This window comes from Bacillus sp. FSL R9-9410 (assembly GCF_038050385.1).
GTDB classification, from domain to species: domain Bacteria; phylum Bacillota; class Bacilli; order Bacillales; family Bacillaceae_G; genus Bacillus_A; species Bacillus_A cereus_U.
Map to the genome: position 1 here is coordinate 4352501 of NZ_JBBOTV010000001.1, position 45000 is coordinate 4397500.

Consider the following 45000-nt stretch of genomic DNA (forward strand, 5'->3'; position numbering starts at 1 on the left):
CAATAAACGAATTAATAGCTGCATTAGAAAAGGGTCAGATCGAAGCAAAGAAATCCCAAGAAGCTAGAAAACAACTTTTATCTAATATCTCACATGATATCCGGACACCACTCACTTCTATTATTGGATATATTGATGCTTTAAAAGATGATGTCGCTACTTCTGAAGTAGAAAAGCAAGAATATCTTGAAATACTTTATAAGAAATCGAATGACTTAAAACATCTGGTCGATGAAATCTTTAATATGGCCAAGCTAGATGCTGATGAATTTCCATTAAAAGAAGAAGAACTCGATTTTTCTGAAGTTACTAGAGAAGTATTAATCGAATTTTCACCCGAGCTATCAAAACATAAAATTGAACTACAAGTTCTCATACCAGAATCTACTTCTCCTATTATTGCAGATCACCTTAGCCTTATACGAATTATAGGTAATCTAATAAAAAACGCTATCCATCACGGAAAAGCTGGGAAAATAGTAGGAGTCGAACTACTAGAAACCAATACAGAATATGAGCTTCTTATTTGGGACAAGGGACCCGGTATTCCAAAACATGATTTACAAAACGTATTTAAGCGGATGTACCGCAGCGAACAATCAAGAAATCCTTCTTACGGTGGTAGTGGCCTCGGACTTTCTATTTCTAAAGCCCTCGTTGAAAAAAATGGTGGGCGTATATGGGTTGACAGTATTCCCCAGGAACGAACTACTTTTGGTTTTTCCGTCCCAAAACACACTACTTTTAAGAAATAGTTAAGAAATGATTAATATGCAGTTAAACCTTCCTTTTTATTATGTAATTAAGAACTTATAGAAAGTAGGTGCCCCCTATAAATACAATTATAAAAACGACAAACCTTACTAAAGTTTATGGGACCCAAAAGTCAGTAGATAATCTAAATATGAATGTACGACAAGGTGAGATTTATGGATTCATAGGGCGTAACGGTGCTGGTAAAACAACTACAATCCGTATGCTGCTTAGTCTTATAAAACCTACAAGTGGAAATATAGAAATATTCGGTGAGGATTTACTTCGGAATCCAAAAGACATTTTAAGAAGAATTGGTTCTATCGTTGAAGTCCCAGGATTTTATGAAAACTTAACTGCAAGAGAGAACTTATTAATTAATGCAAAGATAATTGGAGTTCACAAAAGGAATGCAGTTGAAGAAGCATTAGAAATTGTAGGCTTGCAGCACGAAACAAAAAAACTAGTAGGAAAATACTCTTTAGGAATGAAGCAACGCTTAGGAATTGCACGTGCTCTTCTCCATTATCCTGAACTACTCATACTAGATGAACCAACTAACGGACTAGATCCAATCGGTATTAAAGAAATGCGAAAACTCATTAAATCTTTAGCTCAAGACAGAAATATAACGATACTCATTTCTAGTCATATATTAGCTGAGGTGGAACAACTAGTCGATCGTATGGGAATTATTCATGAAGGACGGTTATTAGAAGAAGTTTCTCTTGATACACTGCGTAAGGCCAATCGTAAGTACATAGAATTCCAGGTAAATAATGATAATAAAGCTGCGATGCTATTAGAAAATCATTTTCAAATTTTTGATTATGAGGTACATGATGAAGGAAATATTCGCGTTTATTCTCACTTTGGACAGCAAGGACACATCAATAGAACGTTAGTTCGTAATGATGTTGAAGTATTAAAAATTATGATGAGCGAAGATAGACTAGAAGATTATTTCACCAAACTAGTTGGAGGTGGCACAATTGGTTAATCTACTCTATACAGAACTATTAAAATTAAAACGCTCTAATATGTTTTTGATTAGTATTATCGGGGCAGGTGTCGCACCTTTTCTAGTAGTTGTAGCATCTTATATACATATAAAAACAAAACAGCCTACCCCCACTATTTTGTTTCATCAATTATTCACTGAAGTTAACTTGTATACTACTTTAGTTATAGGATTCTCCTTATATGGAGTTGTAATCGCTTATCTATTTACCCGCGAATACACGGAAGATACATTAAAAAATTTGCTAACTATCCCAGTATCACGTATTAGCTTTATTATAAGTAAATTTATCCTTCTATTTCTTTGGATTATGATGCTAACTTTAGTCGCTTGGGCGCTAACTTTATTATTAGGGCTAATAGGTAGCTTCCCTGGATTTAGTATCACCTTACTTTTAGGCTCTCTCGTAAAATTTTTAATATGTGGTGGACTTCTCTTTCTTTTGTCTTCACCTATTGTACTACTAACTCTTGTAACGAAAACCTATGTACCGCCTATTATATTAACAATCATTATTACAATGACTAACCTTATGATCGTAAATTCAAAACATAAAGACCTATTCCCATGGACCGCTACTCTAGATATAGCAAATAACGAATTACAAACGACTTATCCACCAGAGTATTCTTATATCATCATTGCAGTAACAGCTATTTTCGGATTTATTACAACACTATTCTATTTTAAAAGAGTAGATATTCATTAATTTATAGGAGTAAAATTATGAGCGATCTTATCATTGCCTTCATACTTGGCATTGTAGAAGGCTTGGCTGAATTTTTACCCATCTCTTCTACTGGCCATCTTATATTAGTCGGACATTTATTAGGTTTTGAAGGAGAAAGAGCGAAAACGTTTGAAATTGTCATACAGTTAGGAGCGATTTTAGCTATTGCTATTTTATATCATAAACGCCTTGTTTCTTTATGTAATATTAAACCTCTTCTACGGAAAGAGAAAAAATTCAACGCATTCCATGTATTTCTTGGCGTATTTCCAGCAGTAGTTGCTGGTTTAATACTACATGATGTTATTAAAACATACTTATTTCAGCCGTATACTGTCGTAATTGGACTTGTAGCAGGAGCAATTCTTATGATTTTTGCAGAAGTAAAAAAGGCAGAGGCAACCTCTTTTTCACTAGATGATTTAACATACCGTCAAGCATTAACAATTGGATTATTTCAATGCTTAGCAGTATATCCTGGCTTCTCTAGAGCGGGCTCTACTATTTCTGGAGGGCTATTAGCAAAAGTAAATTATAAGGCTGCATCTGAGTTCTCTTTTCTCATTGCCATTCCTGTAATGGTCGGAGCTACAGGGTTAGACTTATTAAAAAGTTGGAAGTATTTAAGTGTAGATGATATTCCTATGTTTGCGATAGGATTCATTACCTCTTTTCTTGTAGCAATGCTAGCGGTAGTAACTTTCCTAAAGCTTTTAGAAAAGATAGGTTTAAAACCTTTTGCATATTATCGTATTTTGTTAGCCATTGTATTTACACTTTTCGTATTGCTATAGCTTCATATAAGTCACATATTATTAAACCGATATTCAAGGAATATCGGTTTTTATCTATTTCACCTCTAGTATTACTCACTTCAATATGGCATAGTGGGTAATAGATCACTATTAATAATCTGAATATTCTTTACTACCAATCAACACTTCATTAAAATATGTAAAGTTAAAAGCTATACTTGAAATCCGAACCTAATAATAGCATTTCCTCTTTAAACACATATACTGAATTAAAAATAAACACCTCAATTGATTGAATATGCCCATTACACCACTACAGAACGAACGTTCTGTGCCGCTACTTCCTTGTATTTAAGTAATCGTACTATAGTTTTTTCACTTGCACTTATCTTCTCTACGAAAGACTCCCAATTATAAGATTTAAGTAGGTTTCATCCTATGTCTATATACAAACAACTGTACGCTTTACAATTAGAAAATCAAATCGAATTGTTGACGAAGCATTTAGTTTCATTTAATAGTATTAACGGTACCGATGGCCCGGTCAGTATTATAGATGAACTATATAGTATTTTCAAAAGCAACCCTGAACACGTATGGATTCAACATGTACCTCATAATCCAATAGGTAGAAAAAATGTATTTGCATTTGTAAAAGAAAAAAACGCTTCCCTCTCTACTATTATTTATCATTCACACCTAGATATAGTCGGCATTGAAGACCTTGGATCGTTAAAAGAACATGCTTTCTCTCCTGAAACACTCGAACAATATTTTCAAACCAATCCAAAACCTGGAGAGTGGCTGTTCGGCCGTGGTTCTCTTGATATGAAAGGTGGTGCTGCCATTCATCTAGCCAATATACTATACTTCTCAGAACATGTGCATTTACTCGAAGGAAATCTACTACTCTTATTCAATGGAGATGAAGAAGGAGAACATCGTGAGATTATCTCTGCCTTAACCGAATTCGAAAGACTGAAGCAAGAAAAACAATTACAGTATCGTTTGGCTATTAAGAATGACTTTATAACACCTTTATATGATGGAGATACTCAGCGCTACATTTATACAGGAACTTCAGGTAAACTTCTTCCTTGTTTCTATATTTATGGAAGAGAAGTACATGTAGGTGATACATTGTCTTGCATTGATTCTAATTTTATTGCAGTCCAAATCACAAATAGACTACATAACAACTATATCCATTACCATACAAAACAATCCGGAAATTAAACATCCCATCTATTAATATGGGCGTCTACGGGAAAGATGGTCATAAATGGACAGAACATGTTTACAAACTCTATCCAGTCAGCGTATTACCTTTATTAATCCGTAATACAACAATACAAATTTCAAATGACTACAAGGCTATTACAAATAAGCAAATTGCCCAGGGTTTATAAAGAAAATCAACTTAGCTAAAGCGAGGTAAAAATACAAATGAATCCATTAGCACGAACATATTGGGATACTTATTGGGGGAACAATGAAAAACCGAAATCCGTTATGGCTTGGCAATTTGGTGATTCTCCTGATTATCTCGCTCAATTAGTCATTGATGGTGTAAAAACAGCAACATGCTCCGGCCATATTTTTTATGAATTAGAAAACGAACCGCTACCAACAACCAATGATTATAGTATTGTACTCAATAGTCAAGATGAACCTGTAGCTATCATTAAAACAATAGAAGTAACTGTAACACCAATGAATGAAGTAACTGAAGAATTCGCTATCGCTGAAGGTGAAGGCGATCGTACCTATAGTTACTGGAGAGACACCCATATTCAGTTCTTTACAGGGGAACTAAACGAGCTTGGGCTTAGTTTTTCTGAAGATATGCTGCTCGTTTGCGAACGTTTTGAGCTGATTGATGTAAAAAAATAAATATAGCTTGTCATCTATCACTCCAGAAATACGTAGATGACAAGCTATATTTTATTAAACACAAAAAACACAAGTCAAAAGACTTGTGTTTTTATCTTGCTTGGCGACGTCCTACTCTCACAGGGACAAGGTCCCAACTACAATCGGCGCTAGAGAGCTTAACTTCCGTGTTCGGTATGGGAACGGGTGTGACCTCTCTGCCATCATCACCAAACTATTGAAGGTATATTCCTTCAAAACTAGATAACATTAGCTTCATATTATATGGTTAAGTCCTCGATCTATTAGTATTCGTCAGCTCCACATGTCACCATGCTTCCACCTCGAACCTATCAACCTGATCATCTTTCAGGGATCTTACTAGCTTACGCTATGGGAAATCTCATCTTGAGGGGGGCTTCATGCTTAGATGCTTTCAGCACTTATCCCTTCCGCACATAGCTACCCAGCTATGCCCTTGGCAGAACAACTGGTACACCAGCGGTGCGTCCATCCCGGTCCTCTCGTACTAAGGACAGCTCCTCTCAAATTTCCTGCGCCCACGACGGATAGGGACCGAACTGTCTCACGACGTTCTGAACCCAGCTCGCGTACCGCTTTAATGGGCGAACAGCCCAACCCTTGGGACCGACTACAGCCCCAGGATGCGATGAGCCGACATCGAGGTGCCAAACCTCCCCGTCGATGTGGACTCTTGGGGGAGATAAGCCTGTTATCCCCGGGGTAGCTTTTATCCGTTGAGCGATGGCCCTTCCATGCGGAACCACCGGATCACTAAGCCCGACTTTCGTCCCTGCTCGACTTGTAGGTCTCGCAGTCAAGCTCCCTTATGCCTTTGCACTCTACGAATGATTTCCAACCATTCTGAGGGAACCTTTGGGCGCCTCCGTTACACTTTAGGAGGCGACCGCCCCAGTCAAACTGCCCACCTGACACTGTCTCCCGGGTCGATAAGACCCGTAGGTTAGAATTTCAATACAGTCAGGGCGGTATCCCACCAGCGCCTCCACCGAAGCTAGCGCTCCGGTTTCAATGGCTCCCGCCTATCCTGTACAAACTGTACCAAAATTCAATATCAGGCTACAGTAAAGCTCCACGGGGTCTTTCCGTCCTGTCGCGGGTAACCTGCATCTTCACAGGTACTATAATTTCACCGAGTCTCTGGTTGAGACAGTGCCCAAATCGTTACACCTTTCGTGCGGGTCGGAACTTACCCGACAAGGAATTTCGCTACCTTAGGACCGTTATAGTTACGGCCGCCGTTTACTGGGGCTTCAGTTCAGAGCTTCGCTTACGCTAACCCCTCTCCTTAACCTTCCAGCACCGGGCAGGTGTCAGCCCCTATACTTCGCCTTACGGCTTCGCAGAGACCTGTGTTTTTGCTAAACAGTCGCTTGGGCCTATTCACTGCGGCTTTCCGTTAAGAAAGCACCCCTTCTCCCGAAGTTACGGGGTCATTTTGCCGAGTTCCTTAACCAGAGTTCTCTCGCACACCTTAGGATTCTCTCCTCGCCTACCTGTGTCGGTTTGCGGTACAGGCACCTTTTATCTCGCTAGAAGCTTTTCTTGGCAGCGGGGAATCAAAGACTTCGCTCCATAAGGAGCTTCCCCATCACAGCTCAGCCTTCACGATAAGCGGATTTGCCTACTTATCAGCCTAACTGCTTGGACGTGCACAACCAATCGCACGCTTCTTCTATCCTTCTGCGTCCCTCCATTGCTCAAACGATAAAGAGGTGGTACAGGAATATCAACCTGTTGTCCATCGCCTACGCCTGTCGGCCTCGGCTTAGGTCCTGACTAACCCTGAGCGGACGAGCCTTCCTCAGGAAACCTTAGGCATTCGGTGGACGGGATTCTCACCCGTCTTTCGCTACTCATACCGGCATTCTCACTTCTAAGCGCTCCACCAGTCCTTCCGGTCTGACTTCACTGCACTTAGAACGCTCCCCTACCACTGATACCATTGGTATCAATTCGCAGCTTCGGTGGTGTATTTAGCCCCGGTACATTTTCGGCGCAGAGTCACTCGACTAGTGAGCTATTACGCACTCTTTAAATGGTGGCTGCTTCTGAGCCAACATCCTAGTTGTCTAAGCAACTCCACATCCTTTTCCACTTAATACACACTTTGGGACCTTAGCTGGCGATCTGGGCTGTTTCCCTCTTGACTACGGATCTTATCACTCGCAGTCTGACTCCTAAGGATAAGTCATTGGCATTCGGAGTTTGACTGAATTCGGTAATCCGATGAGGACCCCTAGTTCAATCAGTGCTCTACCTCCAAGACTCTTACACTTAAGGCTAGCCCTAAAGCTATTTCGGGGAGAACCAGCTATCTCCAGGTTCGATTGGAATTTCTCCGCTACCCACACCTCATCCCCGCACTTTTCAACGTGCGTGGGTTCGGGCCTCCATTCAGTGTTACCTGAACTTCACCCTGGACATGGGTAGATCACCTGGTTTCGGGTCTACGACCACGTACTAAACGCCCTATTCAGACTCGCTTTCGCTGCGGCTCCGCCTCTTCAGCTTAACCTCGCACGGGATCGTAACTCGCCGGTTCATTCTACAAAAGGCACGCCATCACCCATTAACGGGCTCTGACTATTTGTAGGCACACGGTTTCAGGATCTCTTTCACTCCCCTTCCGGGGTGCTTTTCACCTTTCCCTCACGGTACTGGTTCACTATCGATCACTAGGGAGTATTTAGCCTTGGGAGATGGTCCTCCCAGATTCCGACGGAATTTCACGTGTTCCGCCGTACTCAGGATACATTCAAGAGAGAACGAAGTTTCGACTACGGGGTTGTTACCCTCTGTGACGGACCTTTCCAGGTCGCTTCGTCTACCTCGTTCCTTTGTAACTCCGTATAGAATGTCCTACAACCCCAAGAGGCAAGCCTCTTGGTTTGGGCTAGATTCCGTTTCGCTCGCCGCTACTCAGGAAATCGCATTTGCTTTCTCTTCCTCCAGGTACTTAGATGTTTCAGTTCCCTGGGTCTGTCTTCCATACCCTATGTATTCAGGTAAGGATACCATACCATTACGTATAGTGGGTTTCCCCATTCGGAAATCTTCGGATCAAAGCTTACTTACAGCTCCCCGAAGCATATCGGCGTTAGTCCCGTCCTTCATCGACTCCTAGTGTCAAGGCATCCACCGTGCGCCCTTTCTAACTTAACCAAACTAAAATTAAAAAAATATGAGCTACACTGTTATCTAGTTTTCAAAGAACATACATTTAAACTTGAGAGATAGTTCTCTCAAAACTGAACGAAACAAAACAAGTCAACGTTTATTGATGAACTGCGTTCATCAATTCTCCATAGAAAGGAGGTGATCCAGCCGCACCTTCCGATACGGCTACCTTGTTACGACTTCACCCCAATCATCTGTCCCACCTTAGGCGGCTGGCTCCATAAAGGTTACCCCACCGACTTCGGGTGTTACAAACTCTCGTGGTGTGACGGGCGGTGTGTACAAGGCCCGGGAACGTATTCACCGCGGCATGCTGATCCGCGATTACTAGCGATTCCAGCTTCATGTAGGCGAGTTGCAGCCTACAATCCGAACTGAGAACGGTTTTATGAGATTAGCTCCACCTCGCGGTCTTGCAGCTCTTTGTACCGTCCATTGTAGCACGTGTGTAGCCCAGGTCATAAGGGGCATGATGATTTGACGTCATCCCCACCTTCCTCCGGTTTGTCACCGGCAGTCACCTTAGAGTGCCCAACTTAATGATGGCAACTAAGATCAAGGGTTGCGCTCGTTGCGGGACTTAACCCAACATCTCACGACACGAGCTGACGACAACCATGCACCACCTGTCACTCTGCTCCCGAAGGAGAAGCTCTATCTCTAGAGTTTTCAGAGGATGTCAAGACCTGGTAAGGTTCTTCGCGTTGCTTCGAATTAAACCACATGCTCCACCGCTTGTGCGGGCCCCCGTCAATTCCTTTGAGTTTCAGCCTTGCGGCCGTACTCCCCAGGCGGAGTGCTTAATGCGTTAACTTCAGCACTAAAGGGCGGAAACCCTCTAACACTTAGCACTCATCGTTTACGGCGTGGACTACCAGGGTATCTAATCCTGTTTGCTCCCCACGCTTTCGCGCCTCAGTGTCAGTTACAGACCAGAAAGTCGCCTTCGCCACTGGTGTTCCTCCATATCTCTACGCATTTCACCGCTACACATGGAATTCCACTTTCCTCTTCTGCACTCAAGTCTCCCAGTTTCCAATGACCCTCCACGGTTGAGCCGTGGGCTTTCACATCAGACTTAAGAAACCACCTGCGCGCGCTTTACGCCCAATAATTCCGGATAACGCTTGCCACCTACGTATTACCGCGGCTGCTGGCACGTAGTTAGCCGTGGCTTTCTGGTTAGGTACCGTCAAGGTGCCAGCTTATTCAACTAGCACTTGTTCTTCCCTAACAACAGAGTTTTACGACCCGAAAGCCTTCATCACTCACGCGGCGTTGCTCCGTCAGACTTTCGTCCATTGCGGAAGATTCCCTACTGCTGCCTCCCGTAGGAGTCTGGGCCGTGTCTCAGTCCCAGTGTGGCCGATCACCCTCTCAGGTCGGCTACGCATCGTTGCCTTGGTGAGCCGTTACCTCACCAACTAGCTAATGCGACGCGGGTCCATCCATAAGTGACAGCCGAAGCCGCCTTTCAATTTCGAACTATGCAGTTCAAAATATTATCCGGTATTAGCCCCGGTTTCCCGGAGTTATCCCAGTCTTATGGGTAGGTTACCCACGTGTTACTCACCCGTCCGCCGCTAACTTCATAAGAGCAAGCTCTTAATCCATTCGCTCGACTTGCATGTATTAGGCACGCCGCCAGCGTTCATCCTGAGCCAGGATCAAACTCTCCAATAAAGTTAGTTTGTCTAGCATCTAAAAATAAAAATTGACGTTTACGTTGTTTGTTTCGTTCAGTTTTCAAAGAACTTGTTTGTCGCTCATTTGCGACTCCCTTATGTTAACATTTTCATATTTCAATGTCAACCAAGTTTTTTTATTTCTTTTGTCGCTTTCTGCGTTGTTGCTATCGGCGACTTGTTCTATATTACACCTCTATAGGATAATCGTCAACACCTTTTTATAAAGATATTTAATTTAATATGTTCACACCATTTTATCCCGCTATTTGCGGACAGTAAGACTCCCACCTCAAAGTTCGGCTGAAGCAAAGAAGTTAGTAGTAAGCCTGACGATCTATAAATTCCCGATTAGTAAAGGTTACATAAGAATCCACAAAGATTTTACTAAATAGCAATCATAGTCTACCTCTATCTACTAATCTCCTCTAACAAGCCTCTCTATTTCAAGAGGATTATCCCCCGTACATTACTGGGTTCCACAAGAAATTCTTTTCTAGCAACTTCATTTACTCTCCTTATCTTAATTACAATATCTCTTTCTAACAATACACACACTCTTATTCACTCTCCTGAACCATTCATAATAGAATGAACCAACTAATAGACTAGATTCAATCAATATTAAAAATTATGATGAGTAAAGGACTATCAGTAGATTATTTCATAAAACCAGTTGAAAATAGAATAATTGGTTCGTTTACAGATTTCACGATACTTTCATAGAAAAACGCTTATTGTTTTGATACACGTCAACTATAGACAAGAACAAGACACTAAAACATATGAACATGCAGCTGTCATAGCACCGTAGCTCACGAACCTATACGGTCTATCGTGAGAGTGGTGATGGCACACTACAATCTTGCACATCAGCGATACCAAAAATGGACTTCGCCTTTGGTAGCAAGAATCACACTGATGTTAATCAGGTTGCCCCTTTAGCAGTGGGAGTGTCAATAAATCCAATATTAATAATTGAAACATACTTTACTGAAGAACCACTTCACTAAAGTATGTAAAGTTACAAGCTATACTGGAAATCCGAGCCTAGTATGGCAGCTCTTCTTTAAACACATATGTCCAATAGAAAATAAGCGCCTCAATTGATTGAGTATGCCCATTACACCATTCGAGAACAAATGTTCTAACCTCTTGTTATACACCACTACTTCCTTGCATTTAAGTAATCACACTATAATTTTCCACTTACACTTATCTTCTATATAAAAGCTCCAAAATTATAAAATTTAAAGAGTTGTATCCTATATCTCTATACAGAAAACAGTAAGCTTTTCCGTTAGAAGAGCAAATAGCATTGCTAACAAAGCATATAGTTTCATTATTTCCAACCAAATTACAAATAGAGTATATAACTACCTGCATTTATTCCCGATGAACCCATTCTTCCTTCAACTTATTTATATCAACGTGATAATAAAGATAAAGTGAAACTTTAATCAGTGGGGGTTTTATCCATCCCCCACTGATTATTAGTTGAACCAATCGGGCTTTTACGGGCAGTTGATCTCCCACCTAACTCCCTCGCATTCGCCGAATTTTGAGGTGGGAGTCTTACTGCCCGTTAATGCGGGATAAATATGCTGTTCAAATAGCAGCCAGTGGCCAACTATACTTTAGTTATCTTATTTATAAGGCTACACAAAAAAAGATTCTTATCCAACTACTAGAGGAAACAAGTAGAACTTATAAAGAAGCTGAACACTATGTACAAGAGCAGTTCAAATATTACTACTCATAACTGATCTTCCCGTCCCAGAGATTCCCTTGGGAATTTCGTGTAACAAACTATCCAAACTATAAAAAAGATTATAGAGTCTAAACATTAATCCACACATCTTTATCCAAAATGTTATATGCGAAAGTAATACATAAGACTTTCAAGAACTATATTTTGAAATTATCGCCGCTCTTCAAAAGCCAGATTCAGAAAAAAGAGCAGGCGCTATTATCTTTTTAACGCCACCACTTTCACCATACAACTACTTAAAACAAATAAAGTGAAACTTTAATCAGTGGGGTTTTGTTGATCCCCCACTGATTATTAGCCTTCACCAATCGGGCGTTTACGGGCAGCAGGGCTCCCACCTAACTTCTTTGCCCCAGCTGAATTTTGAGGTGGGAGTTTTACTGCCCACAAATAGCGGGATAAATGAAACAAATATTCTGTTACAATGAACTTTTTTCTTCAAACTTTTTTCATGTACCACTATTCGGGTTCACTTCAATTTAACATGTGGTAGCTTCTTTGCTATTCACGAATTAAAGCCATTATCATCTCATTTCTATAATTATTCAGTTAATTAGTTCAATTATTATATCAATAGAGTTTAGGAAACTGATAAAATCATAGTTAAGAGCGTCTCATAAGACTTGTATCAAAAATGAGGTGATATTTTGCGAAAAATCGGTTATATACGCGTCAGTTCAACTAGCCAGAATCCTTCAAGGCAATTTCAGCAACTGAACGAAATCGGAATGGATATTATTTTTGAAGAAAAAGTTTCCGGAGCAACAAAAGATCGTGAGCAACTTCAAAAAATGTTAGAGGATATACAAGAAGGTGACATCATTTATATTACGGACTTAACTCGGATTACTCGTAGTACACAAGATTTATTTGAATTAATCGATAACATACGGAGTAAAAAGGCAAATTTAAAATCCTTAAAAGATACATGGCTAGATTTATCAGAAGATAATCCCTACAGCCAATTCTTAATTACGGTTATGGCGGGTGTAAACCAATTAGAACGTGATCTTATCCGTATGCGGCAGCGTGAAGGAATTGAACTGGCTAAGAAAGAAGGAAAGTTTAAAGGTCGGTTAAAGAAGTACCATAAAAATCATGCAGGAATGAATTATGCAGTAAAGCTTTATAAAGAGGGAGATATGACTGTAAATCAAATTTGTGAAATTACAAATGTGTCTAGGGCCTCATTATATAGAAAGCTATCGGAAAGGAACAGTTGATGAGTTATATCAAAAATCGGAAATATATAATAGAAAATAAATTTCATATAGAGGTGGAATTATATGCCTAAAATTGACAATATGTTAGCAATTCTATGGATGCTTCGTTCAGGTGAAAAAATTACTGCAAAACAAATTTCAGAAAAGTTAGAGATGAATATAAGGACTGTGTATCGTTATATTGATACAATTTCAACAAGTGGCGTACCTATAATTTCAGAACCAGGACATAACGGTGGATACACTTTATTGAACAATTTTATTGAGGCTCCTCTTTTTTTTGATTTTGAGGAGCAAACTTCACTATTTCACGCTGCTGTTTTTGCAGAAGAAGCCGGATATTATGGAGGTGAAGCACTAAATAGGGCCATTTCAAAACTAAGTAAATACTCAAATCAAGAGCAGGAAACAAAGATAAACCAACATTTAACTAGTCTTGAAGTAATAAGTCGATTAAGTTCACTCTCTATAGAACCTTTTTTGAAGGAGTTGGAACAGGCCGTAGCTGACGGGTACTCAGTAAAAATTCTTTACCATAAAAGTGGCGAAAAGCAATTAAATTATAGATTGGTCGATCCGTACAGAATTATCTATTGGAATAATAAGTGGTATGTGATTGGATTTTGTCATCTTAGGAATGATATCCGTAGTTTTAGAGTAGATCGAATTGAAAGTCTAATGCTAACCGAAAATAAGTTTAACCGGCCAGAAAATTTTTCAGCACGTGACTTTTTTATAAAAAGTCTTCTTCCAACTATAGAAGATAAGGAAGGGATTATTTCTTTGGTTATTAATGGGGATAAAAGTGTATTGGCTGATATTTGCCAACATTGGTTTTTAGGACATTATTTACAAGAACGGACTTCAAATCAAGCAGTTTTTCTTCTTGAAAAAGATATGATACATACATATGTACCTTATTTACTTTTACCGTACAATAAATCTATTAAAGTTATTGAGCCAATAAGTCTTAAGAAAAGACTTATTGAAGTTCTGTCGGAATTAATAAAATTTCATCAAGTATGATAACTTCCCTGACGTTAACTGTCAGGGAAGTTATATTATAATAGCTATATCAATTGTGATTGGAGTGTTATTGGATGCAAACAAAAAAAGCTTTTCTATATGTATTTAATACAATGTCGGACTGGGAATATGGATATTTAATTGCTGAACTAAACTCAGGAAGATATTTCAAAAAAGATTTAGCACCTTTAAAAGTAATTACAGTAGGAGCTAATAAAGAAATGATTACTACTATGGGAGGACTGAGCATAAAACCAGATATTTCCCTTGATGAATGTACTCTTGAGAGTAAAGATCTTTTAATTTTACCAGGAGGGACTACTTGGAGTGAAGAAATTCATCAACCTATCTTGGAAAGAATTGGCCAAGCTTTAAAGCTTGGCACTATTGTTGCTGCAATTTGTGGTGCAACTGAGGGCCTCGCGAATATGGGATACTTAGATACTAGAACGCATACAAGTAATAACTTAGAATATACTAAAATGGTATGTCCTAACTATAAAGGAGAAAAGTTCTATGAGTTGGGATCTGCGGTATCTGATGCGAATTTAGTTACTGCATCAGGAATAGCTCCTCTGGAATTTGCAATGGAGGTACTGAAAAAAATAGATGTATTTACACCAGATGCATTACATTCATGGTATAACCTAAATAAGACTCATAAACCTGAATACTTCTTCCAGTTAATGAATTCAATAAATAAATGAAGTAACTGAAAAGCTCAATTTCTCTATTTTGATTTGTGGAGAAGTTGGGCTTTTTAATTTGGAATTTCCTTATCGTTGTAAATCCGCATTTTCCTAACGCTACCCCTATTACAAATAAACAATATGCTACTTGCTTATGAACGTTTTGAGCTTATCGATGTAAGAAACAAAGTAAAGCCTATAATGAATAACAATTTTATATAAATACACTTACCTTTAAACAAATAAGCTTGTTATCAATAGGTTTCTTGAACCATAGATAACAAGCTTATTTCATTAAACACAAAAAAGACGAGTCATTCTGACTCATCTTAAAGTTGCTTGGCGACGTCCTACTCTCACAGGGACAAGGTCCCAACTACCATCGGCGCTAGAGAGCTTAACTTCCGTGTTCGGTATGGGAACGGGTGTGACCTCTCTGCCATCATCACCAAACTATTGAAGGTATATTCCTTCAAAACTAGATAACATTTGCTTCATATTATATGGTTAAGTCCTCGATCTATTAGTATTCGTCAGCTCCACATGTCACCATGCTTCCACCTCGAACCTATCAACCTGATCATCTTTCAGGGATCTTACTAGCTTACGCTATGGGAAATCTCATCTTGAGGGGGGCTTCATGCTTAGATGCTTTCAGCACTTATCCCTTCCGCACATAGCTACCCAGCTATGCCCTTGGCAGAACAACTGGTACACCAGCGGTGCGTCCATCCCGGTCCTCTCGTACTAAGGACAGCTCCTCTCAAATTTCCTGCGCCCACGACGGATAGGGACCGAACTGTCTCACGACGTTCTGAACCCAGCTCGCGTACCGCTTTAATGGGCGAACAGCCCAACCCTTGGGACCGACTACAGCCCCAGGATGCGATGAGCCGACATCGAGGTGCCAAACCTCCCCGTCGATGTGGACTCTTGGGGGAGATAAGCCTGTTATCCCCGGGGTAGCTTTTATCCGTTGAGCGATGGCCCTTCCATGCGGAACCACCGGATCACTAAGCCCGACTTTCGTCCCTGCTCGACTTGTAGGTCTCGCAGTCAAGCTCCCTTATGCCTTTGCACTCTACGAATGATTTCCAACCATTCTGAGGGAACCTTTGGGCGCCTCCGTTACACTTTAGGAGGCGACCGCCCCAGTCAAACTGCCCACCTGACACTGTCTCCCGGGTCGATAAGACCCGTAGGTTAGAATTTCAATACAGTCAGGGCGGTATCCCACCAGCGCCTCCACCGAAGCTAGCGCTCCGGTTTCAATGGCTCCCGCCTATCCTGTACAAACTGTACCAAAATTCAATATCAGGCTACAGTAAAGCTCCACGGGGTCTTTCCGTCCTGTCGCGGGTAACCTGCATCTTCACAGGTACTATAATTTCACCGAGTCTCTGGTTGAGACAGTGCCCAAATCGTTACACCTTTCGTGCGGGTCGGAACTTACCCGACAAGGAATTTCGCTACCTTAGGACCGTTATAGTTACGGCCGCCGTTTACTGGGGCTTCAGTTCAGAGCTTCGCTTACGCTAACCCCTCTCCTTAACCTTCCAGCACCGGGCAGGTGTCAGCCCCTATACTTCGCCTTACGGCTTCGCAGAGACCTGTGTTTTTGCTAAACAGTCGCTTGGGCCTATTCACTGCGGCTTTCCGTTAAGAAAGCACCCCTTCTCCCGAAGTTACGGGGTCATTTTGCCGAGTTCCTTAACCAGAGTTCTCTCGCACACCTTAGGATTCTCTCCTCGCCTACCTGTGTCGGTTTGCGGTACAGGCACCTTTTATCTCGCTAGAAGCTTTTCTTGGCAGCGGGGAATCAAAGACTTCGCTCCATAAGGAGCTTCCCCATCACAGCTCAGCCTTCACGATAAGCGGATTTGCCTACTTATCAGCCTAACTGCTTGGACGTGCACAACCAATCGCACGCTTCTTCTATCCTTCTGCGTCCCTCCATTGCTCAAACGATAAAGAGGTGGTACAGGAATATCAACCTGTTGTCCATCGCCTACGCCTGTCGGCCTCGGCTTAGGTCCTGACTAACCCTGAGCGGACGAGCCTTCCTCAGGAAACCTTAGGCATTCGGTGGACGGGATTCTCACCCGTCTTTCGCTACTCATACCGGCATTCTCACTTCTAAGCGCTCCACCAGTCCTTCCGGTCTGACTTCACTGCACTTAGAACGCTCCCCTACCACTGATACCATTGGTATCAATTCGCAGCTTCGGTGGTGTATTTAGCCCCGGTACATTTTCGGCGCAGAGTCACTCGACTAGTGAGCTATTACGCACTCTTTAAATGGTGGCTGCTTCTGAGCCAACATCCTAGTTGTCTAAGCAACTCCACATCCTTTTCCACTTAATACACACTTTGGGACCTTAGCTGGCGATCTGGGCTGTTTCCCTCTTGACTACGGATCTTATCACTCGCAGTCTGACTCCTAAGGATAAGTCATTGGCATTCGGAGTTTGACTGAATTCGGTAATCCGATGAGGACCCCTAGTTCAATCAGTGCTCTACCTCCAAGACTCTTACACTTAAGGCTAGCCCTAAAGCTATTTCGGGGAGAACCAGCTATCTCCAGGTTCGATTGGAATTTCTCCGCTACCCACACCTCATCCCCGCACTTTTCAACGTGCGTGGGTTCGGGCCTCCATTCAGTGTTACCTGAACTTCACCCTGGACATGGGTAGATCACCTGGTTTCGGGTCTACGACCACGTACTAAACGCCCTATTCAGACTCGCTTTCGCTGCGGCTCCGCCTCTTCAGCTTAACCTTGCACGGGATCGTAACTCGCCGGTTCATTCTACAAAAGGCACGCCATCACCCATTAACGGGCTCTGACTATTTGTAGGCACACGGTTTCAGGATCTCTTTCACTCCCCTTCCGGGGTGCTTTTCACCTTTCCCTCACGGTACTGGTTCACTATCGATCACTAGGGAGTATTTAGCCTTGGGAGATGGTCCTCCCAGATTCCGACGGAATTTCACGTGTTCCGCCGTACTCAGGATACATTCAAGAGAGAACGAAGTTTCGACTACGGGGTTGTTACCCTCTGTGACGGACCTTTCCAGGTCGCTTCGTCTACCTCGTTCCTTTGTAACTCCGTATAGAATGTCCTACAACCCCAAGAGGCAAGCCTCTTGGTTTGGGCTAGATTCCGTTTCGCTCGCCGCTACTCAGGAAATCGCATTTGCTTTCTCTTCCTCCAGGTACTTAGATGTTTCAGTTCCCTGGGTCTGTCTTCCATACCCTATGTATTCAGGTAAGGATACCATACCATTACGTATAGTGGGTTTCCCCATTCGGAAATCTTCGGATCAAAGCTTACTTACAGCTCCCCGAAGCATATCGGCGTTAGTCCCGTCCTTCATCGACTCCTAGTGTCAAGGCATCCACCGTGCGCCCTTTCTAACTTAACCAAACTAAAATTAAAAAAATATGAGCTACACTGTTATCTAGTTTTCAAAGAACATACATTTAAACTTGAGAGATAGTTCTCTCAAAACTGAACGAAACAAAACAAGTCAACGTTTATTGATGAACTGCGTTCATCAATTCTCCATAGAAAGGAGGTGATCCAGCCGCACCTTCCGATACGGCTACCTTGTTACGACTTCACCCCAATCATCTGTCCCACCTTAGGCGGCTGGCTCCATAAAGGTTACCCCACCGACTTCGGGTGTTACAAACTCTCGTGGTGTGACGGGCGGTGTGTACAAGGCCCGGGAACGTATTCACCGCGGCATGCTGATCCGCGATTACTAGCGATTCCAGCTTCATGTAGGCGAGTTGCAGCCTACAATCCGAACTGAGAACGGTTTTATGAGATTAGCTCCACCTCGCGGTCTTGCAGCTCTTTGTACCGTCCATTGTAGCACGTGTGTAGCCCAGGTCATAAGGGGCATGATGATTTGACGTCATCCCCACCTTCCTCCGGTTTGTCACCGGCAGTCACCTTAGAGTGCCCAACTTAATGATGGCAACTAAGATCAAGGGTTGCGCTCGTTGCGGGACTTAACCCAACATCTCACGACACGAGCTGACGACAACCATGCACCACCTGTCACTCTGCTCCCGAAGGAGAAGCTCTATCTCTAGAGTTTTCAGAGGATGTCAAGACCTGGTAAGGTTCTTCGCGTTGCTTCGAATTAAACCACATGCTCCACCGCTTGTGCGGGCCCCCGTCAATTCCTTTGAGTTTCAGCCTTGCGGCCGTACTCCCCAGGCGGAGTGCTTAATGCGTTAACTTCAGCACTAAAGGGCGGAAACCCTCTAACACTTAGCACTCATCGTTTACGGCGTGGACTACCAGGGTATCTAATCCTGTTTGCTCCCCACGCTTTCGCGCCTCAGTGTCAGTTACAGACCAGAAAGTCGCCTTCGCCACTGGTGTTCCTCCATATCTCTACGCATTTCACCGCTACACATGGAATTCCACTTTCCTCTTCTGCACTCAAGTCTCCCAGTTTCCAATGACCCTCCACGGTTGAGCCGTGGGCTTTCACATCAGACTTAAGAAACCACCTGCGCGCGCTTTACGCCCAATAATTCCGGATAACGCTTGCCACCTACGTATTACCGCGGCTGCTGGCACGTAGTTAGCCGTGGCTTTCTGGTTAGGTACCGTCAAGGTGCCAGCTTATTCAACTAGCACTTGTTCTTCCCTAACAACAGAGTTTTACGACCCGAAAGCCTTCATCACTCACGCGGCGTTGCTCCGTCAGACTTTCGTCCATTGCGGAAGATTCCCTACTGCTGCCTCCCGTAGGAGTCTGGGCCGTGTCTCAGTCCCAGTGTGGCCGATCACCCTCTCAGGTCGGCTACGCATCGTTGCCTTGGTGAGCCGTTACCTCACCAACTAGCTAATGCGACGCGGGTCCATCCATAAGTGACAGCCGAAGCCGCCTTTCAATTTCGAACTATGCAGTTCAAAATATTATCCGGTATTAGCCCCGGTTTCCCGGAGTTATCCCAGTCTTATGGGTAGGTTACCCACGTGTTACTCACCCGTCCGCCGCTAACTTCATAAGAGCAAGCTCTTAATCCATTCGCTCGACTTGCATGTATTAGGCACGCCGCCAGCGTTCATCCTGAGCCAGGATCAAACTCTCCAATAAAGTTAGTTTGTCTAGCATCTAAAAATAAAAATTGACGTTTACGTTGTTTGTTTCGTTCAGTTTTCAAAGAACTTGTCTGCCGCTCATTTGCGACTCCCTTATGTTAACATTTTCATATTTCAATGTCAACTAAGTTTTTTTATTTCTTTTGTCGCTTTCTGCGTTGTTACTATCAGCGACTTGTTCTATATTACACCTATGTATGTTAATCGTCAATAGTTTTAAATAAGTTTTTTATAAAAATATGAATTACCTATACCAACAAGCCGTTAGCACAATAATAATACACTTGAATGTAACTCCCCAAAAATAAACTAACTACGAATAACCTATAAAAGTCACTGTAGGTTATCCGTAGTTAGAGGTCATTAATAATTTATTCCCTCATTACATTATGTACACCATAATAGAAAGAAAGAAAGAATTAAATATTATTCCTTTGAAGGTATCGAGCAGCTACCATCTGCACAATAATCATCTGTTGTACTATTTATTGAAAGATCTTGAAGTTCAGACTTAGGATTCTCTTCTTCCCACACCTGCTGAAGTGCACCAACAAAGGTTTCAAGTGGTTGTGCACCTGAAATAGCATACTTTTGATTGACAATAAAATAAGGTACCCCTGTAATTTTATATTGTTGGGCAATTGATTCATCAATCCTAACCTCATTGGCATAAGCATTTTTATTATGAATAATATTTAAAGCCTCTTCCCTATCTAGACCGGAAGCTTCAGCAATATTAGCTAGTGTTTCCACATCACTTAAGTTTTTCGATTCAGTGAAATATGCAAAAAGTAGATTTTCTGTAATCTCCTTTTCCTTCCCCTGATCCTTTGCGAATTTCGCCAAACGATGTGCATCAAAAGTATTTGTTGGCTTCATCTCTTCAAAATTGAAACTTAAACCCATACTAGCTGCATGATTGCCTAGTTGTATATTATTACGATCAGCTTCTTCAACACTAATTCCATACTTCGATGCAAGTACTTCATTAATACTCGTTCCAGAGTAGATCGGAGCATTTTGATCTAATTCAAAACTTTTAAACTCAACTTCAACATCTTTCTTATGTGGAAATTGCTCTAAGGCCATTTCTAATCTACGCTTCCCAATATAGCAAAACGGGCATACAAAATCAGACCAAACTTCAATTTTCATATGAACACCTCATTAACATTTATTTTTCAATCATTGTAGCACTGACGTTACGGAATTCAAAAATTTATGCCTCAAGAAGTTACGACTACTAATCAAAGAAGATTTCATACCCATATATACACTTCAATTGTAAATGAGCCCCTTGTTCAACATTCCTATATCTCACTACATATTTAGCCATAATATAGCTGTTCTCATAATAATTGAAAAGCACCTGTATCATTTCCATAGATTATGTACTACTTCCCTATACTTAATAACAAAAAACATTCCTCAAAACGCTACTATTATAAGAATAAAAAATTAAACAAGCCCGTCTATATAAAATACAATTATATAGACGGGCTTGTTTAATAGATTTAGCAAACTGCAAACTCAAAGGAAGCAATTATACAAATCTATATTATTGAAATTATGAACGGAGTTATTTTCAAAAGTATATTAGTGAAGAAGAAGTATTTACCGGCAAAAATACCTCTAATATTTATTAGTTAAGGGCTACTGTATACAGGATTTTAAGGAAAAATAGCTATACAATTCATAAACCATTAAATCATTTAGAGTATAGAAGCTTCAATTATGCGCCAAGTTTTTTAGAAATTAATTATAAAAGAAGAGAGATTTCCTCTTATATTGAAGATATGACCAACAATGGTCCTATGACGAAATACATATAGTTTAATGAATGCTTAATAAAAATAGCGAAAATACTTCGCCTTTATCATGATTCTGCAAATGATTTTCCGTTTGGTATGATTGAGTAACTAATATTTCCGCTCTTGTTTCTAACGAAACAAATATACAAAAAAAACACAAGTCAAAAGACTTGTGTTTTATCTTGCTTGGCGACGTCCTACTCTCACAGGGACAAGGTCCCAACTACCATCGGCGCTAGAGAGCTTAACTTCCGTGTTCGGTATGGGAACGGGTGTGACCTCTCTGCCATCATCACCAAACTATTGAAGGTATATTCCTTCAAAACTAGATAACATTTGCTTCATATTATATGGTTAAGTCCTCGATCTATTAGTATTCGTCAGCTCCACATGTCACCATGCTTCCACCTCGAACCTATCAACCTGATCATCTTTCAGGGATCTTACTAGCTTACGCTATGGGAAATCTCATCTTGAGGGGGGCTTCATGCTTAGATGCTTTCAGCACTTATCCCTTCCGCACATAGCTACCCAGCTATGCCCTTGGCAGAACAACTGGTACACCAGCGGTGCGTCCATCCCGGTCCTCTCGTACTAAGGACAGCTCCTCTCAAATTTCCTGCGCCCACGACGGATAGGGACCGAACTGTCTCACGACGTTCTGAACCCAGCTCGCGTACCGCTTTAATGGGCGAACAGCCCAACCCTTGGGACCGACTACAGCCCCAGGATGCGATGAGCCGACATCGAGGTGCCAAACCTCCCCGTCGATGTGGACTCTTGGGGGAGATAAGCCTGTTATCCCCGGGGTAGCTTTTATCCGTTGAGCGATGGCCCTTCCATGCGGAACCACCGGATCACTAAGCCCGACTTTCGTCCCTGCTCGACTTGTAGGTCTCGCAGTCAAGCTCCCTTATGCCTTTGCACTCTACGAATGATTTCCAACCATTCTGAGGGAACCTTTGGGCGCCTCCGTTACACTTTAGGAGGCGACCGCCCCAGTCAAACTGCCCACCTGACACTGTCTCCCGGGTCGATAAGACCCGTAGGTTAGAATTTCAATACAGTCAGGGCGGTATCCCACCAGCGCCTCCACCGAAGCTAGCGCTCCGGTTTCAATGGCTCCCGCCTATCCTGTACAAACTGTACCAAAATTCAATATCAGGCTACAGTAAAGCTCCACGGGGTCTTTCCGTCCTGTCGCGGGTAACCTGCATCTTCACAGGTACTATAATTTCACCGAGTCTCTGGTTGAGACAGTGCCCAAATCGTTACACCTTTCGTGCGGGTCGGAACTTACCCGACAAGGAATTTCGCTACCTTAGGACCGTTATAGTTACGGCCGCCGTTTACTGGGGCTTCAGTTCAGAGCTTCGCTTACGCTAACCCCTCTCCTTAACCTTCCAGCACCGGGCAGGTGTCAGCCCCTATACTTCGCCTTACGGCTTCGCAGAGACCTGTGTTTTTGCTAAACAGTCGCTTGGGCCTATTCACTGCGGCTTTCCGTTAAGAAAGCACCCCTTCTCCCGAAGTTACGGGGTCATTTTGCCGAGTTCCTTAACCAGAGTTCTCTCGCACACCTTAGGATTCTCTCCTCGCCTACCTGTGTCGGTTTGCGGTACAGGCACCTTTTATCTCGCTAGAAGCTTTTCTTGGCAGCGGGGAATCAAAGACTTCGCTCCATAAGGAGCTTCCCCATCACAGCTCAGCCTTCACGATAAGCGGATTTGCCTACTTATCAGCCTAACTGCTTGGACGTGCACAACCAATCGCACGCTTCTTCTATCCTTCTGCGTCCCTCCATTGCTCAAACGATAAAGAGGTGGTACAGGAATATCAACCTGTTGTCCATCGCCTACGCCTGTCGGCCTCGGCTTAGGTCCTGACTAACCCTGAGCGGACGAGCCTTCCTCAGGAAACCTTAGGCATTCGGTGGACGGGATTCTCACCCGTCTTTCGCTACTCATACCGGCATTCTCACTTCTAAGCGCTCCACCAGTCCTTCCGGTCTGACTTCACTGCACTTAGAACGCTCCCCTACCACTGATACCATTGGTATCAATTCGCAGCTTCGGTGGTGTATTTAGCCCCGGTACATTTTCGGCGCAGAGTCACTCGACTAGTGAGCTATTACGCACTCTTTAAATGGTGGCTGCTTCTGAGCCAACATCCTAGTTGTCTAAGCAACTCCACATCCTTTTCCACTTAATACACACTTTGGGACCTTAGCTGGCGATCTGGGCTGTTTCCCTCTTGACTACGGATCTTATCACTCGCAGTCTGACTCCTAAGGATAAGTCATTGGCATTCGGAGTTTGACTGAATTCGGTAATCCGATGAGGACCCCTAGTTCAATCAGTGCTCTACCTCCAAGACTCTTACACTTAAGGCTAGCCCTAAAGCTATTTCGGGGAGAACCAGCTATCTCCAGGTTCGATTGGAATTTCTCCGCTACCCACACCTCATCCCCGCACTTTTCAACGTGCGTGGGTTCGGGCCTCCATTCAGTGTTACCTGAACTTCACCCTGGACATGGGTAGATCACCTGGTTTCGGGTCTACGACCACGTACTAAACGCCCTATTCAGACTCGCTTTCGCTGCGGCTCCGCCTCTTCAGCTTAACCTTGCACGGGATCGTAACTCGCCGGTTCATTCTACAAAAGGCACGCCATCACCCATTAACGGGCTCTGACTATTTGTAGGCACACGGTTTCAGGATCTCTTTCACTCCCCTTCCGGGGTGCTTTTCACCTTTCCCTCACGGTACTGGTTCACTATCGATCACTAGGGAGTATTTAGCCTTGGGAGATGGTCCTCCCAGATTCCGACGGAATTTCACGTGTTCCGCCGTACTCAGGATACATTCAAGAGAGAACGAAGTTTCGACTACGGGGTTGTTACCCTCTGTGACGGACCTTTCCAGGTCGCTTCGTCTACCTCGTTCCTTTGTAACTCCGTATAGAATGTCCTACAACCCCAAGAGGCAAGCCTCTTGGTTTGGGCTAGATTCCGTTTCGCTCGCCGCTACTCAGGAAATCGCATTTGCTTTCTCTTCCTCCAGGTACTTAGATGTTTCAGTTCCCTGGGTCTGTCTTCCATACCCTATGTATTCAGGTAAGGATACCATACCATTACGTATAGTGGGTTTCCCCATTCGGAAATCTTCGGATCAAAGCTTACTTACAGCTCCCCGAAGCATATCGGCGTTAGTCCCGTCCTTCATCGACTCCTAGTGTCAAGGCATCCACCGTGCGCCCTTTCTAACTTAACCAAACTAAAATTAAAAAAATATGAGCTACACTGTTATCTAGTTTTCAAAGAACATACATTTAAACTTGAGAGATAGTTCTCTCAAAACTGAACGAAACAAAACAAGTCAACGTTTATTGATGAACTGCGTTCATCAATTCTCCATAGAAAGGAGGTGATCCAGCCGCACCTTCCGATACGGCTACCTTGTTACGACTTCACCCCAATCATCTGTCCCACCTTAGGCGGCTGGCTCCATAAAGGTTACCCCACCGACTTCGGGTGTTACAAACTCTCGTGGTGTGACGGGCGGTGTGTACAAGGCCCGGGAACGTATTCACCGCGGCATGCTGATCCGCGATTACTAGCGATTCCAGCTTCATGTAGGCGAGTTGCAGCCTACAATCCGAACTGAGAACGGTTTTATGAGATTAGCTCCACCTCGCGGTCTTGCAGCTCTTTGTACCGTCCATTGTAGCACGTGTGTAGCCCAGGTCATAAGGGGCATGATGATTTGACGTCATCCCCACCTTCCTCCGGTTTGTCACCGGCAGTCACCTTAGAGTGCCCAACTTAATGATGGCAACTAAGATCAAGGGTTGCGCTCGTTGCGGGACTTAACCCAACATCTCACGACACGAGCTGACGACAACCATGCACCACCTGTCACTCTGCTCCCGAAGGAGAAGCTCTATCTCTAGAGTTTTCAGAGGATGTCAAGACCTGGTAAGGTTCTTCGCGTTGCTTCGAATTAAACCACATGCTCCACCGCTTGTGCGGGCCCCCGTCAATTCCTTTGAGTTTCAGCCTTGCGGCCGTACTCCCCAGGCGGAGTGCTTAATGCGTTAACTTCAGCACTAAAGGGCGGAAACCCTCTAACACTTAGCACTCATCGTTTACGGCGTGGACTACCAGGGTATCTAATCCTGTTTGCTCCCCACGCTTTCGCGCCTCAGTGTCAGTTACAGACCAGAAAGTCGCCTTCGCCACTGGTGTTCCTCCATATCTCTACGCATTTCACCGCTACACATGGAATTCCACTTTCCTCTTCTGCACTCAAGTCTCCCAGTTTCCAATGACCCTCCACGGTTGAGCCGTGGGCTTTCACATCAGACTTAAGAAACCACCTGCGCGCGCTTTACGCCCAATAATTCCGGATAACGCTTGCCACCTACGTATTACCGCGGCTGCTGGCACGTAGTTAGCCGTGGCTTTCTGGTTAGGTACCGTCAAGGTGCCAGCTTATTCAACTAGCACTTGTTCTTCCCTAACAACAGAGTTTTACGACCCGAAAGCCTTCATCACTCACGCGGCGTTGCTCCGTCAGACTTTCGTCCATTGCGGAAGATTCCCTACTGCTGCCTCCCGTAGGAGTCTGGGCCGTGTCTCAGTCCCAGTGTGGCCGATCACCCTCTCAGGTCGGCTACGCATCGTTGCCTTGGTGAGCCGTTACCTCACCAACTAGCTAATGCGACGCGGGTCCATCCATAAGTGACAGCCGAAGCCGCCTTTCAATTTCGAACTATGCAGTTCAAAATATTATCCGGTATTAGCCCCGGTTTCCCGGAGTTATCCCAGTCTTATGGGTAGGTTACCCACGTGTTACTCACCCGTCCGCCGCTAACTTCATAAGAGCAAGCTCTTAATCCATTCGCTCGACTTGCATGTATTAGGCACGCCGCCAGCGTTCATCCTGAGCCAGGATCAAACTCTCCAATAAAGTTAGTTTGTCTAGCATCTAAAAATAAAAATTGACGTTTACGTTGTTTGTTTCGTTCAGTTTTCAAAGAACTTGTTTGTCGCTCATTTGCGACTCCCTTATGTTAACATTTTCATATTTCAATGTCAACCAAGTTTTTTTATTTCTTTTGTCGCTTTCTGCGTTGTTGCTATCGGCGACTTGTTTTATATTACACCTCTAAACTCTAATCGTCAATATGTTTTTCTAAAAAAATATAAAAAGACTTATTCCTTTTAAAATAAGCCTTTTTATCCCATAAAATCCTATTCATTTATTATTTTTCTATAATTGGCAATGAAACGATGAACTGAACGATCCCGTCCTCATACTCAGCTCGAATACTACCACCTTGCAACTCAACAATACTTTTCGCAATAGCTAATCCGAGCCCCGAACCTTCTGTTACTCTACTTCTAGATTGATCTTTCTTATAAAACCGTTCAAACAAGTTCCCTAACTCTTCTCTCGTAAACTCTTCACTATGATTTGCAATAACAATTTGTATATCCCTGCGCTGTCTTTGCAGAGAAACTTTTATCTCTCCATCATCTTTACTATACTTAATCGCATTCATTAGCAAGTTGTCGAATACACGGACCATCTTTTCCGAGTCAATCATTGCATGCGCACGTTCTTCAGGAAATTTTTTAACAAATGAAAGCCCGTGCTCTTCTGCCTGCGGTACTAACTCTTCTATTAATTGATCAAGCAACTCATTTACACATACTTCTTGTTTTTCTAATACAACTTGTTCATTCGTTAACTTCGTATACTCAAATAAATCTTCTATTAAATTCCTTAACTGCTCCGATTTTGCAAAAGCAATTCTCGTATACTCATCATATTGTTCTTTGTTTTCATATTTAGAATCTCTAAGTAATCGTAAGTACCCCATAATAGAAGTAAGTGGTGTACGCAAATCATGAGATACATTTGTAATAAGTTCATTTTTTTGTTTCTCGAGTTTACGCTCCTTCTCAATGTTATACATGAGCTCTTCTGCCATATTGTTAATATTCTCAGTTAAAGCAGCGATCTCATCCTCACCTTTTTTCTCAATACGATAAGCTAAGTTTCCTTTTTCTATTTCTTTTACACCTTCTGCCATCGCCTCAATTTGTTTCATCTTTCTCTTTGTTATATAGAAGAAAGAGAAAATAAATACAAGGACACCTATTAAAAATGGAAACGGTCCTTCTTGCGTAGCATACATTACTTCACCTTCCGGAATCCCACTAACAAACATGTACAAATTCTTTCCTTCAATTGTAATAGGGGCAAAAGCTATAAATTCTTTTCTCGTACTTTCAAATTCATTTCTACCATTTACATAATTAATCGCAAAGGATGCTGCATTACGAATCGTATTGTGTAAATCTATTTGCTCCTCTTGTGCTTGCTTCGTTTTATATAAAACTTTACCACTTTCGTCAGTAACCAATATTTTTAAAGCTCTAGATCCTTGTTCTAAACTTTGGTTCTCCATTTCGATCATATTTGATATAACTTCTAATTTATTTTCATGAACCGAGCTATTCGCAGCACTTTGAGCTTGTTGATTAATTTGCTCCATACCTGCCCGATAATCGATAGTCGCTTCACGATTCGCATTCTCAAAAAATGGCGCTGCTACTTTCGATGATAAAACTCCTAATAACGCACAAGCTGCAAAAGTAGTAATCAGTTGAATTCTTATACTCCGCTTAACACTCTTCACTAGTTTCCCAACTAACCTTCTAGCTTCCCTAATATAAGTAAATGGATTAAATATCTTTTTCAATCTTATACCCCACTCCCCATACTGTTTTTATATATCTCGGCTTCCTTGGATTCTCCTCAATCTTTTCTCGTACTTTTCGAATATGTACCATTACAGTATTATCAGACTGGAAAGATCTTTCGTTCCAAACTTTTTCATAAATTTGCTCAGCGCTAAAGACCATACCTGGATTACGAGCTAGCAATTCTAAAATTGAAAATTCCCTTGGAGTTAACTTCACTTCTTCTCCCTCTACAATGACTTTATGAGTTGAAATGTTTATTGCCATATCTCCTATTTCTAACTCGTCCTCATTTTGAATAGCGAAGCCATTCATTTTCATATAACGACGTAGCTGCGATTTAATTCTTGCGATTAACTCTAACGGATTAAACGGTTTCGTTACGTAATCATCTGCACCTGTTGTTAATCCTAAAATTTTATCCATATCTTGCGTTTTTGCCGATAGCATAATAATCGGCATTTCCTTCGCTTCCCTTACTTTCATACACATATGAATACCATCTACTTTCGGCATCATAATATCTAATACAACTAAGTGCACTTCATTTTCTTCTAATATACGTAACCCTTCTTCTCCGTCCCCTGCTTGCAGTACTTTATATCCTTCATTCTTTAAATAAATTGTAATAAGGTTCCTAATTTCTTTTTCATCATCTACGACAAGTATTGTTTCCCCGGCCATACTATCTCCCCCATCACTTTTTTAATCCCTAACTTCTATTATAAGAAAACTTCTGAAGAAAAACGCTCGGAAATCCTTAAGATTTTCTGAAGACGCAAAAAAGGTCTAGACTCCCCTTAAGTCTAGACCTTTCAAAAAACCCCTTTTATTTACGAACGTAGATGAAATATAGTACGAATAAAACTCCCATAACATACATAATTGGATGAATCTCTTTACGACGGCCGCTCACAACCATTGTAATTGGATAGAAGATAAATCCGATTGCAATTCCTGTTGCGATACTATACGTAAGTGGCATTGAAATGATAGTAAAGAATGCTGGTACTGCAATCTCGAATTTCTTCCAATCAATTTCTCCTAAAGATGAAACCATCAAGATTCCTACAATAATTAGAGCTGGTGCCGTTACAGCTGGTGTCACAACACTTAATAGTGGCGAGAAGAAAAGTGCCAGTAAGAAGAATCCTGCTGTTACAACTGCTGTAAATCCAGAACGTCCTCCTGCTGCTACCCCTGCAGACGATTCAATGTAAGACGTTGTAGTAGATGTACCTAGAATTGCACCAATTACAGTTGCAATCGCATCTGCAAATAATGCTTTTCCTGCACGTGGTAATTTATTGTTCTTCATTAATCCCGCTTGATTCGCAACCGCTACAAGCGTACCCGCTGTATCAAAGAAATCAATAAAGAAGAACGTTATAATAACAATCGCCATTTCAACAGTGAAAATATCTCCAAAGTGAGTTAACGCCACACCGAACGTTGGTTCTAGACTCGGTATTGCTCCCACTACAGCTTTCGGAGTATCAATTAATCCTGTTGCTACTCCTAAGATTGCCGTAAGAATCATGCCGTAGAAAACAGCACCATTTATTTTCTTAATCATGAAGATGATTGTAGTAACAACTCCGAAAATCGCCAACAACGTTGTGCCCTTCGTTAAATCCCCCAATCCAACAAGGACAGCATCATTTTTTACGATAATTCCGGCATTTTGGAATCCAAGGAAGGCAATGAATAATCCGATACCCGCCGCTACTGCAAACTTTAACTCTACTGGAATTGCATTAATGATTTTTTCACGAATACCTGAAGCAGTAAGAATAATAAAGATAATACCTGACATTAATGTTCCAGCAATTGCCGTTTGCCACGGAATTCCCATCGTTAACACCGCTGTATAAGCAAAGAACGCGTTTATTCCCATACCTGGCGCTAAAGCAATCGGATACTTCGCAAATATCCCCATAATTAACGAACCAATCGCCGCTGCTAATGCTGTAGCAACAAATACTGCACCTGGATCCATTCCTGTACCAGCTGGTAACCCTTTAACATTTCCAAGTGATAGCGTAGCAGGATTGACAAATAATACGTAAGCCATAGATAGAAATGTCGTTAAACCTGCTATGAACTCTGTTTTATAATTTGTGCCGAGTTCATCAAACTGAAAATAGCGTTTCATCTTACGTTTCCCCCGTTATATGATTACTCGCCGTAATTCTCCCTAGCCCTCTTTTATCTATAAAAATAAAAAAGGCTCCCATTGCATATACATGGAAGCGTTCTATAAACAAAGACAAGTTTCCCCTCATCTTTATACAAACGCCTCGTAGTCAAGCCATTTACGGTAGCTAGGTAGAAACTTTCGGGCCATATCCCCGATATTATACGACGGCATAATATTCACTTTTCGTATCAATTACATACTCATATTAACCCACAATAGGGTATGTGTCAATTTAAAAACGAACGTTTTTAAAAACTTTTGTATTTTCGTTCGTGTAATCACTTAAAAATAAAACAAAAAGATCCATCTATACATAAAATGATAGATGGATCTTTCATTATAATACTATTCCCACTCAATAGTTGCTGGTGGCTTGCTCGTTATATCATACACGATACGGTTAACGTGTTTTACTTCGTTTACGATACGTACAGAGATTTTCTCTAATACGTCCCAAGGGATACGTGCCCAATCAGCTGTCATACCATCGATAGATGTTACTGCACGAATACCTACTGTGTAATCGTAAGTACGCTCGTCACCCATAACACCTACACTACGCATACCAGGAAGCGCAGTGAAGTATTGCCAAACTTCACGTTCTAATCCTGCTTTTATAATTTCTTCACGTAAAATCGCATCAGATTCACGAACGATTTCTAATTTCTCTTCTGTAATTTCACCTAATACACGAATACCAAGTCCTGGACCTGGGAACGGTTGACGCCATACGATTTCATCAGGAATTCCTAGTTCTGATCCTAATACACGTACTTCATCTTTAAATAAAGTGTTTAAAGGCTCAATTAATTTGAACTGCATGTCTTCTGGAAGTCCACCAACGTTATGGTGAGATTTAATTGTTTGTGCCGTTGCTGTACCACTTTCAACGATGTCCGTGTAAAGTGTACCTTGCGCTAAGAAGTCCATTCCTTTTAATCTAGAAGCTTCATCATCAAATACGTAAATGAATTCATTACCGATGATTTTACGTTTTTGCTCTGGATCTTCTACACCTTTTAACTTGTTCATGAAGCGCTCTTGTGCATCCACTTTAATAACGTTCATATGGAAGCCTTCGCTAAATGTTTTCATAACACCTTCTGCTTCATCTTTACGAAGTAAACCGTGGTCCACAAAAATACATGTTAATTGGTCACCAATCGCTTTATGAATTAATACCGCTACAACAGAAGAGTCTACACCGCCACTAAGTGCGCATAGTACTTTTTTGTCTCCAACAGTTTCACGGATCTTCTCTAATTCTACTTCGATAAAGTTCTCCATGTTCCATCCTTCAGAACAACCACATACGCCGAATACGAAGTTTTTAATTAAATCGTTACCGTGCTCAGAGTGACGTACTTCTGGGTGGAATTGTACACCATATAAGTTTTCCGCTTCATTGCTCATACCAGCAATTGGACAAGACTCACTTGTTGCATCTACTACGAATCCTTCAGGTAAACCAGTTACTAAGTCACCATGGCTCATCCATACAACTTGCTCTTCTGGAAGGTTCGCATATAATTTTGATTCGTTCTCTACTTTAAGAACAGCTTTTCCGTACTCACGGTGATTGGCACGTTCTACTTTACCACCGAAGTGTTGCGTCATAAGCTGCATACCGTAACAGATACCGAAAATCGGTAATCCTAGCTCAAAGATTTTTTCATCACAATGTAATGCACCTTCACCGTATACACTATTTGGTCCACCAGAGAAAATAATCCCTTTTGGATTCATTGCTTTAATTTCTTCTGCAGTAATTGTATGCGGATGAAGTTCACTGTATACACCGAACTCACGAATTCGACGTGCTATTAACTGATTGTACTGACTCCCAAAATCTAAAACGATAATTGTATCATGCTGCTTCTTCAAAATAATCACCCCAACGTTAGTTCTCGTATATAAATATTTTCACCAATTTAGCAAAAAGCATTACCAATATAATAAAAAAAGCCAGTCCTCCGCCTCTAGTCTCATGACAAAGAAAAGGCAGGGGTCTGGCTTTATAAAGAAAGATAGTCTTCCGCTCTTTATAAATATAAGACACACTGCCTTCATAGTCAGGTTGTTTACGGTAACCCGGTAGAGACTCTCAAACCATATCATTGAGGATATATGAAGGATCGTTTTATATTATCTCCCTAGATTCTAACAATGAAGTATCAGTATGGTCAAGAGAGAAAGCGACAAAATTCTACAGAAATTAATTTCCTGCGCTCAAAAACACAAAAAAACATCCACTTCTATATAGAAGTGGATGTTTTTCGGGAGAACGGAATTACATCATTCCGCCCATACCACCCATGCCCATGCCGCCCATGTCAGGCATTGCAGGACCATTAGGTTCTGGCTTGTCAGCAACTACAGCTTCAGTCGTTAAGAACATAGCTGCAACAGATGCTGCGTTTTGAAGTGCAGAACGAGTTACTTTAGCTGGATCTACGATACCAGACTCAAGCATGTTAACCCATTCGCCAGTAGCTGCGTTGAAACCAACGCCTACTTTTTCGCCTTTTAGACGCTCTACAACTACAGATCCTTCTAGACCAGCGTTGATTGCGATTTGACGAACTGGCTCTTCTAATGCACGAAGTACGATGTTGATACCTGTTGCTTCGTCGCCTTCAGCTACGATAGAAGCTACTTTCGTGTATACGTTCATAAGTGAAGTACCGCCACCTGCAACGATACCTTCTTCTACTGCTGCACGAGTTGAGTTAAGTGCATCTTCAATGCGAAGTTTGCGCTCTTTTAACTCAGTTTCAGTTGCTGCACCTACTTTAATTACCGCTACGCCGCCCGCAAGTTTCGCAAGACGCTCTTGTAATTTTTCACGATCGAATTCAGAAGTTGTTTCTTCTAATTGCGCACGGATTTGACCGATGCGAGCTTCGATTTGTTGTGAATTTCCAATACCTTCAACTACAGTTGTGTTTTCTTTCGTTACAACAATTTTACCAGCGCGTCCTAAAGATGCAACTGTAGCAGATTTTAAGTCACGTCCTAATTCTTCAGTGATTACTTCGCCACCAGTTAAGATTGCGATATCTTCTAGCATTGCTTTACGACGGTCACCAAATCCAGGAGCTTTAACAGCTACTACATTGAATGTACCACGAAGTTTGTTCACTACTAATGTAGCTAACGCTTCGCCTTCTACATCTTCAGCAATGATAAGAAGTGGTTTACCTTGTTGTACCACTTGCTCTAATACTGGTAAGATTTCTTGGATGTTAGAAATCTTTTTGTCAGTAATTAAAATGTATGGGTTATCAAGAACTGCTTCCATTTTATCAGAATCAGTAATCATGTAAGGAGATGCATATCCACGATCAAATTGCATACCTTCTACTACGTCTAATTCTGTTGTAAATCCTTTAGATTCTTCTAAAGTAATAACGCCGTCGTTACCAACGCGCTCCATTGCTTCAGCAATTAATTGACCTACTTCTTCGTCAGCCGAAGAAATAGCAGCTACTTGTGCGATAGAAGATTTACCTTCGATTGGTTTAGAAATCGCTTTTAATTCTTCAATTGCAGCAGTAACAGCTTTTTCGATACCTTTACGAAGACCCATTGGGTTTGCGCCAGCTGTTACGTTTTTAAGACCTTCACGAATCATAGCTTGCGCTAATACAGTTGCAGTTGTCGTTCCGTCACCAGCTACATCGTTTGTTTTGCTAGCAACTTCTGCCACTAATTTCGCACCCATGTTTTCGAATGCATCTTCTAATTCGATTTCTTTTGCGATTGTTACACCGTCATTTGTAATAAGTGGTGAACCGAATTTTTTCTCAAGTACAACGTTACGACCTTTTGGTCCAAGCGTTACTTTTACTGCGTTTGCAAGAGTGTCGACACCGCGAAGCATCGAACGACGTGCTTCTTCACTAAATTTAATATCTTTTGCCATAATAATTGACCCCCTTGGATTTTTAAAATGTATATAATTAACCGATAATTGCTAAAATGTCACTTTCACGTAAAATCAAGTAGTCTGTACCTTCGTATTTCACTTCAGTACCTGCATATTTTGAGAAGATGATAAGATCACCTGCTGCTACCTCTAAAGCAACACGCTCACCATTTTCAAGCACTCGGCCTGTACCTACTGCAATAACTTTACCCTCTTGTGGTTTTTCTTTTGCAGTTTCTGGTAATACAATACCACTTGCTGTTTTTTCTTCTGCTTGAACAAGTTCAATTACAACGCGATCACCTAATGGCTTTAGCATGAACAATAACCTCCTCATTTTGTTATGTAAATTTTATTTATTAGCACTCAAGTCACACGAGTGCTAACACACTTCTAATAATAAATAATCTCAATTTCTTTTGCAAGTAAAAAAATCATAATTTTTTCGCAAATTACTTTATGCACTTTCCTACATATCATTACTTCTTCTACCGCCTTTACTATATGAATCGTTGTTCCCACTTCTTGTATGTTACAATGTGAAAGACACCCTAAGTTGTTTTCGCTAAACGTACAACTTTTTCCTGTCTCCTATTTTATTTTCAAATGCTAATTTACAAAAAAAACATAATTCAAATGAAAGTTTATATCGTAGGTAGCATATTTACATGTTATCCTACCTTATCTCATACACTAGCGTTAGAAAGGATGGTTAAACCATTTGAAAAAACAATATTGGTGGATTATCGTTACATACATTTTAATGCAGTTATCAGGCATTGCCGGGTTACCGCTTCTCCTGAAAACTGGACTATACGATAATAGGGGATTTACTAGAGAGGAAAAAATTCAGCTCATAACTGGTCATTGGGCTATCATTAGCTTTTTCATTGCATTATGCGTTGTACTTTGGTTACTCAGAACAGACATTCGTGACAGGCATTTAGATAAAATGCGCTCTACTGTTCCAGCTACAATTGGGTGGATTTTTATTGGTTTCTTCTTAGCGCTGTTCTCACAAAGCATTGCCGGTATGATCGAAATGCGTTTATTAGGGATTACACCGGGATCTGAAAATACAGCAAGACTTATGGACATCGCAAGAACGACACCTTGGTTCCTGATTGTCATATCTATAATAGGACCTATTTTGGAAGAAATCGTATTTAGAAAAATTTTATTCGGTACACTTTATAAGAAGTTTAACTTCTTTATTGCCGCTATCATTAGTTCACTTGTATTCGCGGCGATTCATTTTGATTTTACTCACTTATTGGTATACACTTCTATGGGGCTCGTATTCGCCTTTTTATACGTAAAAACGAAACGAATTATAGTTCCTATTGCAGCTCATGTTGCAATGAATACATTAGTTGCAGTTGCTCAAGTTGTAGTAAGTAATGAGCAAATTCAAGAAATGATTAAAGAAGCTGAAAAAATGCAAGGCTTTATCGGAGGATTTTTAGTATGAGAAACTCACCATTGTTCATGGCTGCATTGTACTTTCTTCTTGGATGTATCTTTACACGCTTCGCCATTACGAACGTAACAGATACAATCTGGAATATGTGGACAATACTATTTGCAGTTATGGCAACAATTGATTTTAATTTGGCACTTCGCCTTATCTTAGTTAAATTCACAAAGAAAAAACAATAATAAAACGCAGAGGTCATCCCCTCTGCGTTTTATTGTGGATAATTCTTCAAAAAGTAAACAAGCGTTTGTAACTCTACAGCTAAATCAATGTGATGAATTCTTATATTCTCTGACACATTTAAGCGTGCTGGTGTGAAATTTAAAATACCATGCACGTTCGTTTCTGCCAATCTATCTGCCACAGATTGCGCTACTGTAGCGGGTACCGTTAATATTGCCACTTGTATATCAGTTGATAAACGTTCTTCTAATTCATCCAAATGATATACAGGAATTCCTCCGATTTCTGTTCCAACTTTCTCTTCACTAACATCAAACGCCATTTCAATTTTTGTATTATTGTTTTTCGTGAAATTATAATGTAAGAAAGCGGTCCCTAAATTACCTACTCCAATAAGTGCCACGCGTGTTATATCATCTTGGTCGAGTGTTTCACGGAAAAATGATAATAAATAATTTACGTTATATCCATATCCTTTTTTCCCTAACGCTCCAAAATATGAAAAATCTCTTCGAATAGTTGCGGAATCAACCTTTACCGCTTCACTCAATTCGGCTGATGAAACACGTTGCTTACCAGAAAGAGATAAGTTTTGGATAAATCGATAGTATAGAGGCAATCGTTTGGCAGTGGCCTGTGGAATTTTTTGCTGATCCATATAACCTCTCCTCTCTTCCTATCTTTATTCTTATACTTGAATCAAATACAGAAGTTTAGTACTCATGAATTTCCTTGTATAATAAAGAGAAGAAGTATTCTCTCTTTATTTTAAACTATACACTATTTTTAGTATGATTGAGAAATATAAACATGGCAAAGTTAAGAAATTATTTGAGGTGAAAACATTGATATTATTACAAGTGAATGGGCTTTCGAAAGTATACGGTGCAGAAACGATTCTTGCAAACATAAAATTGGAAGTACAAACAAAAGATCGTATCGCATTAGTCGGACGAAATGGAGCCGGAAAATCTACATTATTAAAAATAATAGCTGGTGAGTTATCTCATGATGGTGGTGAAATTATAAAACCGAAAGATGTCTCAATGGGGTATTTAGCTCAAAATACCGGATTAGAAACGTCTTTAACAATTTGGGATGAAATGTTAACCGTCTTTACACACTTGCAGCAGATGGAGACAAAACTTCGAAGGCTAGAGCAAGAGATGGGAAAAGAAGAAAACTTTTCAATTGCGGCTATATATGAGAAATTATTAGCTGATTATGACCAATTACAATTAGATTATAAAGATCAAGGCGGCTATCAGTACGAAGCGGATATACGCTCGATTTTAAGCGGTCTTGGCTTCCCAGTTGAAACGCATCAGACGACAATTTCCACATTAAGTGGTGGACAAAAGACTCGATTAGCTCTTGGGAAATTATTATTAACTAGACCAGACTTACTTATTTTAGACGAACCTACAAACCATTTGGACATTGAGACACTAACATGGCTTGAACAATATTTACAAGGCTATCCTGGCGCGATTTTAATCGTTTCCCATGACCGTTATTTCTTAGATAAACTCGTTACACAGGTATACGAAATTTCTAATAAGGAAAGCCGACGATTTGTTGGTAACTACAGTAAATATTTAGACTCAAAATCAGCTCTATACGAGCAAGAGATGAAGCGTTATGAAAAACAACAAGATGAAATTTCTAAACTGGAAGACTTTGTGCAAAAAAATATAGCTCGTGCATCTACGACAAAACGTGCTCAAAGTCGCCGTAAACAATTAGATAGAATGGAAGTATTAGCTAGACCATTAGGCGATTCTAAATCAGCTTCCTTCCACTTCGATATTGAAAAACAAAGTGGAAATGATGTTTTACAAGTTAAAGATGCAACTATTGGCTATTATCAGGAACCGATTATTGAACATGTAAATATGCGCTTAACTCGCGGTGACAGTGTTGCCTTAGTTGGGCCAAACGGAATTGGAAAATCTACATTATTGAAATCCATTGTGAATAAGTTGCAGCTATTACATGGAAACGTTGCTTTCGGGTCAAATGTATCTGTTGGTTATTATGATCAAGAACAAGCCAACTTAACATCTTCGAAGCGAGTTTTAAATGAACTATGGGATGAATATCCCCTGCAACCTGAAAAAGAAATTCGCACTATACTAGGCAACTTTTTATTCACAGGGGATGATGTACTCAAACCAGTATCTTCTCTGAGTGGTGGACAAAAGGCTCGACTAGCTCTTGCAAAACTTATGATGCAAAAATCCAATTTATTAATTCTCGATGAGCCAACAAACCATCTTGATTTAAATAGTAAAGAGATTTTGGAGAATGCTTTAATTGATTACCCAGGTACTCTTCTATTCGTCTCTCATGACCGCTACTTTATTAATCGCGTAACGACAACCGTTGTTGAGTTATCAACAGAAGGTGCACAAGAATATTTAGGTGATTACGATTATTACGTTGAAAAGAAAAATGAAATGATTGAACGCGCGGAACTAGAGCAAGAAGATGAAGTACCTGTTCAAAAAGTGGTGGCACAAGAAAAATTAAATTATCTCGAAGAAAAAGAACGTAAACAGTTAGAGCGTCAACGTACTCGAAAAATTGAAGAACTGGAACAAAATATCATAGGCTTAGAAGAAGAAATTGCTACGTTAGAAGATCAGCTTTGCTTACCAGAAATATATGCAGATTATGAAAAGGCTAGTGAAATTACAACTAAAAAACAAACACTGCAAGAACAGCTTGAAGCTTGTATGGCAGAATGGGAAGAACTGCATATATAAGAGAATTTAAAAGAGGAGGATGTCTCATAAGTCGGGCTTTTTGACGAGATGACCTCCTTTTTATTTTCTCTTTTGGAATCAATACCATAGTAAATGAAATTATATAAACGATTCGAAAAGGATTGACAATAGTAGCACCTTATATAATAAGTGGAGGATGTTTCAAAATGTTTTTTGGACATCTCCTTGTTTTTTATTTCCCAAAAAAGAATTTCTTCAAAGGTCAGACTTCCTCTATGTTATCCACAAGGTTATGCACATATCCACCTTTATAATATAAACTTCCAAATAACTTTTCCACATTATCCACAGTCACACAAAAAGTTATACACATTTTATGTACACAAAAAAACCCATATTATCAACAGATAATATGGGTTTTATCCACAAGCTGTGGTTAATTTTGTGTATAACTATGCTTCAATATCTAATCCTGGATTTGCATTTAAAGCTAATGTAGCGCGTTTTCCTTGTTCGTACGCAATTGTACCTGCAGCCGCAATCATCGCTGCATTATCTGTGCATAAAGATAGAGGAGGAATAATTAGCTCTATATTTTCTTTTTGTGCAAATTCTGCTGCTAAACGTGCACGAAGCCCTTTATTAGCAGCTACTCCACCAGCAAGAAGCACTTGTTTTACATTATAAGCATCTGCTGCACGAGACGCTTTCGTTACAAGTACATCTATTACACTTTCTTGGAAACTTGCTGCTAAATCTTCTGGTGCAATTTCTATACCGCGCTGTTTTGCGTTATGCACAGTGTTGATAACTGCTGATTTCAATCCACTAAAGCTGAAATCATACGAATCAGGTTCTAGCCACGCACGAGGCAAATCAATTGTTGGTTTTCCTTCATGCGCAAGGCGATCAATATGAGGACCACCTGGATAAGGCATTGATAATGTACGAGCTACTTTATCGTAAGCTTCTCCTGCCGCATCATCTCGCGTTTCACCAATCACTTCAAATGAACCATGTTCTTTCATATAAACAAGCTCCGTATGTCCACCGGATACAACAAGCGATAGTAACGGGAATTGTACTTCTTTTACTAAACGATTCGCATAAATATGACCAGCAATATGATGAACACCAACTAGAGGGATATCATGAGCAAAAGCCACAGCTTTCGCTGCATTTACACCTATTAAAAGTGCTCCGACTAAACCTGGGCCTTCTGTTACAGCAATTGCATCAATATCCTCAAAAGTGATATTCGCTTCTTTTAAAGCTTCTTCTAACACAACTGTGATTTCTTCTACATGATGACGGGATGCAATCTCTGGTACAACTCCGCCAAAACGCTTATGACTTTCAATTTGCGATGCAACGACATTCGCAATGATTTCCGTTCCATTTTTAACAACTGCTACAGCTGTTTCATCACAGCTTGTTTCAATACCAAGTATAATTGTATTTTTTCCCATTATATATTCACCCACATTACAAGACCATCTTCCTGATTGTCTGCATAGTATCGTTTACGAATCCCACCATTTTGAAATCCGTATTTTCTGTATAACTGCTTTGCTACTTCATTTGACACGCGTACTTCAAGTGTCATTGTTTTTACTCCTAACCCTTTCGCTTCGGAAATGACTTCTTTCAATAAGGCATCCCCTAGCTTTTGACCTCTGTATTCTGGCAGGATAGCTATATTTGTTACATGTGATTCATCAATAATTATCCACAATCCACAATATCCAATTACGAGACCATCTTTTTCTAGCACGACATAATGTGCATGTTCATTCACCTCTAATTCACGGTGAAAGGCATCTGCAGTCCAAGGGGTTGAAAAAGACGCTTCTTCAATAGCTACAATTTGAGCAATATCATCAGGTGCCATCTTTCTAAATATCATATCCATCTTCTGTAGGCCCCTATTGTTTTTGACTTTCTAACCATTTTGTTTCAGCTTCAGCTAAACGAAGATAGCTAGGAACAAACGTATGCACGTCTTGTTCTTCTTTTTGTAATCCTAAAAATGCTAATTCACTTGGTCTTGGGTTATTCATAGTGAACGGAGCAAATACAGCTTGATCACCTAAATATTCTACAATTGTTTCTTTATGCAATTTAACATCGTTACCAATAAATAAAACAGGCTGTTCTTTATCTTTTAACATTTGCAACCAGTCAACAATAAGAATAATTCGGTCTTCTTCTATTGAAGTTATACGCTCTCCTTCATATGTATATAACCCCGTGTAAATCTGACCACGTCGGCCATCAAATAAAGGACAAATTAGTCCATTAAAATTAGTACCATTTGCAGCCACCACTTCTAAACTTGATACACCTACAATTGGTATTTGAAGTGACCAAGCTAATGTTTTTGCAGCTGTCACACCTATACGAACACCTGTATATGATCCTGGTCCAGCTGCTACAACAATTTTAGTCAATTCTTTCGGTTTTACACCGCATTCTTTTAACAGTTTCTCTACAGCTGGCATAAGACGTACAGAATGGTTTTTTGTTAAATTTGTAATGATTTCCCCAATCACGTTCCCTTCCTCAATAAGGGATACACCCATTACGTAATTTGAAGTATCAATTGCTAGTACTTTCATCTTGTAATAGCTCCTCACATAATCTAATATAGCGATCTCCAATTGGCTCGAGTACAATTTTTCTTGTATCATCTCCAGCATGGAATAAACTAATTTGCAACTTCTCATTCGGTAAATATGCTTCTATTAAATGAGCCCATTCTACTACTGTAATCCCTTCACCATAGAAATACTCATCAAATCCTAAATCTTCTTCACTTTCCGCTAAACGATACACATCCATATGATATAGCGGTAATCTTCCTTTATATTCTTTAATAATATTGAAGGTAGGACTATTTACGACTCTTTTCACTCCAAGACCTTTTGCTAGTCCTTTTGTAAAAGTCGTCTTGCCAGCTCCAAGATCACCTTCTAAAATAATTACATCTTGTTTCTTTACAAGTCCCCCTAATTTTTCTGATAATCGCTGGGTTTCTTCGGAAGATTTTGTTGTTATTTCATATTTACTCACAGACTTCACCTACTTTACTCACAATGTTCTCTGCTCTTTATTATACAGGTTTTAAATATATAAAAAAGTCCTTAGGAGTTTTCCTAAGGATAGTTTGACTGTCTTTATTAGTTTTTTGTTAAAACAAATAAAAAAATACGAAACAACTTGTTTCGTTCTTTTCTTTATATAAAATGGCGGTCCCGACCGGGGTCGAACCGGCGATCTCCTGCGTGACAGGCAGGCATGTTAACCACTACACCACGGGACCATTTGGTTGCGGGGACAGGATTTGAACCTGCGACCTTCGGGTTATGAGCCCGACGAGCTACCGTACTGCTCCACCCCGCGATGATATAAATAGCTTGGCGACGTCCTACTCTCACAGGGACAAGGTCCCAACTACCATCGGCGCTAGAGAGCTTAACTTCCGTGTTCGGTATGGGAACGGGTGTGACCTCTCTGCCATCATCACCAAACTATTGAAGGTATATTCCTTCAAAACTAGATAACATTTGCTTCATATTATATGGTTAAGTCCTCGATCTATTAGTATTCGTCAGCTCCACATGTCACCATGCTTCCACCTCGAACCTATCAACCTGATCATCTTTCAGGGATCTTACTAGCTTACGCTATGGGAAATCTCATCTTGAGGGGGGCTTCATGCTTAGATGCTTTCAGCACTTATCCCTTCCGCACATAGCTACCCAGCTATGCCCTTGGCAGAACAACTGGTACACCAGCGGTGCGTCCATCCCGGTCCTCTCGTACTAAGGACAGCTCCTCTCAAATTTCCTGCGCCCACGACGGATAGGGACCGAACTGTCTCACGACGTTCTGAACCCAGCTCGCGTACCGCTTTAATGGGCGAACAGCCCAACCCTTGGGACCGACTACAGCCCCAGGATGCGATGAGCCGACATCGAGGTGCCAAACCTCCCCGTCGATGTGGACTCTTGGGGGAGATAAGCCTGTTATCCCCGGGGTAGCTTTTATCCGTTGAGCGATGGCCCTTCCATGCGGAACCACCGGATCACTAAGCCCGACTTTCGTCCCTGCTCGACTTGTAGGTCTCGCAGTCAAGCTCCCTTATGCCTTTGCACTCTACGAATGATTTCCAACCATTCTGAGGGAACCTTTGGGCGCCTCCGTTACACTTTAGGAGGCGACCGCCCCAGTCAAACTGCCCACCTGACACTGTCTCCCGGGTCGATAAGACCCGTAGGTTAGAATTTCAATACAGTCAGGGCGGTATCCCACCAGCGCCTCCACCGAAGCTAGCGCTCCGGTTTCAATGGCTCCCGCCTATCCTGTACAAACTGTACCAAAATTCAATATCAGGCTACAGTAAAGCTCCACGGGGTCTTTCCGTCCTGTCGCGGGTAACCTGCATCTTCACAGGTACTATAATTTCACCGAGTCTCTGGTTGAGACAGTGCCCAAATCGTTACACCTTTCGTGCGGGTCGGAACTTACCCGACAAGGAATTTCGCTACCTTAGGACCGTTATAGTTACGGCCGCCGTTTACTGGGGCTTCAGTTCAGAGCTTCGCTTACGCTAACCCCTCTCCTTAACCTTCCAGCACCGGGCAGGTGTCAGCCCCTATACTTCGCCTTACGGCTTCGCAGAGACCTGTGTTTTTGCTAAACAGTCGCTTGGGCCTATTCACTGCGGCTTTCCGTTAAGAAAGCACCCCTTCTCCCGAAGTTACGGGGTCATTTTGCCGAGTTCCTTAACCAGAGTTCTCTCGCACACCTTAGGATTCTCTCCTCGCCTACCTGTGTCGGTTTGCGGTACAGGCACCTTTTATCTCGCTAGAAGCTTTTCTTGGCAGCGGGGAATCAAAGACTTCGCTCCATAAGGAGCTTCCCCATCACAGCTCAGCCTTCACGATAAGCGGATTTGCCTACTTATCAGCCTAACTGCTTGGACGTGCACAACCAATCGCACGCTTCTTCTATCCTTCTGCGTCCCTCCATTGCTCAAACGATAAAGAGGTGGTACAGGAATATCAACCTGTTGTCCATCGCCTACGCCTGTCGGCCTCGGCTTAGGTCCTGACTAACCCTGAGCGGACGAGCCTTCCTCAGGAAACCTTAGGCATTCGGTGGACGGGATTCTCACCCGTCTTTCGCTACTCATACCGGCATTCTCACTTCTAAGCGCTCCACCAGTCCTTCCGGTCTGACTTCACTGCACTTAGAACGCTCCCCTACCACTGATACCATTGGTATCAATTCGCAGCTTCGGTGGTGTATTTAGCCCCGGTACATTTTCGGCGCAGAGTCACTCGACTAGTGAGCTATTACGCACTCTTTAAATGGTGGCTGCTTCTGAGCCAACATCCTAGTTGTCTAAGCAACTCCACATCCTTTTCCACTTAATACACACTTTGGGACCTTAGCTGGCGATCTGGGCTGTTTCCCTCTTGACTACGGATCTTATCACTCGCAGTCTGACTCCTAAGGATAAGTCATTGGCATTCGGAGTTTGACTGAATTCGGTAATCCGATGAGGACCCCTAGTTCAATCAGTGCTCTACCTCCAAGACTCTTACACTTAAGGCTAGCCCTAAAGCTATTTCGGGGAGAACCAGCTATCTCCAGGTTCGATTGGAATTTCTCCGCTACCCACACCTCATCCCCGCACTTTTCAACGTGCGTGGGTTCGGGCCTCCATTCAGTGTTACCTGAACTTCACCCTGGACATGGGTAGATCACCTGGTTTCGGGTCTACGACCACGTACTAAACGCCCTATTCAGACTCGCTTTCGCTGCGGCTCCGCCTCTTCAGCTTAACCTCGCACGGGATCGTAACTCGCCGGTTCATTCTACAAAAGGCACGCCATCACCCATTAACGGGCTCTGACTATTTGTAGGCACACGGTTTCAGGATCTCTTTCACTCCCCTTCCGGGGTGCTTTTCACCTTTCCCTCACGGTACTGGTTCACTATCGATCACTAGGGAGTA

24 protein-coding genes, 2 tRNA genes, 11 rRNA genes and 2 riboswitches (2 of these 39 only partly in view) are annotated in these 45000 nt (G+C 41.6%); of the genes, 12 read left to right on the forward strand and 25 right to left on the reverse strand.

What is annotated here, in order from left to right; genetic code table 11:
* From MKX77_RS22495 to MKX77_RS22520, 6 genes are all read left to right on the forward strand, one after another.
* Positions 1–755 carry the 3' portion of a sensor histidine kinase gene (locus MKX77_RS22495; protein ID WP_341307847.1) on the forward strand. It extends 259 nt beyond the left edge of the window, so 755 of the gene's 1014 nt are visible here — the last part of the coding sequence; its start codon lies beyond the left edge, outside the window; its stop codon occupies positions 753–755.
* Positions 756–823: 68 nt separating this feature from the next.
* Positions 824–1753, forward strand: a complete 930-nt coding sequence (locus MKX77_RS22500; protein WP_341307848.1) for an ABC transporter ATP-binding protein — start codon at positions 824–826, stop codon at positions 1751–1753.
* Complete coding sequence (locus MKX77_RS22505; RefSeq protein WP_341307849.1) at positions 1746–2483, forward strand: ABC transporter permease; 738 nt, start codon at positions 1746–1748, stop codon at positions 2481–2483. Before MKX77_RS22500 ends, MKX77_RS22505 begins: the two co-directional genes overlap by 8 nt.
* 17 nt (positions 2484–2500) lie before the next feature.
* A complete protein-coding gene (gene uppP, locus MKX77_RS22510) occupies positions 2501–3298 on the forward strand; it encodes an undecaprenyl-diphosphate phosphatase UppP (protein ID WP_341307850.1) in 798 nt (265 codons plus the stop codon).
* A 399-nt stretch (positions 3299–3697) separates the two neighbouring features.
* Entirely contained in the window at positions 3698–4495 is a 798-nt protein-coding gene (locus tag MKX77_RS22515) for a M20/M25/M40 family metallo-hydrolase (RefSeq protein WP_341307851.1), read from the forward strand.
* 210 nt (positions 4496–4705) lie between these two features.
* A complete protein-coding gene (locus MKX77_RS22520) occupies positions 4706–5152 on the forward strand; it encodes an ASCH domain-containing protein (protein WP_341307852.1) in 447 nt (148 codons plus the stop codon).
* Positions 5153–5250: 98 nt separating this feature from the next.
* Here MKX77_RS22520 and rrf (MKX77_RS22525) read toward each other — a convergent pair.
* The 3 genes from rrf (MKX77_RS22525) to MKX77_RS22535 all read right to left on the reverse strand — a co-directional run bounded on the left by rrf (MKX77_RS22525) (position 5251) and on the right by MKX77_RS22535 (position 10036).
* Positions 5251–5366, reverse strand: a 5S ribosomal RNA gene (gene rrf, locus MKX77_RS22525).
* 50 nt (positions 5367–5416) lie between these two features.
* Positions 5417–8338: ribosomal RNA gene (locus MKX77_RS22530) — 23S ribosomal RNA — on the reverse strand.
* A 146-nt stretch (positions 8339–8484) separates the two neighbouring features.
* Positions 8485–10036, reverse strand: a 16S ribosomal RNA gene (locus MKX77_RS22535).
* The 16S, 23S and 5S rRNA genes sit together here, the layout of an rRNA operon.
* A gap of 2420 nt (positions 10037–12456) precedes the next feature.
* On the opposite strand from MKX77_RS22535, the gene MKX77_RS22540 reads away from it, so the two are divergent.
* The 3 genes from MKX77_RS22540 (at position 12457) to MKX77_RS22550 (ending at position 14765) form a co-directional block, all read left to right on the forward strand.
* A complete protein-coding gene (locus MKX77_RS22540) occupies positions 12457–13032 on the forward strand; it encodes a recombinase family protein (RefSeq protein WP_341307853.1) in 576 nt (191 codons plus the stop codon).
* Positions 13033–13095: 63 nt separating this feature from the next.
* On the forward strand, positions 13096–14058 hold the full coding sequence (locus MKX77_RS22545) for a helix-turn-helix transcriptional regulator (RefSeq protein WP_016094054.1): 963 nt from the start codon (positions 13096–13098) through the stop codon (positions 14056–14058).
* Between the two features lie 74 nt (positions 14059–14132).
* Positions 14133–14765 carry a type 1 glutamine amidotransferase family protein gene (locus MKX77_RS22550; RefSeq protein WP_341307854.1) on the forward strand — a complete coding sequence of 211 codons (633 nt, stop codon included), beginning with the start codon at positions 14133–14135 and terminating at the stop codon, positions 14763–14765.
* A 319-nt stretch (positions 14766–15084) separates the two neighbouring features.
* Here the strand turns inward: MKX77_RS22550 and rrf (MKX77_RS22555) are convergent.
* The 13 genes from rrf (MKX77_RS22555) to groES all read right to left on the reverse strand — a co-directional run bounded on the left by rrf (MKX77_RS22555) (position 15085) and on the right by groES (position 34905).
* Positions 15085–15200 (reverse strand): 5S ribosomal RNA (rrf, locus tag MKX77_RS22555).
* Between the two features lie 50 nt (positions 15201–15250).
* Positions 15251–18172, reverse strand: a 23S ribosomal RNA gene (locus MKX77_RS22560).
* Positions 18173–18318: 146 nt separating this feature from the next.
* Positions 18319–19870: ribosomal RNA gene (locus tag MKX77_RS22565) — 16S ribosomal RNA — on the reverse strand.
* Between the two features lie 431 nt (positions 19871–20301).
* On the reverse strand, positions 20302–21030 hold the full coding sequence (locus MKX77_RS22570) for a DsbA family oxidoreductase (RefSeq protein ID WP_341307855.1): 729 nt from the start codon (positions 21028–21030) through the stop codon (positions 20302–20304).
* Positions 21031–21870: 840 nt separating this feature from the next.
* Positions 21871–21986 (reverse strand): 5S ribosomal RNA (rrf, locus tag MKX77_RS22575).
* 50 nt (positions 21987–22036) lie between these two features.
* Positions 22037–24958 (reverse strand): 23S ribosomal RNA (locus MKX77_RS22580).
* A gap of 146 nt (positions 24959–25104) precedes the next feature.
* Positions 25105–26656: ribosomal RNA gene (locus MKX77_RS22585) — 16S ribosomal RNA — on the reverse strand.
* 295 nt (positions 26657–26951) lie between these two features.
* Positions 26952–28457, reverse strand: coding sequence for a sensor histidine kinase (locus MKX77_RS22590; protein ID WP_341307856.1), 1506 nt, complete (start codon positions 28455–28457; stop codon positions 26952–26954).
* Positions 28441–29142, reverse strand: a complete 702-nt coding sequence (locus tag MKX77_RS22595; protein WP_215555033.1) for a response regulator transcription factor — start codon at positions 29140–29142, stop codon at positions 28441–28443. The genes MKX77_RS22590 and MKX77_RS22595 overlap by 17 nt, the downstream gene beginning before the upstream one ends.
* A 145-nt stretch (positions 29143–29287) precedes the next feature.
* Positions 29288–30613: an NCS2 family permease gene (locus MKX77_RS22600; RefSeq protein ID WP_002091603.1), complete on the reverse strand. Its 1326-nt coding sequence runs from the start codon at positions 30611–30613 to the stop codon at positions 29288–29290.
* A gap of 128 nt (positions 30614–30741) precedes the next feature.
* Positions 30742–30843: riboswitch (purine riboswitch) on the reverse strand.
* Between the two features lie 160 nt (positions 30844–31003).
* A complete protein-coding gene (guaA, locus tag MKX77_RS22605) occupies positions 31004–32542 on the reverse strand; it encodes a glutamine-hydrolyzing GMP synthase (RefSeq protein WP_375371389.1) in 1539 nt (512 codons plus the stop codon).
* A gap of 165 nt (positions 32543–32707) precedes the next feature.
* Positions 32708–32809: riboswitch (purine riboswitch) on the reverse strand.
* A 139-nt stretch (positions 32810–32948) separates the two neighbouring features.
* Positions 32949–34583 carry a chaperonin GroEL gene (gene groL / locus MKX77_RS22610; protein ID WP_341307857.1) on the reverse strand — a complete coding sequence of 545 codons (1635 nt, stop codon included), beginning with the start codon at positions 34581–34583 and terminating at the stop codon, positions 32949–32951.
* A 37-nt stretch (positions 34584–34620) separates the two neighbouring features.
* Complete coding sequence (gene groES / locus MKX77_RS22615) at positions 34621–34905, reverse strand: co-chaperone GroES (protein ID WP_002009985.1); 285 nt, start codon at positions 34903–34905, stop codon at positions 34621–34623.
* A gap of 402 nt (positions 34906–35307) precedes the next feature.
* Between groES and MKX77_RS22620 the strand changes: the two genes are divergently transcribed.
* Both MKX77_RS22620 and MKX77_RS22625 read left to right on the forward strand, forming a co-directional pair.
* The gene (locus MKX77_RS22620; RefSeq protein ID WP_002113444.1) at positions 35308–36057 is read left to right on the forward strand and encodes a CPBP family intramembrane glutamic endopeptidase; all 750 of its coding nucleotides are present in this window, start codon (positions 35308–35310) and stop codon (positions 36055–36057) included.
* Entirely contained in the window at positions 36054–36245 is a 192-nt protein-coding gene (locus tag MKX77_RS22625; protein ID WP_001246201.1) for a YdiK family protein, read from the forward strand. The genes MKX77_RS22620 and MKX77_RS22625 overlap by 4 nt, the downstream gene beginning before the upstream one ends.
* Positions 36246–36274: 29 nt before the next feature.
* On the opposite strand, the gene MKX77_RS22630 is transcribed toward MKX77_RS22625, so the two are convergent.
* Positions 36275–36904, reverse strand: a complete 630-nt coding sequence (locus MKX77_RS22630; protein WP_000372704.1) for a redox-sensing transcriptional repressor Rex — start codon at positions 36902–36904, stop codon at positions 36275–36277.
* Between the two features lie 187 nt (positions 36905–37091).
* Here MKX77_RS22630 and MKX77_RS22635 point away from each other — a divergent pair, with 187 nt between their 5' ends.
* Positions 37092–39014, forward strand: a complete 1923-nt coding sequence (locus tag MKX77_RS22635; RefSeq protein ID WP_215555032.1) for an ABC-F family ATP-binding cassette domain-containing protein — start codon at positions 37092–37094, stop codon at positions 39012–39014.
* Positions 39015–39427: 413 nt separating this feature from the next.
* On the opposite strand, the gene tsaD is transcribed toward MKX77_RS22635, so the two are convergent.
* The 8 genes from tsaD to MKX77_RS22675 form a co-directional block, all read right to left on the reverse strand.
* Complete coding sequence (tsaD, locus tag MKX77_RS22640; RefSeq protein WP_002091609.1) at positions 39428–40444, reverse strand: tRNA (adenosine(37)-N6)-threonylcarbamoyltransferase complex transferase subunit TsaD; 1017 nt, start codon at positions 40442–40444, stop codon at positions 39428–39430.
* On the reverse strand, positions 40444–40887 hold the full coding sequence (gene rimI, locus MKX77_RS22645; RefSeq protein ID WP_131233024.1) for a ribosomal protein S18-alanine N-acetyltransferase: 444 nt from the start codon (positions 40885–40887) through the stop codon (positions 40444–40446). Before rimI ends, tsaD begins: the two co-directional genes overlap by 1 nt.
* 13 nt (positions 40888–40900) lie before the next feature.
* Complete coding sequence (tsaB, locus tag MKX77_RS22650) at positions 40901–41593, reverse strand: tRNA (adenosine(37)-N6)-threonylcarbamoyltransferase complex dimerization subunit type 1 TsaB (RefSeq protein WP_215555031.1); 693 nt, start codon at positions 41591–41593, stop codon at positions 40901–40903.
* Positions 41574–42047, reverse strand: a complete 474-nt coding sequence (tsaE, locus tag MKX77_RS22655) for a tRNA (adenosine(37)-N6)-threonylcarbamoyltransferase complex ATPase subunit type 1 TsaE (RefSeq protein WP_131233028.1) — start codon at positions 42045–42047, stop codon at positions 41574–41576. The genes tsaB and tsaE overlap by 20 nt, the downstream gene beginning before the upstream one ends.
* A 174-nt stretch (positions 42048–42221) precedes the next feature.
* Positions 42222–42297: transfer RNA gene (locus tag MKX77_RS22660), tRNA-Asp, on the reverse strand.
* A gap of 3 nt (positions 42298–42300) precedes the next feature.
* Positions 42301–42377 (reverse strand) — tRNA-Met (locus MKX77_RS22665).
* A 12-nt stretch (positions 42378–42389) separates the two neighbouring features.
* A 5S ribosomal RNA gene (rrf, locus tag MKX77_RS22670) occupies positions 42390–42505 on the reverse strand.
* A 50-nt stretch (positions 42506–42555) separates the two neighbouring features.
* A 23S ribosomal RNA gene (locus MKX77_RS22675) occupies positions 42556–45000 on the reverse strand; it runs 477 nt beyond the window's last position.

Bases quoted from the DNA above. Each gene is read 5' to 3' on its own strand.
- MKX77_RS22520 (WP_341307852.1), top strand. From the start codon at position 4,706: ATGAATCCATTAGCACGAACATATTGGGATACTTATTGGGGGAACAAT.
- MKX77_RS22550 (WP_341307854.1), top strand. From the start codon at position 14,133: ATGCAAACAAAAAAAGCTTTTCTATATGTATTTAATACAATGTCGGAC.
- rimI (WP_131233024.1), bottom strand. From the start codon at position 40,887: ATGGATATGATATTTAGAAAGATGGCACCTGATGATATTGCTCAAATT.
- MKX77_RS22570 (WP_341307855.1), bottom strand. From the start codon at position 21,030: ATGAAAATTGAAGTTTGGTCTGATTTTGTATGCCCGTTTTGCTATATT.
- MKX77_RS22515 (WP_341307851.1), top strand. From the start codon at position 3,698: ATGTCTATATACAAACAACTGTACGCTTTACAATTAGAAAATCAAATC.
- MKX77_RS22600 (WP_002091603.1), bottom strand. From the start codon at position 30,613: ATGAAACGCTATTTTCAGTTTGATGAACTCGGCACAAATTATAAAACA.
- groES (WP_002009985.1), bottom strand. From the start codon at position 34,905: ATGCTAAAGCCATTAGGTGATCGCGTTGTAATTGAACTTGTTCAAGCA.
- MKX77_RS22630 (WP_000372704.1), bottom strand. From the start codon at position 36,904: ATGGATCAGCAAAAAATTCCACAGGCCACTGCCAAACGATTGCCTCTA.
- groL (WP_341307857.1), bottom strand. From the start codon at position 34,583: ATGGCAAAAGATATTAAATTTAGTGAAGAAGCACGTCGTTCGATGCTT.
- MKX77_RS22595 (WP_215555033.1), bottom strand. From the start codon at position 29,142: ATGGCCGGGGAAACAATACTTGTCGTAGATGATGAAAAAGAAATTAGG.
- uppP (WP_341307850.1), top strand. From the start codon at position 2,501: ATGAGCGATCTTATCATTGCCTTCATACTTGGCATTGTAGAAGGCTTG.
- tsaD (WP_002091609.1), bottom strand. From the start codon at position 40,444: ATGGGAAAAAATACAATTATACTTGGTATTGAAACAAGCTGTGATGAA.
- MKX77_RS22625 (WP_001246201.1), top strand. From the start codon at position 36,054: ATGAGAAACTCACCATTGTTCATGGCTGCATTGTACTTTCTTCTTGGA.
- tsaB (WP_215555031.1), bottom strand. From the start codon at position 41,593: ATGAAAGTACTAGCAATTGATACTTCAAATTACGTAATGGGTGTATCC.
- MKX77_RS22545 (WP_016094054.1), top strand. From the start codon at position 13,096: ATGCCTAAAATTGACAATATGTTAGCAATTCTATGGATGCTTCGTTCA.